The 50,386-nt window shown below is 61.9% G+C and carries 44 protein-coding genes and 1 pseudogene (1 of these 45 only partly in view); 27 read left to right on the top strand and 18 right to left on the bottom strand.

The window, feature by feature from the left end:
- Positions 1 to 101: 101 nt before the first annotated feature.
- On the bottom strand, positions 102 to 1,013 hold the full coding sequence (locus AC1Q6J_RS10225; protein WP_492279208.1) for an alpha/beta fold hydrolase: 912 nt from the start codon (positions 1,011 to 1,013) through the stop codon (positions 102 to 104).
- Between the two features lie 173 nt (positions 1,014 to 1,186).
- Here AC1Q6J_RS10225 and AC1Q6J_RS10220 point away from each other — a divergent pair, with 173 nt between their 5' ends.
- From AC1Q6J_RS10220 to AC1Q6J_RS10190, 7 genes are all read left to right on the top strand, one after another.
- Entirely contained in the window at positions 1,187 to 1,576 is a 390-nt protein-coding gene (locus AC1Q6J_RS10220; RefSeq protein WP_492279207.1) for a hypothetical protein, read from the top strand.
- Positions 1,573 to 2,667, top strand: coding sequence for a PHA/PHB synthase family protein (locus tag AC1Q6J_RS10215; protein ID WP_492279206.1), 1,095 nt, complete (start codon positions 1,573 to 1,575; stop codon positions 2,665 to 2,667). The genes AC1Q6J_RS10220 and AC1Q6J_RS10215 overlap by 4 nt, the downstream gene beginning before the upstream one ends.
- Entirely contained in the window at positions 2,664 to 3,260 is a 597-nt protein-coding gene (locus AC1Q6J_RS10210; protein ID WP_492279205.1) for a GNAT family N-acetyltransferase, read from the top strand. The genes AC1Q6J_RS10215 and AC1Q6J_RS10210 overlap by 4 nt, the downstream gene beginning before the upstream one ends.
- Positions 3,261 to 3,423: 163 nt before the next feature.
- Entirely contained in the window at positions 3,424 to 3,912 is a 489-nt protein-coding gene (locus AC1Q6J_RS10205) for a phasin family protein (protein WP_492279204.1), read from the top strand.
- 113 nt (positions 3,913 to 4,025) lie between these two features.
- Entirely contained in the window at positions 4,026 to 5,315 is a 1,290-nt protein-coding gene (locus AC1Q6J_RS10200; RefSeq protein ID WP_492279203.1) for a DUF445 domain-containing protein, read from the top strand.
- Positions 5,316 to 5,519: 204 nt separating this feature from the next.
- Positions 5,520 to 6,293 carry an esterase/lipase family protein gene (locus AC1Q6J_RS10195; protein WP_492279202.1) on the top strand — a complete coding sequence of 258 codons (774 nt, stop codon included), beginning with the start codon at positions 5,520 to 5,522 and terminating at the stop codon, positions 6,291 to 6,293.
- A gap of 74 nt (positions 6,294 to 6,367) precedes the next feature.
- Positions 6,368 to 7,030, top strand: a complete 663-nt coding sequence (locus AC1Q6J_RS10190) for a hypothetical protein (RefSeq protein WP_492279201.1) — start codon at positions 6,368 to 6,370, stop codon at positions 7,028 to 7,030.
- 62 nt (positions 7,031 to 7,092) lie between these two features.
- On the opposite strand, the gene AC1Q6J_RS10185 is transcribed toward AC1Q6J_RS10190, so the two are convergent.
- The 7 genes from AC1Q6J_RS10185 to trhO form a co-directional block, all read right to left on the bottom strand.
- Complete coding sequence (locus AC1Q6J_RS10185) at positions 7,093 to 8,145, bottom strand: branched-chain amino acid ABC transporter permease (protein ID WP_492279200.1); 1,053 nt, start codon at positions 8,143 to 8,145, stop codon at positions 7,093 to 7,095.
- Complete coding sequence (locus AC1Q6J_RS10180; RefSeq protein ID WP_492279199.1) at positions 8,142 to 9,158, bottom strand: branched-chain amino acid ABC transporter permease; 1,017 nt, start codon at positions 9,156 to 9,158, stop codon at positions 8,142 to 8,144. Before AC1Q6J_RS10180 ends, AC1Q6J_RS10185 begins: the two co-directional genes overlap by 4 nt.
- A 172-nt stretch (positions 9,159 to 9,330) precedes the next feature.
- On the bottom strand, positions 9,331 to 10,053 hold the full coding sequence (locus AC1Q6J_RS10175; RefSeq protein WP_492279198.1) for an ABC transporter ATP-binding protein: 723 nt from the start codon (positions 10,051 to 10,053) through the stop codon (positions 9,331 to 9,333).
- 181 nt (positions 10,054 to 10,234) lie between these two features.
- Positions 10,235 to 11,002 (bottom strand): ABC transporter ATP-binding protein, encoded by a 768-nt coding sequence (locus tag AC1Q6J_RS10170; protein ID WP_492279197.1) that lies wholly within the window; start codon positions 11,000 to 11,002, stop codon positions 10,235 to 10,237.
- Between the two features lie 191 nt (positions 11,003 to 11,193).
- Positions 11,194 to 12,375 (bottom strand): substrate-binding domain-containing protein, encoded by a 1,182-nt coding sequence (locus AC1Q6J_RS10165; RefSeq protein ID WP_492279196.1) that lies wholly within the window; start codon positions 12,373 to 12,375, stop codon positions 11,194 to 11,196.
- Positions 12,376 to 12,507: 132 nt separating this feature from the next.
- On the bottom strand, positions 12,508 to 12,726 hold the full coding sequence (locus AC1Q6J_RS10160; protein ID WP_492279195.1) for a SlyX family protein: 219 nt from the start codon (positions 12,724 to 12,726) through the stop codon (positions 12,508 to 12,510).
- Positions 12,719 to 13,519, bottom strand: coding sequence for an oxygen-dependent tRNA uridine(34) hydroxylase TrhO (gene trhO / locus AC1Q6J_RS10155; RefSeq protein WP_492279194.1), 801 nt, complete (start codon positions 13,517 to 13,519; stop codon positions 12,719 to 12,721). The genes AC1Q6J_RS10160 and trhO overlap by 8 nt, the downstream gene beginning before the upstream one ends.
- 267 nt (positions 13,520 to 13,786) lie before the next feature.
- Between trhO and AC1Q6J_RS10150 the strand changes: the two genes are divergently transcribed.
- Positions 13,787 to 16,141, top strand: a complete 2,355-nt coding sequence (locus AC1Q6J_RS10150; protein ID WP_492279193.1) for an efflux RND transporter permease subunit — start codon at positions 13,787 to 13,789, stop codon at positions 16,139 to 16,141.
- Between the two features lie 82 nt (positions 16,142 to 16,223).
- On the opposite strand, the gene AC1Q6J_RS10145 is transcribed toward AC1Q6J_RS10150, so the two are convergent.
- Positions 16,224 to 16,727: a hypothetical protein gene (locus AC1Q6J_RS10145; protein ID WP_492279192.1), complete on the bottom strand. Its 504-nt coding sequence runs from the start codon at positions 16,725 to 16,727 to the stop codon at positions 16,224 to 16,226.
- Positions 16,728 to 16,992: 265 nt separating this feature from the next.
- Between AC1Q6J_RS10145 and AC1Q6J_RS10140 the strand changes: the two are divergent.
- The 4 genes and pseudogenes from AC1Q6J_RS10140 to AC1Q6J_RS10125 all read left to right on the top strand — a co-directional run.
- A pseudogene (locus tag AC1Q6J_RS10140) lies at positions 16,993 to 17,274 on the top strand (ATP-binding cassette domain-containing protein); the annotation flags it as partial.
- Between the two features lie 167 nt (positions 17,275 to 17,441).
- The gene (locus tag AC1Q6J_RS10135) at positions 17,442 to 18,527 is read left to right on the top strand and encodes a malate/lactate/ureidoglycolate dehydrogenase (protein WP_492279191.1); all 1,086 of its coding nucleotides are present in this window, start codon (positions 17,442 to 17,444) and stop codon (positions 18,525 to 18,527) included.
- Positions 18,528 to 18,715: 188 nt separating this feature from the next.
- Positions 18,716 to 19,492, top strand: coding sequence for an HpcH/HpaI aldolase family protein (locus AC1Q6J_RS10130; RefSeq protein ID WP_492279190.1), 777 nt, complete (start codon positions 18,716 to 18,718; stop codon positions 19,490 to 19,492).
- A 228-nt stretch (positions 19,493 to 19,720) separates the two neighbouring features.
- Positions 19,721 to 21,424, top strand: coding sequence for an IlvD/Edd family dehydratase (locus tag AC1Q6J_RS10125; protein WP_492279189.1), 1,704 nt, complete (start codon positions 19,721 to 19,723; stop codon positions 21,422 to 21,424).
- A 289-nt stretch (positions 21,425 to 21,713) separates the two neighbouring features.
- Here the strand turns inward: AC1Q6J_RS10125 and AC1Q6J_RS10120 are convergent, their stop codons facing one another.
- From AC1Q6J_RS10120 to AC1Q6J_RS10110, 3 genes are all read right to left on the bottom strand, one after another.
- The gene (locus AC1Q6J_RS10120; protein ID WP_492279188.1) at positions 21,714 to 22,460 is read right to left on the bottom strand and encodes an SDR family NAD(P)-dependent oxidoreductase; all 747 of its coding nucleotides are present in this window, start codon (positions 22,458 to 22,460) and stop codon (positions 21,714 to 21,716) included.
- 150 nt (positions 22,461 to 22,610) lie between these two features.
- Positions 22,611 to 23,345 (bottom strand): SDR family oxidoreductase, encoded by a 735-nt coding sequence (locus tag AC1Q6J_RS10115; protein ID WP_492279187.1) that lies wholly within the window; start codon positions 23,343 to 23,345, stop codon positions 22,611 to 22,613.
- A gap of 205 nt (positions 23,346 to 23,550) precedes the next feature.
- Positions 23,551 to 25,374 carry an IlvD/Edd family dehydratase gene (locus tag AC1Q6J_RS10110; protein WP_492279186.1) on the bottom strand — a complete coding sequence of 608 codons (1,824 nt, stop codon included), beginning with the start codon at positions 25,372 to 25,374 and terminating at the stop codon, positions 23,551 to 23,553.
- A 259-nt stretch (positions 25,375 to 25,633) separates the two neighbouring features.
- Between AC1Q6J_RS10110 and AC1Q6J_RS10105 the strand changes: the two genes are divergently transcribed.
- The 7 genes from AC1Q6J_RS10105 to eda all read left to right on the top strand — a co-directional run bounded on the left by AC1Q6J_RS10105 (position 25,634) and on the right by eda (position 32,887).
- Complete coding sequence (locus AC1Q6J_RS10105; protein ID WP_492279185.1) at positions 25,634 to 26,701, top strand: ABC transporter ATP-binding protein; 1,068 nt, start codon at positions 25,634 to 25,636, stop codon at positions 26,699 to 26,701.
- 77 nt (positions 26,702 to 26,778) lie between these two features.
- A complete protein-coding gene (locus AC1Q6J_RS10100; protein WP_492279184.1) occupies positions 26,779 to 28,104 on the top strand; it encodes an ABC transporter substrate-binding protein in 1,326 nt (441 codons plus the stop codon).
- A 119-nt stretch (positions 28,105 to 28,223) separates the two neighbouring features.
- Positions 28,224 to 29,180: a carbohydrate ABC transporter permease gene (locus AC1Q6J_RS10095; protein WP_492279183.1), complete on the top strand. Its 957-nt coding sequence runs from the start codon at positions 28,224 to 28,226 to the stop codon at positions 29,178 to 29,180.
- A gap of 87 nt (positions 29,181 to 29,267) precedes the next feature.
- Complete coding sequence (locus tag AC1Q6J_RS10090; protein ID WP_492279182.1) at positions 29,268 to 30,182, top strand: carbohydrate ABC transporter permease; 915 nt, start codon at positions 29,268 to 29,270, stop codon at positions 30,180 to 30,182.
- Positions 30,183 to 30,302: 120 nt separating this feature from the next.
- Complete coding sequence (denD, locus tag AC1Q6J_RS10085; RefSeq protein WP_492279181.1) at positions 30,303 to 31,286, top strand: D-erythronate dehydrogenase; 984 nt, start codon at positions 30,303 to 30,305, stop codon at positions 31,284 to 31,286.
- An 18-nt stretch (positions 31,287 to 31,304) separates the two neighbouring features.
- Positions 31,305 to 32,231: a sugar kinase gene (locus tag AC1Q6J_RS10080; protein WP_492279180.1), complete on the top strand. Its 927-nt coding sequence runs from the start codon at positions 31,305 to 31,307 to the stop codon at positions 32,229 to 32,231.
- Complete coding sequence (gene eda / locus AC1Q6J_RS10075; RefSeq protein WP_492279179.1) at positions 32,228 to 32,887, top strand: bifunctional 4-hydroxy-2-oxoglutarate aldolase/2-dehydro-3-deoxy-phosphogluconate aldolase; 660 nt, start codon at positions 32,228 to 32,230, stop codon at positions 32,885 to 32,887. The genes AC1Q6J_RS10080 and eda overlap by 4 nt, the downstream gene beginning before the upstream one ends.
- Before the next feature lie 210 nt (positions 32,888 to 33,097).
- Here the strand turns inward: eda and AC1Q6J_RS10070 are convergent, their stop codons facing one another.
- The 3 genes from AC1Q6J_RS10070 to AC1Q6J_RS10060 all read right to left on the bottom strand — a co-directional run bounded on the left by AC1Q6J_RS10070 (position 33,098) and on the right by AC1Q6J_RS10060 (position 37,240).
- Positions 33,098 to 34,687 carry a gamma-glutamyltransferase family protein gene (locus AC1Q6J_RS10070; RefSeq protein WP_492279178.1) on the bottom strand — a complete coding sequence of 530 codons (1,590 nt, stop codon included), beginning with the start codon at positions 34,685 to 34,687 and terminating at the stop codon, positions 33,098 to 33,100.
- 140 nt (positions 34,688 to 34,827) lie between these two features.
- Entirely contained in the window at positions 34,828 to 36,114 is a 1,287-nt protein-coding gene (gene oxlT / locus AC1Q6J_RS10065) for an oxalate/formate MFS antiporter (protein ID WP_492279177.1), read from the bottom strand.
- A 127-nt stretch (positions 36,115 to 36,241) separates the two neighbouring features.
- Complete coding sequence (locus AC1Q6J_RS10060; protein ID WP_492279176.1) at positions 36,242 to 37,240, bottom strand: NADP-dependent oxidoreductase; 999 nt, start codon at positions 37,238 to 37,240, stop codon at positions 36,242 to 36,244.
- A gap of 241 nt (positions 37,241 to 37,481) precedes the next feature.
- Between AC1Q6J_RS10060 and AC1Q6J_RS10055 the strand changes: the two genes are divergently transcribed.
- The 8 genes from AC1Q6J_RS10055 (at position 37,482) to AC1Q6J_RS10020 (ending at position 47,318) form a co-directional block, all read left to right on the top strand.
- Entirely contained in the window at positions 37,482 to 39,068 is a 1,587-nt protein-coding gene (locus AC1Q6J_RS10055) for a B12-binding domain-containing radical SAM protein (RefSeq protein WP_492279175.1), read from the top strand.
- Positions 39,069 to 39,113: 45 nt separating this feature from the next.
- Positions 39,114 to 40,301 (top strand): BaiN/RdsA family NAD(P)/FAD-dependent oxidoreductase, encoded by a 1,188-nt coding sequence (locus tag AC1Q6J_RS10050; RefSeq protein WP_492279174.1) that lies wholly within the window; start codon positions 39,114 to 39,116, stop codon positions 40,299 to 40,301.
- Positions 40,302 to 40,492: 191 nt separating this feature from the next.
- Positions 40,493 to 41,644: a glycosyltransferase gene (locus tag AC1Q6J_RS10045; RefSeq protein ID WP_492279173.1), complete on the top strand. Its 1,152-nt coding sequence runs from the start codon at positions 40,493 to 40,495 to the stop codon at positions 41,642 to 41,644.
- The gene (hpnC, locus tag AC1Q6J_RS10040; RefSeq protein ID WP_492279172.1) at positions 41,644 to 42,525 is read left to right on the top strand and encodes a squalene synthase HpnC; all 882 of its coding nucleotides are present in this window, start codon (positions 41,644 to 41,646) and stop codon (positions 42,523 to 42,525) included. Before AC1Q6J_RS10045 ends, hpnC begins: the two co-directional genes overlap by 1 nt.
- Position 42,526: 1 nt before the next feature.
- On the top strand, positions 42,527 to 43,381 hold the full coding sequence (gene hpnD, locus AC1Q6J_RS10035; RefSeq protein ID WP_492279171.1) for a presqualene diphosphate synthase HpnD: 855 nt from the start codon (positions 42,527 to 42,529) through the stop codon (positions 43,379 to 43,381).
- Positions 43,381 to 44,640 carry a hydroxysqualene dehydroxylase HpnE gene (gene hpnE, locus AC1Q6J_RS10030; RefSeq protein WP_492279170.1) on the top strand — a complete coding sequence of 420 codons (1,260 nt, stop codon included), beginning with the start codon at positions 43,381 to 43,383 and terminating at the stop codon, positions 44,638 to 44,640. The genes hpnD and hpnE overlap by 1 nt, the downstream gene beginning before the upstream one ends.
- Before the next feature lie 18 nt (positions 44,641 to 44,658).
- Positions 44,659 to 46,629, top strand: a complete 1,971-nt coding sequence (shc, locus tag AC1Q6J_RS10025) for a squalene--hopene cyclase (protein ID WP_492279169.1) — start codon at positions 44,659 to 44,661, stop codon at positions 46,627 to 46,629.
- On the top strand, positions 46,626 to 47,318 hold the full coding sequence (locus AC1Q6J_RS10020) for a phosphorylase (RefSeq protein ID WP_492279168.1): 693 nt from the start codon (positions 46,626 to 46,628) through the stop codon (positions 47,316 to 47,318). The genes shc and AC1Q6J_RS10020 overlap by 4 nt, the downstream gene beginning before the upstream one ends.
- A 236-nt stretch (positions 47,319 to 47,554) precedes the next feature.
- On the opposite strand, the gene hpnH is transcribed toward AC1Q6J_RS10020, so the two are convergent.
- The 3 genes in view from hpnH to dxs are tightly spaced (at most 22 nt apart) and all read right to left on the bottom strand, a layout consistent with a single transcriptional unit that may run on beyond the window.
- On the bottom strand, positions 47,555 to 48,763 hold the full coding sequence (gene hpnH, locus AC1Q6J_RS10015) for an adenosyl-hopene transferase HpnH (protein ID WP_492279167.1): 1,209 nt from the start codon (positions 48,761 to 48,763) through the stop codon (positions 47,555 to 47,557).
- Between the two features lie 6 nt (positions 48,764 to 48,769).
- Positions 48,770 to 49,729, bottom strand: a complete 960-nt coding sequence (gene ispH / locus AC1Q6J_RS10010; RefSeq protein WP_492279166.1) for a 4-hydroxy-3-methylbut-2-enyl diphosphate reductase — start codon at positions 49,727 to 49,729, stop codon at positions 48,770 to 48,772.
- 22 nt (positions 49,730 to 49,751) lie between these two features.
- Positions 49,752 to 50,386, bottom strand: partial view of a 1-deoxy-D-xylulose-5-phosphate synthase gene (dxs, locus tag AC1Q6J_RS10005; RefSeq protein ID WP_492279165.1) — the end only. Its footprint extends 1,282 nt past the window's final position; only the last 635 of its 1,917 coding nucleotides appear in the window; its start codon lies beyond the right edge, outside the window — the gene reads right to left on this strand; it ends in the stop codon at positions 49,752 to 49,754.

Here is a 50,386-nt window from a genome sequence, read left to right as displayed (position 1 = left end):
CGCGCTTCGCGCGCCCCGGAACGACGGAGGGAGGAAATCGCGCTGCCGGTCAGGCTTCGGCGCATCCCGGAATGACGGGCAGGATTGTAGCAGCCGCGGATCTACGTCGTGGCCGCCGCTCCCTGCGCATGCTCGGCGATCGCACCGATGATGGTCGGCCACATCGGGATCGGCAGCGCGTGTCCCATGCCCTCGACCAGCAGCAGCTTCGCCCCGGGAATCGACGCCGCGGTGTCCTTGCCAGCCTCGACACGCACCAGCGGATCGATGGTGCCGTGAATCACCAGCGTTGGCGCCTTGACCGACCCCAGCCGGTCCTTGCGATTGCCTGAAGCGAGGATGGCGCGCAGTTGGCGCCCGACGCCGGCGGGATTGAGGCCGCGCGCGTAAGTCCGCTCCGCGCGCTCGGGGTCCTTTGCCTCGTCGAGCGGAAACGACCCGCCGCGCAGGACTTTCCAGGTCGTTCCGAAACGCTCGATGTATTCCGCCTTGGTCTTCGGCGGTGGCGCGAGCAGGATGGCGGATGCTTCGCGCGTTGGCTGCGGCAATCTTGGATTGCCGGTTGATGACATGATCGAGGTCAGCGACAGAACCCGGTTCGGGTGCTGCATCGCGATTTCCTGCGCGATCATCCCGCCCATCGATGCGCCGACGATATGTGCCTTGCTGACGACAAGCGCGTCGAGCAGGCCAACGACATCGCTGGCCATGTCCCAGAGTTTGTAAGGCGCTTCCGGCGCGATCTTGAAGATACGGAGTTTCAGCAGTTCAATGGGACGCAGGGGCTTGCCGCCGGACATCCTGGTCGATTGCCCGATGTCGCGGTTATCAAAGCGGATGACACGAAAGCCGCGGCCGGCCAGATCCCGGCAGAACTCGTCGTCCCAAAGGATCATCTGTGCGCCGAGGCCCATGATGAGAACCAGTGGTTCCGCGTCTGGCGCGCCGAAGATTTCGTAGCAAAGCTCGATGCCGTTGGCCTTGGCCATCTGCGGGGGCTGGTGTGCGTTCACGTGTCCATCCTCGAAATGAGTAGGGATAAACCCTATCGCACGCTTTTTGCGCCGTACAGAAGGCGGGCGCGCTTAAGCCGTGGGCCAATGTTGACCTCGGTCCCGCAACGGTATGGAATGGCTGAAAAAGCCGGGCCCAACGAGGCCTTGTTACCGCTTCGGGAGGGGCGCCAATGTCCGACAAACCGAATGACCCGGTGCAGGTATGGCATACCATGCTTGCCGAGATGGAGAAGGGTTTCAACGCCATGGCCAATCAGGTCATGGGGTCGGAACAATTCAGCCGGGTCACGCATCAGCTCACCGGCGCTTCGGTCGGTGCGCAAAAGACCGTCGGCGATCTGATGGAGCGCTATCTGGTCAGCATGAACCTGCCCAGCCGCGCGCAGATGGTCAGCATGGGCGAGCGGCTGCAATCGATCGAAAGCCAGTTGAACGAGATCAGGGCGCTGCTTAATCGCGTGCATGCCGACGCCGTATCGCAGGGCAGCAACGGGCTGGCTACGCCAAGGCCTCCGCGTACCAAACAGCCGCCGTCCGCGACCGGAGGAGGCACGCCATGAACGTGCAGACCAACGCGAGTGCGATGCCGGATGTCGCGCAGGTCGGCGAACGCATCCAGACCGAGGTCCAGCGCGCGATCCAGCGCAGCATCAAGGGTGTGGAATATTTCGCCTCATCCGGACCGGCGCTGGGGTCGACTCCGAAGGACATCATCCATTCCAAGGGCACGATGAATCTCTACCACTATCGGCCGCTCGCGGATGAGATCTATCGCATCCCGATCCTGATCGTGATGGCGACGACCAATCGCGGCTACATTCTCGACATGGTGCCCGGACAGAGCTTCATCGAATTCCTGCTCAAGAAGGGTTTCGATGTCTACATGCTCGACTGGACCGCGCCGCGGCCCGAGGAAAAATCGCTGCGGATGGAGGACTACGTTCTCGGCTTCATTCCGGATTGCATCCGGCGGGTGCAGGAAGATTCCGGTGAAACCGACGTCAATGTGATCGGCTACTGCTTCGGCGGCGTGCTGTCGCTGCTGTACGGTTCGATCTTCCACGACGGGCCGATGAAGAATCTGGTGTGTTTCACGACGCCGATCGATTTCCGGCAGATGAAGCTGTTCCAGAACTTCTCCGACCGTCGCTACTTCGACGTGGATAAGCTGGTGGACAGCGTCGGCAACGTGCCGCCCGAGATGATCCTGTCGTCATTCGAGATGCTGCGGCCAGCGTCGCGCGCGGTGGGCCAGATCCAGCTCTGGGAAAACATCTGGAACGACGAGTTCGTCAAATCCTACCGGATGTTCGATCGCTGGGCGCAGGACACGCTGCCGCTGGCCGGCGAATATTTCCGCACCACCACGAAGGACCTGATGTGGGACAACAAGCTGTTCAACGGCACGATGACTGTTGGCGGACGTCCCGCGGACATTTCCAAAATCACGGTGCCCGTGCTGCACGCGGTCGCCGAACACGATCACATCGTGCCTTACGACGCTGCGAAGCATCTGATCGCGAAGATCGGATCGGCCGACAAGACCGAGGTCATTCTCAAGGGCGGTCATGTCAGTCTCGTCGCCGGCGCGAACGCCATCAAGCGTCTCTGGCCCAAACTCGATTCCTGGTTAAGTGAGCGATCCACATGAACAGCACCGAAGTACGTTCCTATCCGCGTCGCGTCCTGACCGAAGGCGGCGAAATCGAATTTCGTCACATGACGGCGGCGGACGAGGCGGCTGTCCTCGCCTTCGCGCAGAAGCTGCCGGTCCATGACCTGCTGTTCATTCCACGCAACATCAGCGAGCCGAAGGTGCTCTCCGCCTGGATCAAGGAGCTCGAGCGCGGCGGGCTGGTCAGCCTCTTGGCGGTGAAGGGAAGCGCAGTGGTGGGCTGCGGCACCATCGTGCGGGATCTTCTGTCGTGGTCACCGCATGTCGGCGAAATCCGCATGGTGGTGTCCAAGGATGTCCGCGGTCTCGGTGTCGGCCGCGCGCTGTCGCAGGAAACCTTCGCGCTGGCGCTGGGATCCGGGCTGGAGAAGATCGTGGCCCAGATGACGGTCGATCAGACCGGAGCCATCGCCCTGTTTGAGAGCCTCGGTTTCAAGGCAGAGGCCCTGCTGCACGATCAGGTGAGGGACCTGGCCGGGAAGACCCACGATATCGTGGTCCTCGGTCACAATGTCTCTAAGGTCCGTGCCCAGCTCGAGGCTTACGGGGTTTCCGAAGCCGTCGGATAAGTCATTGAAATAGCTTTTATTTCATAATATCACGGGCTCGTGATGATGCATCGCAACATTCTTGTTGCGGTGCATCTAAGACTTTGGCATAACTCACCTTGCCCCGGGCCATACCGGACGGGGATGAGCCCATAGCTCGCAACCCTGAGGATGGAGACAGACAATGACGAATTCTTTCAACGCCGAGTCCGTGCTGAACACCGTCAAGACCGCTTTCGCGCCCGTCACCGACGCGCTCAAGAACTTCCCGAACGTGGAAGTTCCCGAAGCTGCTCGTGAGTTCGTGAAGAAGGCCGCCGGCACCGCCAAGGACCGCGCTACTGAAATCCACACCGGTTCGGAAAAGGTGACCTCGGCGATCGAAACCGCTGTTGCCGGTTCGGTCAGCGAGACCGCGAAGATCTCCCGCAACATCCAGCAGGCCGTCTACGAAGACGCGCAGGCGCTGTTCGCCGGCATCGACAAGCTGGCGTCGGCGAAGTCGCTGAACGAAGCCGTGACGATCCAGGGTGACCTGCTCCGCGCCCAGGGCGAAGTCGTGATGGCGCGCGCCAAGGCGACCACCGAATACTTCGGCAAGCTGATCGCTGACAGCGCCAAGACCGCGCAGGACAACTTCGCGAAGGTTGCGTCCTACACCAAGTCGGCCTGATCGTCCGGCCTCGACCACCTTACAATTCGACGATCAAAGGCCCGCCTCGCGCGGGCCTTCTTTTTGACGTGTGCGTGTCTGCCGGTGCATTGTCCGGACTGACGAGGTTGCAGATGGCTGACAACGGAAAGTTCGTGCTGGTCGCGGACACGGGCGACATCGCGCGCGCCGCGGAGCTGCGCCGGGTCAAGATGCTCGCGACGCTGGTCCTCGCTGGCTGCGTCGTGGTGCTTGTTGTCGCCAAGGTGATGGAGCGCGTGCATCCGGGATTCGGGTTTCTCGCGGCCTTCGCGGAAGCGGCGACCATCGGCGGGCTGGCGGACTGGTACGCGGTGGTCGCGCTGTTCCGGCGGCCGCTGGGATTGCCGATTCCGCACACCGCCATCATTCAGCAGAACCAGCACCGGATCGCCGACAAACTCGGCGAGTTCATCGAGGTGCATTTCCTCAGCCCGGCGCCGGTCGACGCGAAACTGCGCGAGGTCGATTTCGCGTCGTTCATTTCAGACTGGCTGACCGATCCGAAGAAAAGCTCCGATCTGGCGCGCTTCGTCCTGCGCCTGCTGCCGGAGGCGTTGGCCGCTGCCGAAACATCGGGGCTGAAGTCGTACTTCACGCGCCGCATCGTGACGCAATTGCAGAGCGTCGATCTCGCGCCGCTGGCCGCGGGAACGTTGCGCGGCTTCATCGCCGAGGGACGCCACAAAGGCATGCTCGACGATCTGTTGCAGGCGATCCATGAGTCCATCAACAAGCCCGAGACGCTTGAGTTGATCCGGGAGAAAATCCGCAACGAACTTCCGACGCTGCTGAAGCTCTATCGCGCCGACAAATTCCTGCTGAAGCGGGTTGCGGCATCGGCCACGTCGTTCTTCGAGGAGGTGCGTGCCGACCCGCAGCATCCGTTTCGCGGCGAGGTCGATCGCATCCTGCTGACGCTCCCCGACAAGCTGGCGAACGACAAGACTTACGCGGACCGCATCGACGGATTGAAGCGCGATCTGCTGGCGCGCCCCGAGCTTGCCGCGCTGACGCGCGACATCTGGGTCAACGTCAAGGCGTTCATCGACAGGAGCGCCAGCGGCGAGAGCAATGTGCTGCAACATCACCTGACCAACGTATTCATGGAAGCCGGCCGGCAGCTCGCCACCGACAGCGAGATGCGCGCTGAGATCAACAAGGGAATCATCGCGGTGCTGCGCAGCTTCATTGCCGATCAGAAGAGCGGGGTGTCGCGATTCATCGCCGATCAGGTCAAGTCGTGGGACATGAAGCAGCTGATCAACCTGATCGAAATCAACATCGGCAAGGACCTGCAATACATCCGGTTCAACGGTGCGCTGATCGGCGGACTTGCAGGATTGGCGCTGCACAGCGCCGAGGTGGTGATCAAAACGCTCTGATTATCCAAGCGAAAATCCGGCCTGTCGGCAATTTGCAACACCTGTTTCAAACGCGGCAAAGGCGGCTTGAAATGCCGGAATTTGACCCATAGCTTGAATCGATGTGCCATTGACTGGCGTGTTGCCCTGATTCGTTTCGCATATCGGAATTGATTTTGTCGCGCCGGCCGAAAGCCGGAAACGTACTGACAAGAAGGAAATCGGATGTCCGTTGCTGCCCAGACGCTTCGCCCGCCGTCCAGATTGCTGATGCTGCTGGAGGCGCGCGCCATTAACGAATTCGGCGCATTTCTCGGCGCGCTGCCGCTGCTCAGCCTCGCGCCCAAGGGCGACGGTCATCCGGTGCTTGTGCTGCCGGGACTGATTACCAGCGACACCGCGACGCGTCCGCTGCGCACGTTCCTCAAGAGCCGCGGCTACGCCGTGAGCGGTTGGGGCCTTGGCCGCAACTTCGGCCCGCGCGCCGGCGTGCAGGATGCGATGCTGAATCTCGTGCAGGATCTCAACGAGGGTCATGGCCGCAAGGTCAGTCTCGTGGGATGGAGCCTCGGCGGAATCTACGCGCGCCAGCTTGCGAAGATGATGCCGGACCGGGTGCGCTCGGTGATTACACTCGGCAGCCCGTTCGCGGGTCATCCGCGAGCGACCAACGCGTGGCGCACCTATGAAACCGTCAGCGGCCAGCGCGCCGACCAGCACAATCCGCAGTTCGGCGGCGAGATGGCGAAGACGCCGCCGGTGCCGACCACCGCGATCTTCAGCCGCACCGACGGCATCTGCGCGTGGCAGAGCTGCGTCGAGAAGCCCGGCACGTATGCCGAGAACATCGAAGTGCAGGGCGCCAGCCATTGCGGCATGGGCCACCATCCCGCGATCGTTTACGCCGTCGCAGATCGCCTCGCGCAGGCGGAAGGCGAATGGAAGCCGTTCGATCGCAGCGGCTGGCGGAGCATGGTTTATCCCGATCCGGCACGGTAATCGCGCATGATTCGAAGCTCCCGTTTCGGAGCTTGAACCGTGTCCATCGCGGTCATCCTTGCTAAGGTGAGAGCATGAAGCATCTGCGCCTACATTTTGCTGCTGTCCTCGCAACATACTTGATGCCAATCGGATCGGTATCAGCCGACGACAAAGCCAATTTCTCAAAAATGGTTTCAGATCCTATCCAACAACAGCAGGTTCTGAATACCGCAAAGCAATCGGGAGTGGTTGTCATCAAGCCTTGCCCCTCCGCCAATTTTTCCATCTTGAATCAGTTCGCAATATATATGCCGATGGCATTCGATAATTCTGGCCGCCCAACGCGAGGAGCATGGAAGCAATCGGTTGCCGAAAAAGGATGTGGGCAAGATCGGTTATTGAATGTCGTCTTTTGGATGGATTCCAATACCTCAGTGAGGGCGAGGCCCCTTTTTCCAGGTACGACTCGTGCCGATCCAGTGTTGCAGAGGGATGCCATGCCCCATGCTGCAATGGCAGCGCAATGGCCGGAAGCGAATTGCAAAACCGGCTATGTGGAGAATACAGAATTTTTACGGGAGACTGGGGAACCGTTGGCCGGGGCTAGAGGCAAGCCTTGGGATGAACTATGGACGCTTGCCTCTTGCACCAAGAAAGCGCAGGTCACATTACATTTCATACCAGATAAGACCGGAACAACTATTAATACGAGTTTACAGCAGACAAAATTTCTGCCGAACGAATTAGCGCGATAATTGGTCTAGCTGCGCGACATTGCCGCGCCGAAAGCATCATGGGGTATTTTCTGGTTACGGCACTACCCCTTCTTCCCGCGCAGCTTGCCGACGACACCGGTCGGGAAGAAGTACACGCTGGCGATGAACAGCAATCCGAGCCACAGCAGCCAGCGATCGGGGTGCAGCAGGTCGGGCAGCACCGGAATGCCCGCGGTGGCCTTCGAGGCCGCGCCCATCAGGGTCTGAAGGTAATTCTCGGCGAGAATGAAAATCGCCGCGCCGATGATCGCGCCGTACATGGTGCCCATGCCGCCGATCACCACCATCAGCAGAATGTCGATCATGATGGTGAAGGAGAGCGTCTCCGGTCCCGCATAGCGCAGCCACAGGGCGTTGAGGACGCCGGCGCAGGCCGCGACGAGGGCGGCGAGCACGTTCGCCCATGTCAGGTGAAACACCGTGCGATAGCCGAGCGCCTCGGCGCGGAAACGGTTTTCGCGCACGGCTTGCAGCACGCGGCCGAACGGCGAGTTCACGATGCGCAGCAGCGTGAGGATCAGCGCAGCCGCGACCACGAAGACGATGTAGTAAGTCAGTGTCCGTCCGTTGAACTCGAATCCGAACACCTCTTTCGGAATGATCACGGTGCCGGGACGCAGCAGCTCCGGCAGGCGGAAGCTGCGGCCGTCGTCGCCGCCGGTCAGCCACGACAATTGCGAGGCCAGCACCTGAAAGGCTGACGCAACCGCCAGCGTAATCATCGCAAAGAAGATCGCCTGCACCCGCAGCGAGAACAGGCCGATGCAAAGCGCGACGAATCCCGCAAGCGGAAGCCCTATCACGATGCCGGTGGCGACCGCCGACCATGTCGGCCCCATGGCGTAGAGCGCGATCGCAATACCGTAGCTGCCGATGCCATAGAACATCGTATGCGCGAACGACACGGTGCCGGTGTAGCCGAGCAGCAGATCGTAGGATGCCACCAGCAGCGCGAAGATGCAGATCTTGGTGGCGACATTCATCGCCTTGGCGCCGGGAAACAGGAACGGCGCGAGCGCCAGCAGCGTCACGATGACGATGAGCAGGAGGCTGAGAACGCGGCTGCGCGGCGGATCGCCGGAAAGGATCATCATCGATTTGTCACCGGGTAGAGGCCGCGCGGCCGCCACATCAGGATCGCGACCATCAGGAGAATGTTCGAAACCAGTGCGAGCTTCGGGATCAGGAAGCCGCCGTAGTTCGCCACCATGGCGACCAGGATCGCGCCGATAAAACAGCCGCCGATGGAGCCGAGGCCGCCGATGATGATGACGATGAAGATCAGCACCGTGAGTTCGCCGCCGATGGAGGCGTGAACCTCCTCGCGGTAGAGCGCCCACATGATGCCGCCGAGGCCCGCGAGGGCGGAGCCCGTCATGAACACGCCGAGGAACAGCCGCTTGATGCGATAGCCGAGGGCTTCGACCATCTCGCGGTTCTCGACGCCGGCGCGGATCAGCAAGCCAATTTTCGTGCGGTTCAGCACCAGCAGGATAAATCCGAATACGACGAGGCCGACGATCATCGCCAGCACGCGGTATTTGGCAATCGCTATGTCACCGAAGATGAAGGAGCCGCGCAGCGACGCCGGCAGCGGCAGTGGAATGCGCTCCGGTCCCCACAATGCGTAAAGCGCTTGTTCGGCCACGATCAGACCGCCCATGGTGATCAGGATCTGCTTGAGGTGATTGCCGTAGACCGGAAGGATCAGCACGCGCTCGAACACGAGGCCGAGCGCGCCGGACACCGCCATCGCCAGCAGCGCCGCCGGCGCCAGCGCCAGCAGGTTGAGCCACAGCGAGTCGGCCTGGACGTATCCGGCCATCGGCGCCAGCACCAGCGTCGCCACATAGGCACCGACCGCGATGAACGCGCCGTGACCGAAATTCAGGACGTCCATCAGGCCGAATACCAGCGTCAGTCCCGAGGCCATGATGAAGATCATCATGCCCATGGCGAGGCTCGCGATCGTCAGCGTCACCCAGGTGCTGCCTGAGCCGATGAAGGGGATCATGATGAGAGCCAGCACGACGGGCAGCAGCAGCGGGATGAAATCGCGGCTGGCTTGCGGCAGCGGTTCGGAGGAGGTTTGGGTGATGTCCGTCATTGCGAGGAGCCGGGTGAGGAAGAAATGATGTGTGTTCCGTCATGCCGGGGCCTGTCCCGGGCATCCACGTCTTGTTGTCTTGTTGAGAAAACAAGGCGTGGATGGCCGGAATAAATCCGGCCATGACGAACGGGAGATTGCGTTGCGTTGAGACCATGTAGTTCGGAAAACATCACTGATGCGCCTCCAGGCTGAGCCCGAGCAGCTTTTCCTGCAACGCCGTGTCCTTCGCGAGATCGGCCATCGCGCCGCGATGCACGATCTTGCCGTTGTCCATCACCAGCACGCTGTCACCGACCTCCTGCGCCACGCGGAAGTTCTGCTCCACCAGCAGGATGGTCGCGCCGCGCTTTTTCACCTCGCTGAGGCACTCGATCAGATTGACGACGATGGCGGGTGCGAGGCCCTTGGTCGGTTCGTCGATCAGCAGCAGCTTGCGCGGCTCCACGATGGCGCGGGCGATGGAGAGCATCTGCTTTTGCCCGCCTGACAGCGATCCCGCGCGCGACAGCCAGAAGCGTTTCAGCGCGGGAAAGAATCCAAAAATCCATTGCAGCCGTGCGTCGTCGAGCGGCCCTTCACGCGCGGCGAGGATCAGGTTTTCCTTTACCGTCAGATCCGAGAACACGGACATGGTTTCCGGCACGTAACCGACGCCGAGGCTTGCGATGTCGGGCGTGAGCTTCTTTTCCGTGCGCTGGCCTGCGAGCGTGATTGTGCCGGAGGAGGGCGGTGACAGCCCCATGACGGTGCGCAGTGTGGTCGTCTTGCCCGCGCCGTTGCGGCCGAGCAGCATGGTGATCTGGCCTTCGGGAACGGTGAGGTCGACGCCATGCAGGATGTGATACTGCGCGATGTGGGTATGAACGCCGGCAAGGGTCAGCATGTCGCTCATGCGGCGGTCTCTTGCGCATGAACTGCCATGGTTGCGCTTGCTGCGCCCCTCCCCCTTGCGGGGAGGGGTCGGGGGTGGGGGGCCTCACAAAGATTGAGCTTGTGGTTTACCCCCCACCCCAACCCTCCCCCGCAGGGGGGGAGGGAGCCGGGCTGTGTTTGTTGCGCGTGTATTATGAATGTCATGCGGCGGTCTTTCCGGGCGCGATGCCGAGATAGGCTTCCTGCACGATCGGCGAGGCGATCACCTCGGCAGGCTTGCCGTCAGCCACCAGCTGTCCGTTGTGCAGGACGATGATGCGGTCGGCCAGCGATCGCACCACATCCATCTTGTGCTCGACCAGCAGGATGATCTTGCTCTGGTCCTGTTTCAGGCGCGCGATCAGATCGAGCACCACCGGCACCTCGTCGACACTCATGCCCGCGGTCGGTTCATCGAACATGAAGACTTTCGGTTCCAGCGCCATCATCAAGGCGACTTCCAGTTTGCGCTGGTCGCCATGGGAGAGGGCGGCGGCGGCAACCGCGCGGCGGTTGCCGAGCGCGATGCTGTCGAGAATGGCATCGGCGCGCTCGATCAGATCACGGCGCTTCATCCATGGCCGGAGCATCTCGTAATGCACGCCGGAAGCGGCCTGCACGGCGAGGCGGACATTTTCCTCAACGCTCAGGTTCGGAAACAGATTCGTGAGCTGGAAGGCACGGCCAAGTCCCTTGCGGGTGCGCAGCGGCGCGGTCAGGCGGGTGATGTCCTCGCCCGCGAGCAGCACATCGCCGGCGGTGGGGCGGAGCTGCCCGGAGATCAGGTTGAAATAGGTGGTCTTGCCGGCGCCGTTCGGCCCGACGATGGCGGTCAGTTCGCCGGGACGAAATGTGCAACTGACCTTGTTGACGGCGACGTGGCCGCCGAAACGGATGGTCAGGTCGCGGGTCTCAAGGGTGAGGGACATGCAGCCATCATCAAGTTGTCGTCCCCGCGAAAGCGGGGACCCATACTCCCTGAGTATGGTTGTCCTACGGTGGGTTGCAACAATGCTCGGTGGTTATGCGTCCCCGCTTTCGCGGGGACGACATCGAATGCTGAATGGCGTCTGCGCCCAGTCTCCGACCTCTCCCCGCAGGCGGGGAGAGGTTCAGAACCTTACCGCTTGTTCTTGATCGGGATCGTCATGTCCCCGATCTTCAGCTCGCGCACCAGCTCGTTATCGGCCCAGGCGAGGTTCGGATCGACCTTGACCTTGAAGTGATACATGCTTTGCAGCGCCTGATGGTCTTCCTTGCGGAACACCATCTTGCCCTTCGGCGTATCGAACTCCATGCCTTCCATCGCCGCGATCAGCTTCTCGGTGTCGGTCGACTTCGCCTTCTGCACGGCGGTCACCGCCGCCATTGCCGCGGCGAAACCACCCGCTGTGAAGAAGTCCGGCGGCGCATTGAAGCGCTTCTGGTGCTCGGCGACGAGCCAGTCGTTGATCGGGTTTTTCGGAATGGCGTAATAGTAATAGGTGGCGCCTTCCATGCCGGGCAGCCGCTTGTAGGCGGCGAGCGCGGGCAGGATGTTGCCGCCGCTGGACAGCTCGATGCCGTAGCGCTTCGGATCCATGTCCTGGAGCTTGGTCAGCGGATCGCCGCCGCCTGCCCAGATCACCCAGATGATCTTCTTGCCGGGCTTGTCCTTCAGCGCGTCGAACAGGCGCTGACCCGCCGCGGTGAAGTCCGTCGTTCCCGGCGGGACGTATTCTTCCGCAGCCAGGGTCGCGCCGGTCTTTGCAAGCGCTTCCTTGAACGCCGCCACGCCGTCGCGTCCGAAAGCGAAGTCCTGGCCGAGGGTCGCGATGGTCACGCCGGGCTTGCCGATCGCCACCGCGTTCGAGATCGCGTCCTGCGACGAGTTGCGGCCGGTGCGGAAGATGTAGCGATTCCACTTCTCTCCGGTGATGGCGTCGGCGACCGCAGGCTCGACGATCAGGATCTTCTTGTTTTCTTCCGCGACCGGCAGCATCGCAAGTGCGGCGCCCGACGCGGTGGTGCCGATGGCGAGATCGACCTTGTCGTCCTGATAGGCTTCGGCCAGCGCCGCCTTTGCGAGGTCCGGCTTGCCCTGATCGTCCTTGGTGATGAGGACGATCTTGCGGCCGTCGACCATCATGGTGTTCTTGGTGGCGTATTCGAGGCCCATGCGCAGGCCGTTTTCGGTCTGCTTGGCATAGGCTTCCAGCGGCCCGGTCTTGCCGTAGATCAACGCGATCTTGAGATCGTCTGCCGATACCGGTGCTGCGGCCAGTGTGGCCGCGACGCCGGCGAGAATTGCAATTTTACGCATTATTGTCCTCCCCCAATTTTCCTCAAGCGGACCATACATATCCGCGCCGGAATTACCAATTTTTTTGCGGACATTCGCCGCTGGAATAATGAATTATGAGCAGACGTTCGTTGTCACAGTTTGTGACAATGGTCAGTAATGCGGCGGCGGCTCGTGCCCGGGGGCCATGCCCGATTTCATCTCGGCGTCTTCAAGCCGTTCGCGCAGGGTCAGCATCTCCCGGCTCAGGGCGTCGATCTGCTTCCATTGCGCGGTAATGGTTTTGTTCAGGGCCTCGATGGTTTCGTCGAGATACGCGATGCGGATTTCCAGCGCGTCGATGCGCGAGGCGGGCGAGGGGACGTCAGTCATCGGCTTGCTCGCTCATGTCGATCTCGGTGGCATCGGTGTGATCCGCGCCGCCGCCGCGCAAGGCCTGACGTTCGCTCAGCCCATGCCCCAGCGCGACGCGCTGGTCGAACACGAAACACTCGCCGCGCCACAGACTTTGCGCTTCCGGGATATCCTCGAGATATTTCAGGATGCCGCCCTTGAGGTGATAGACCTCCTCGAAACCCTGCGACAGCAGGTACGAACTGGCTTTCTCGCAGCGGATGCCGCCGGTGCAGAACATCGCTATTTTCTTGTGCCGGTTGGGGTCGAGCGTCCGGCCGGCAAAATCCGGAAACTCGCCGAAACGGGTGATCTTCGGATCGAGCGCTCCATCGAACGTACCCATCTCGACCTCGAAGCCGTTGCGGGTATCGAGCAGCAGCACGTCGTCCTGCTTGATGAGCGCGTTCCAGTCAGCGGCATCGACATAGATGCCGACCTTGGTGTTGGGATCGGTCTCCGGGTCGCCGAGCCGCACGATCTCTTTTTTCAATCGGACCTTCATCCGGTTGAACGGCATTTCGCTCGCGCCCGAGAATTTCAGTTCCAGATTGTCGAGGCGGCCATCGAAAAGCGCGCCGTTCTGCAATTGGTTCATCAGGGCATCGATGGAGACCTCGCGGCCCGCGACGGTCCCGTTGATGCCTTCGGCCGCCAGCAGGACGATGCCCTTAATATCCAGCGCTACGCACATGTTGCGCAGTGGTTCCCGAAGCGCCTCAAAATCGGGGAGCGCGATGAACTGATAGAAGGCAGCGACCTTGTATGACATGGCGGGGGTTATATCAGGACCGGGCGGGGCGCAAAAACCGCTATTCGGCCTGGCCGCCGGATTAGATATGACTGTCCTGGTTTGCCGCATTTTGGGGCAAATTTGGCCCCATGGCGGGTGTTGCGTTCCCGCCATGGCGGGCGCGTTAATCTGTGGCCAGATGTCTCCGGGTGCCGCTCCGCAGAAATAATGCGGACTTGCGAACCACCATGCCGGGGAAATCTGCTAGATAAAACGTCGGCTTACCTTCGAATCGGAACCGTCCCGTTGCATCAGATTTCAAAAGAGCCCATTCACAGCGATTCCGGAAAAAAACAATTCAGCATCGCGTTCGGTCTGGAACGGATCGGATTGATCGCGCTGCGTGCGCCGCGCACGGCGGCGGTCATCCTGCTCGCGTTGTGCGTGGTCGCGGTGTTCGGCATCCAGCGCATCAAGATCGACGACTCGCTGAGCCAGTTGTTCCGGTCCGACACGCCTGAATACAAGCAATATGAAGAGGTGACCAAGCGCTTCCCGTCCAGCGAATACGATGTGCTGGTGGTGGTCGAAGGTAAGTCGCTGCTGGAGCGCTCGTCGCTCGAAAAATTGCGCGATCTGGTCACGGACCTGCAACTCGTGGACGGCACGCGCGGCATTATCTCGCTGTTTTCCGCCCGTCAGCCGCCCGAGGGTGGACGGCTGCCCGCGGCACTGTTTCCGCAAACGCTGCCGGAAGGCGCCGCATACGATGCCTTTATCAAGCGTGTAAAGGAAAACGAGGTCATCAAGGGCAAGCTGCTGTCGGAAGATGGCACGCTGGCGCTGATCGTGCTGGCGCTGGACCCGGCGATCGTCGGTAACAAGGGCCTCAACGCCACCATCGGCGAAGTCCGCAAGATCATGAATGAGGATCTTGAGGGCACCGGCCTCAACAGCCAGTTGTCCGGCGTGCCGGTGATGCAGCTTGAAATCCGTAATGCGGTCGAGCGCGACGGCCTGACTTACAACATCGCGGGCATTCTCGCCGGCTGCATCATCGCGATCATTTTCTTCCGCCGCATCTCGTTCATGATCGTCGCGGCGTTTCCGCCGCTGCTCGCGATCCTGCTGTCGATCGGCACGCTGGGCTGGCTCGGTTTCAGCCTCAATATGTTTCTGAACGTGATGACGCCGCTCATCATGGTCATCAGCTTCGCCGACTCGATGCAGCTCACCTTCGCAGCCAGAGATCGTCTGATTGCGGGCGAGGACAAGTTCACGGCCTTCCGTAACGCCGTGCTGGTGGTCGGGCCGGCCTGTGTGCTGACTCACGGCACGGCCGCGCTGTCGTTTCTTGCCTTGCAGTTTTCCGATTCCGACCTGATCCGCACCTTCGGCGAGGCCGGATTGATGGCGACCGTCATCGCACTGCTCGCGGTGTTGTCGCTGGTGCCGGTGTTCGGCGTCCTGCTGGTTCGGAAAGAGAATTTGCTCGCGACCAAGATCAAGGGCGCGGACCGGGGCGTGGAGGCGCTGCGCGCGTTCTGCGCATTTATCGCCAAGCGGATGGTCGGCCGCCCCGGTCTTTTCAGTCTGATCGCGCTGCTCGTGGTCGTCGGTCTCGGCGTTATTTATGCGAGCCTTGAGCCGCGCTATCGCTTGGCCGACCAGGTGCCTGACAAGCAGCAGGCGGTCGAGGCCTCAAGCCGTCTCGACGCGAAGCTGACCGGCGCCAATCCGATCGATGTGCTGATCGAATTCCCGAAGGGCAAGTCGCTCTACGACAAGGAAACGCTCGATACCATCGCAGCCGTCCACTCGATCATCGAGAAGCAGGCGGGTGTCGGCAACGTCTGGTCGATCGAGACACTGCGGCGCTGGCTGGCGGAGAAGGCCGGCCGCTCTGACGTGGCGATCCTGAAAGAATACGTCGACCTGCTGCCGGCCTATCTGGTCAGGCGCTTCATTTCCGAGCAGCAGGATGCGGTCGTGGTGTCGGGGCGCGTGCCCGACCTCGACTCAAGCCAGATCCTGCCGACGGTCGAGAAGCTCGACGCCGCGATGGGAACGGTCCGCAGCGCTCATCCCGGTTACAATATCGCCGTGACCGGCCTGTCCGCCATCGCCGCGCGCAACAGCGCCAGCATGATCGGCAAGCTCAACCACGGTCTGACCATCGAGTTCATTCTGGTCGCGGCCTTTATCGGTCTGGCGTTCCGCTCGGTGGTGGTGATGTTCGCGAGCATCCTGCCCGGCATCTTCCCGGTCGTGCTGTCGGGCACTGTGTTGTGGTTCCTGGGCGAGGGGCTGCAATTCGCCAGTGTGGTCGCGCTGACGGTGTCCTTCGGACTGGGATTGAGTGCGACGATTCACTTCCTCAACCGCTTGCGGCTGGAACAAAAGCCAGGCGTCGACGAGGCGCAGGCGGTCGAGCGCGCCACGGTTCTGGTCGGCCCGGCCTTGATCCTGACCACCGTGGTGCTGGCCTGCGGTCTGGTGGTGACGGTGTTTTCCGATCTGCCGTCGCTGCGGCTGTTTGGATGGCTCAGCGCCTTCGCCATGATCGCGGCATTGATCGCCGATCTCTTCATTTTGCGGCCGACGGCAATGTGGCTCATCAGCACGTCTCACCGCATCAAGGCGGCGTGGGGCAGCAAGTAGATCCCCGGACCGATCCGGATTCCAGACAGAAAAAGCCCGCCGGTGATCGGCGGGCCGTTTCTCTATTTCGAACGCGTGGCGCTTAATTGCTCTTCGCCAGGCTGATGTTCACAGCCCGCAACTCGCCCTTCGAGCTGATGGCGACCGACTGCCGGTTGCCGCGGGTCGTGACATTGAAGGTCGCCGCATAGCCGTTGGTCTGGACCAGTGCGGTGACCTGGCCGTTCGCGATGCTGCCCTCGACAGTGCCGTTGACGCCGCGGCTGGCTTCGCTCCAGGAGCCGGTGATATTGCCGCCGCGCGCCGCGATGTCGCTGGTCAGTTCGAATTTGTAGCTGTCGCTGGCGCAGCGGAGGACCTGATGCAGGTTGTTGCCGCTGCCATCGACGGAGTAGGAGCCTCGGCAGCGGATGCGTTCCGTGCCGCCCTCGGCGATGGTGATGGTGCCGTTGCCCGACCAGTTGCCTGCATAATTGGCAAATGGCGCGGAATCGGCATGCGCAAGCGCCGGGGCCATCAGGAAGGCTGCCGCCAGGGCAGCACCGCGGCAATTGCGAAAAACAAAACGCGAAGCGGGGAAAGACATCTCTCAACACCATCGTTAGCGGGCGATAAGTATTTGTCGCTCATACCACGCTTTGGTTCACTGGAAAATGTGGCGCGATGCACCAAAACGGGAAAATCGCCGTGGTGGGCTCCGTGTAAGTCTTGTGACACTGGCTCGTTCGGCCGATTGAGGCGCTTTTCGGTCATTTCGCGCGTTGCAGCGCAATGATCGGATGTTTGACAGGATTTATCGCCGCGGCGGTAGACAATCTCGTTTTTCGGACTTCTAATCCTCTTCAAGGCCGGCGCGCGGACTGATGGCGAAGCCGCGTCTGTTGCTGCTGGATGAGCCCTCGCTCGGCCTTGCGCCGGTGATCGTGCAGGCGGTATTCCGGATCATCGCCGAAATCCGCCGCGATACGACGGTTTTACTTGTCGAGCAGAATGCGCGAATGGGATTGTCCGTTGCCGATCATGGCTACGTGCTGGAAACGGGCCGCCTCGCTCTGGGCGGCAAACCCGACGAACTGTGGAGCAACGAAGCAATCAGAGCCGCTTACCTAGGCGGCCATAGCAAGGCAGTCTAGTGATCCGGTTCTGACATTCGTAAGATATCATTCGCGGGCACCTTTACGAATGTCAGAACCAAAGGATCACTAGAATTATAAATTTGCTAGTGCCCTTTTGTATCCGACGTTTGCTCGGGGGCGCTGCGAAGTCAGGCAAACGTCGGATACAGGGCACTAGATAAATCATGGTTACAATCAACTCCCAGAAACTCATCGGCTTCGTCGCCGACATCTTTTCGCGCGCGGGCTCCTCGAAGGCCGAGGCCGAGCGCATCGCCACCTATCTCACCACGGCAAATCTCACCGGCCATGACAGCCACGGCGTCATCCGCGTGCCGCAATATGTGAAGTGGGCGAAAGAGGGCGCCATCGTCCCCGATCAGACCATCAAGCTGGTGGTCGACACGCCGTCTATCGCAGTGGTCGATGGCGGCTTCGGCTATGGACAGACAGTGACGCCGCAGGCTGTGAGAGTCGGCATCGGCAAGTGCAAGGCCGTTGGTTTAGCGGCAATGACGCTGAAGAATTCCGGTCATCTCGGCCGTGTCGGCGACTGGGCGGAAATGGCGGCGGCGGAAGGTCTGGTCTCGATCTTTTTCGTCAACGCGGCGGGCTCCGTGCTGGTGGCGCCATATGGCGGCGTCGCGCGCAAACTTTCAACCGCGCCGTATTGCGTCGGCATTCCGCGCCCCGGGCAGGGGCCGGTGGTGCTGGATTTCGCAACCTCGATTGTGGCCGAAGGCAAGGTGATGGTGGCGAGCCGGGGCGGCAAGAAATTGCCGAAGGGTGCGCTGGTCGATCAGGACGGTTCGCTTAGCGAAGATCCACATGTGCTGTATGGGCCGTATGATACCGACGGCCCGCGCATTCACGCGCAGGGCAAGGGCGCGATCCGCGCTTTCGGCGAACACAAGGGTTCGGGCCTCGCGCTGATGTGCGAACTGTTAGGGGGCGCGCTGACCGGCAACGGCGCGACCAAGACCGACCGGCGCTTTTCCAACGGGATGCTGGCAATCTTCATCGATCCGAAGGTTGTCGATCCGGCGCATTTCTTCGACGGCGAAGTCGCGCGCTATATCGCCTATTTCAAGGACAGCAAGCTGGCGCAGGGCCACGACGCGGTTCTGATTCCGGGCGAGCCGGAAGCGGCGACGCGCGCGGAGCGGACCAGAAACGGTGTGCCGCTGACGGAAGAGACCTGGAATTCCATCACGGCAACCGCGCGATCGGTCGGGATCGATGACGCGGCGGTGAAAGCGGCGGAGGGGTAGTGGTCTTGAAAACGGATACATGCTCGCTTGCTTCTTCACCTCTCCCGTGGGGAGAGGGGGCGATCTCGATTGCCTCGGCATCCCATCAGATGCTTAATGTAAACAGGTAGACCGCAAGAGGGCAGCTCATGCATGACCCGCGCCCAAACCAAGCAGCAATAATCAAAACAGAAACGGGAAACGATCGAATGGCAAACAAGGTCAAGGAAATCTGGGCTGCGGGCAAGGTGGTGGTCAACGGCTGGCTCGCCATCCCCTCGGGCTTTTCCGCCGAGGTGATGGCGCAATGCGGATTCGACAGCGTCACCGTCGATATGCAGCACGGCGTGCAGGATTATCAGTCGATGATCCAGTGCTTCCAGGCGATGCAGGCGCATCCGGTCACGCCGATGGTGCGTGTGCCGTGGAATGAGCCCGGCATCATCGGCAAGGTTCTCGATGGCGGCGCCTACGGCGTGATCTGCCCGATGATTAATACCAGGGAAGAGGCCGAACGGTTCGTCGCCGCCGCGAAATATCCGCCGCGCGGCACCCGCAGCAACGGGCCGATCCGCGCCATGATGTACGGTTCCGCCGGCACCTATCAACAGACCGCGAATGAAGAGACGCTCTGCATCCCGATGATCGAGACCAAAACCGCGGTCGAGAACCTCGACTCGATCCTCGATGTGAAAGGCATTGCCGGCGTCTATATCGGGCCGTCCGATCTCGGCTTCTCCTATGGTCTGCATCCGACTCTCGACCGCACCGAGCCGGAGATGATCGCGATCTACGAGAAGGTCGTGAAGGCCTGCGAAAAGCGCGGGATCTTCCCCGGCATCCATTGCAGCGGTCACGCCGGCGCGACGCTGGCGATCCAGCGCGGCTTCAAGCTGGTGACGATCATGAACGACAGCGGCCTGCTCGCGATGTCCGCCAAGAGCCATATCGCGGAGACGCGAAAGAACTCCGGCGGCAAGGCGTGAGGCGCCGGAGCTAGCTGCGTTTCTTCACCTCTCCCCGCATGCGGGGAGAGGTCGCGAGTGAAGCGAGCGGGTGAGGGGCCGCTCTGCACGATCAGCAATTGCTCCTCACCCGGAGACATCGCTACGCTTTGCGCCTTGGGTACTCGGCGCGACGATGTAAAGCTGACTTTGCCACGCTGTTGAAATGCTTCTAATGTACCGCCGCAAATCAATGCTGCGGGAAGCAAGATGACCAAGGGTCTCAAGAAGGGGCTGACCAGTTACGGCGATCCGGGATTTTCGCTGTTCCTGCGCAAGGCCTTCATCAAGGCGATGGGCTATTCCGACGACGCGCTGGAGCGCCCCATTGTCGGCATCACCAACACCTACAGCGATTACAATCCCTGCCACGGCAATGTCCCGCAATTGATCGAGGCGGTGAAGCGCGGAGTGATGCTGGCGGGCGCGATGCCGATGGTGTTTCCGACCATCTCGATCGCCGAGAGTTTTTCGTATCCGACCTCGATGTACCTGCGCAACCTGATGGCGATGGACACCGAGGAGATGATCCGCGCGCAGCCGATGGATGCCATCGTCGTCATTGGTGGTTGCGACAAGACGCTGCCGGCGCAGATCATGGCAGCGGTGAGCGCCGATTTGCCGACCGTCGTCATTCCGGTGGGGCCAATGGTCGTCGGTCATCACAAGGGCGAGGTGCTGGGCGCATGCACGGATTGCCGCCGGATGTGGGGAAAATTCCGCGCGGGCGAAATCGACCAGGCCGAGATCGAGGCCGTCAACGGACGCCTCGCGCCTTCTGTAGGGACGTGTATGGTGATGGGCACCGCCAGCACCATGGCGTGTATCACGGAAGCCTTAGGCCTGTCGCTGCCGATGAGCGCGACGATTCCTGCGCCGCATTCCGAGCGCATACGTTCGGCTGAACTGAGCGGCAGGCGCGCCGCTGAAATGGCAGTGACCGGAGGGCCGCGCCCGAGTGAACTGCTTACGCCGGCTGCTTTCAGAAACGCACAGGTGGTGTTGCAGGCCATTGGCGGCTCCACAAACGGTCTGATTCATCTGACAGCGATCGCCAACCGCACGCCGCATCGCATCGATCTCGCGGCGTTCGATCAGCTCGGGCGCGAGGTGCCAGTGCTGATCGATCTCAAGCCGTCCGGCGCGCATTACATGGAGCACTTTCATCATGCGGGCGGCGTGCCAAAGCTGATGAAGCAACTCGGCGACCTGATCGATCTTGATGCGAAGACCGTCGCAGGCGGTACGCTGCGCGATGTCGTTGCCAATGCGGAGGAAGTGCCGGGACAGGATGCGATCCGTCCGCGCGACAATCCGATCAACCGCGAAGGCGCGATGGCGGTGCTGCACGGCAATCTGGCGCCGCGCGGCGCGGTCATCAAGCAGTCGGCGGCGACGTCGAACCTGCTTCAGCACACCGGGCGTGCGGTGGTGTTCGAGTCGGTCGAGGACATGACGCTCCGCGTCGACGATCCGAACCTGGATGTGAAGGCCGATGACATTCTGGTGCTGCGCAATGCCGGGCCGAAGGGCGCGCCGGGTATGCCGGAGGCCGGCTATCTGCCGATCCCGCAGAAGATCCTGCGCACCGGCGTCAAGGACATGGTGCGGATTTCGGATGCCCGCATGAGCGGTACGGCCTTCGGCACCATCGTGCTGCACATCACGCCGGAGTCGGCTGTGGGCGGCCCGCTGGCGCTGGTGCAGACCGGCGACATGATCCGGCTCGATGTCGCGAAGCGGCGCATTGATCTTCTGGTTGACGAGGTGGAATTGACGCTGCGCCAGCGCGCGCTGCCGAAGCTGTCAACGCCGGACTGGGCGGCGCGCGGCTATGCCCACCTGTTTCATGAGACGATCACGCAGGCCGACGAGGGCTGCGATTTCGATTTCATGCGGCGGGACGGGAAGTAGGGGATTATCTCTCCGTGTCGTCCCGGCGAAGGCCGGGACCCATACTCCCCAGGTTGTCGATGTTGTCGCGATAGCGAGACAACGCTTTCCTTCGCAAATCACAACATCCGGCGGTTATGGGTCCCCGCCTGCGCGGGGACGACATCGCGGCTGGATCGCCCGGGATCGATGTTTCTCGTCATGGCCGGGCTTGTCCCGGCCATCCACGCCTTAAAACGCGTCAAAGAAAAGAAGACGTGGATGCCCGCGACAAGCGCGGGCATGACGTTGAGAGTTCAAGGTTGAACGCTCAATACGTCGCGCGGCCGCCGGAGATATCGAACACGGCGCCGGTGGTGTAGAGACATTCCTCGGACGCCATCCACGCCACGAGGGATGCAAGTTCTTCCACTTTCAGGAAGCGTCCGCGCGGAATCTTCGACAGCATGAAGTCGATGTGCTGCTGCGTCATCTGGTCGAAGATCGCGGTCTTGGCGGCGGCGGGGGTCACCGCGTTGACTGCGATGTCCGTGCCCGCCAGTTCCTTGCCGAGCGATTTGGTCAGCGCGATCACGCCGGCTTTTGACGCGGAATAGTGCGAGGCATTCGGATTGCCCTCCTTGCCGGCGATGGAGGCGATATTCACGATCCGCCCGTAGTTCTGCTTCATCATCACGGGAACGATAGCATGGCAGCAGATGAAGGGCCCATCGAGGTTGATCTTCATGACCTGACGCCATTCGTCGTAGGACAGGTCGGCGACGGTCTTGTTGACGCCGGCGATGCCCGCGTTGTTCACCAGAATGTCGATGCGGCCGAACGCCTTCAGCGTTGCGTCGCGCGCGGCTTCAACCGCGGCAGGATCGGTGACGTCGACCTTGAGCACGGTCACCGCGGCGCCGATCTCTTTTGCGGTCTTCTCCGCCAGCGCCTGGTCGAAGTCCCAGATCGCGACCTTGGCGCCGGAAGCGGCGAAGCGTTCGGTGATGGCGCGGCCGAAACCCTGCGCGCCGCCGGTGACGACGGCGAACCGTCCGCTCAGATCGATCTTGTTCAAGGCATTTCTCCCGATTTCTGTTTCGTCATCCTTCGAGGCTCGCGCCAGGTGCGCTCGCACCTCAGGATGACGGGTGCTGTATGTATCTCTCTTTCCGTCACCCTGAGGTGCCGACGCGAAGCGGCGGCCTCGAAGGGCGACGGCAAACCGTTAGAGCGTCCAGCCGCCGTCGATGATGTGGGCGACGCCGGTGGTGAAGGCGCTTTCGTCGCTGGCGAGATAGAGCGCGAGCGAGGCGATTTCGTCGGCGGTGCCGAGCCGTCCCATCGGCTGGCGGCTGACGAACATTTCGCGCCCGCCCGCGCCGAGCGCGGCGGCCCGGCCGAGCATCGATGGCGTCTCGATGGTGCCGGGACAAATGCTGTTGCAGCGGATGCCCCTGGTGATGAAATCGGCCGCGACGGCGCGGGTCAGCGCCGCGACGGCAGCCTTTGTGGCGCTGTAGACGTAGCGGTTGGGCGCGGCCTTGAACACGCCGGCAGCCGAGGCGATGTTGACGATCGACCCGCCGCCGCCTTCGAGCATCAGGGGCAGGAAAGCGCGGATCGTCCGGTGCATCGACTTGACGTTGAGGTCGAACGAAAAGTCCCAGTCGGCGTCGGAACAATCCAGCGCGGTGCCGTTGTGAACGAAGCCGGCGGCATTGAGCAGGATGTCGACCTTGCCGACCTTTCTGGCCATGGCTTCGACCGCCGCCGTATCGCGCACATCGAGTTTGTGCGTTTCCGCCACGCCGTCCCTGGCGAGCGCGGCCAGTCCCTTGTCGTCGATGTCGGTGGCGATCACGGTCGCGCCTTCGCGCGCGAAGGCGAGGGCGCAGGCGCGGCCGATGCCCGCCGCGCCCGCCGTCACGAACGCGCGTTTGCCCTTCAGTCGATCAGCCATGGGATGTTTCCTGTCGTCGATTGTTTTCGTTGACCCCCACCCCGGCGCTTCGCACCGACCCTCCCCGCAAGGGGGAGGGAGAAGGGAGCGTAAAGCGCGAACGGCAAGTACCAATCCCTCCCCTGAATGGGGAGGTTGGCTGGCTGCAAGCCAGCCGGGTGGGGTGATCTTCGATGCCTTTGTTCATTTCGAGCGGAGCATGGCCTCAGTGATTATCCCGCGCGACACCGAAAGTGCCGGCGATATTGCGATAGCGGGTTGCGAGTTCGAGACACGCGCCGGTGGCCTGCTGGCCGACCGTGTTGCGGTAAAGCTCCTGCCACGGCGTCTGGTTTTTCGGATAAGGGAAGCCGCCCCCGGCCATCAGGTCTGAATGGCGCTGCTTCACTTCGGCATCCGAGATCAGGATGTTCGCTTCGCCCTTGTTAAGGTCGATGCGCACGCGGTCGCCAGTCCTGAGGATCGCAAGCCCGCCGTTGGCGGCCGCTTCCGGTGAGGCATTGAGGATCGATGGCGAGCCCGAAGTGCCGGATTGCCGTCCGTCGCCGATACAGGGTAGGGACGTGATGCCCCTCTTGATGAGGGCAGCAGGCGGCTGCATGTTCACGACTTCGGCACCGCCGGGATAGCCGATTGGTCCGGTGCCGCGCACGAACAGCATGCAGTTCTCGTCGATGTTCAGGGACGCATCATCGATGCGATGGTGATAGTCCTCCGGTCCCTCGAACACGATGGCGCGGCCTTCGAAGGCTTCGGGGTCTTTCGGGTTGGACAGATAGCGGTCACGGAATTCCTTCGAGATCACGCTGGTCTTCATGATCGCCGAATCGAACAGGTTGCCGCGCAGAACGAGGAAGCCGGCGTCCTTCACCAGCGGCCTGTCGTAGGTGCGGATCACGTCGCTGTCCGGCGCGGGCGCGGCCTTGCAGTTCTCGCCCATGGTCTTGCCGTTGACGGTGAGCGCGTCCTCGTGGATGCGCTTGTGTTTCATCAGTTCGCGCACAACGGAGGGAACGCCGCCAGCGCGGTGATATTCCTCGCCGAGGTAAAAGCCCGCGGGCTGCATGTTGACGAGCAGTGGCACGTCATGACCGATCGTCTGCCAGTCCTCGATGGAGAGATCGACGCCGATGTGACGGGCCAGCGCGTTGATGTGAATCGGAGCATTGGTGGAGCCGCCGATCGCCGAGTTGACCACGATGCAGTTCTCAAACGCCTTCCGGGTCAGGAAGTCGGAGGGCTTGAGATCCTCCCACACCATTTCGACGGCGCGCTTGCCGGTCTCGTAGGCGATCTGGCCGCGCTCGCGGTAGGGCGCCGGAATCGCGGCGCAGCCGGGCAGCGAGAACCCGAGCGCCTCGGCGAGAGAATTCATGGTCGAGGCGGTGCCCATGGTGTTGCAGTGTCCGACGGACGGCGCCGAAGACGCCACGATCTCCATGAACTCGTCATAATCGATCTTGCCGGCCGCCATTTCCTCGCGCGATTTCCAGACCACGGTGCCGGAGCCGGTCCGCTCGCCATTGAACCAGCCGTTCAGCATTGGCCCGCCCGAGAGTACGATGGCGGGAATGTTGACTGTCGCCGCCGCCATCATGCAGGCGGGCGTTGTCTTGTCGCATCCGGTGGTCAGCACCACGCCGTCGAGCGGATAGCCGAACAGGACTTCGACCAGGCCGAGATAGGCAAGGTTACGGTCCAGCGCCGCGGTTGGCCGCTTGCCCGTTTCCTGAATGGGGTGGGTCGGAAATTCCATCGCGATGCCGCCGGCCTCACGGATGCCCTCGCGCACGCGCTGCGCGAGCTCGATATGATGGCGGTTGCAGGGCGACAGATCGTTGCCGGTCTGGGCGATGCCGATGATCGGCTTGCAGGATTGCAGTTCGTGCCGCGTCAGCCCGTAATTCAGATACCGCTCGAGATAGAGGGCCGTCATTCCCGGATTATCGGGATTGTCGAACCAGAGCTGGGACCGCAGTTTGCGCTTTCCGCCGTTTTTTGTTGCGGCGTTATCGTCATTTCTTTTCACAAGATTTCTCCCGCACTGCACACATCGATGTGTCGGCGCCGGTAATGTTTGCATGTCGACGCGGCATCTGCAACGCTCGCGGCTCAAACATCCGATCTTTGGGACAAAGCCGAAAATCTCTGCTAAGACCTCCGTCCAATAGCAAGAACGGGTAAACCGCAGAGAATACGTTCGGCAAACTTCCGGGCATCGAAGTTCAGAAAAACAGAGCAGCGACGGCTTCCGCCGGACGACGCCGGGACGACAGGGAGAAGAGTTTATGGCGTCTGTACATATTCACGACGTGCGAAAATCGTTTGGCGGATTTGAAGTCCTGCACGGCGTGACGGTTCCGATCGAGGATGGACAGTTTGTCGTTCTGGTCGGCCCTTCAGGCTGCGGCAAATCGACCTTGCTGCGGATGCTGGCGGGTCTGGAAAACATCACCTCGGGAACGATCTCGATCGGCGACCGCGTGGTCAATGACGTGCAACCGAAGGAACGGGACATCGCCATGGTGTTCCAGAACTACGCGCTCTATCCGCATATGACAGTCGCCAGGAACATGGGCTTCTCGCTCAAGCTGCGTGACGCTCCGCAGAATGAGATCGACAAGCTTGTGCATCGTGCCGCCGACATTCTCGCGTTGACGCCGCTGCTTGACCGCTACCCGCGTCAGTTGTCCGGAGGTCAGCGCCAGCGCGTCGCCATGGGCCGGGCCATTGTGCGCGATCCCCAGGTATTTTTGTTCGACGAGCCGCTGTCCAATCTGGACGCCAAGCTGCGCGTCGCAATGCGCACCGAGATCAAGGAACTGCATCAGCGGCTCAAGACGACCACGGTTTACGTCACCCACGACCAGATCGAGGCGATGACCATGGCCGACAAGATCGTTGTCATGCACGACGGCATCGTCGAACAGATGGGATCGCCGCTCGAACTCTACGATCATCCGGATAACAAGTTTGTCGCGGGATTCATCGGCTCGCCGGCGATGAATTTCCTCGACGGCAAGCTGGTCGGCAGCAATACCCCGCATGTCGAGACGGCGAACGGCGCGAAACTGCCGCTGGCGGCGTCGCGCACCGGCCTCGACGGCAAGCCGGTGACTTACGGCATTCGTCCCGAGCATCTCGAATTCGCCGACGATGGAATCGAAGCCGACGTCATCGTGGTCGAGCCGACGGGATCGGAAACCCAGATCGTCGCGCGCATCGGCCAGCAGGATCTGATCGCCGTTATTCGCGATCGCCGTCCGGTGAAGCCGGGTGACAAGGTCAGGCTGCGGCCGAACCCGGCCGCGGCGCATGTCTTCGACAGGGAGACCGGAAAGCGTCTTATCAACTAGCAAGCGCGTTGCATTAAAATCATAGCCAATAGCCGGCCGGGACAACCAAGAGTCGGTACAACAGGGAGAAGCTGACTATGACTACCTTCACACCAGATCGCCGTTCGCTTCTGAAAGGCGGCGCGTCCGTGCTCGCGGGCGCCGCGACCGTGTCCGCCGATCAGTTGCTTGGTTTCGCCAAGGCCTGGGCGCAGACCACCCAGTGGAAACCGGAAAAGGGCGCCAAGATCAACCTGCTGCGCTGGAAGCGGTTCGTGGAGGCCGAAGACGTCGCCTTCATGAACATCATTGCAGCCTTTACCAAGGCCACTGGTGTTGAAGTCAATGTTTCCAATGAATCCTACGACGATCTTCAGCCCAAGGCTTCGGTCGCGGCCAACACCGGGCAGGGCCTCGACATGGTGTGGGGCCTGTATTCGCTGCCGCATCTTTTGCCGACGAAGTGCGTCGACGTCACGGATGTCGCCGATTATCTCGGCAAGAAGTATGGCGGCTGGGCCGAGTCCGCGAATGCCTATGGCAAGGACAAGAACGGCAAGTGGATCGGCATCCCGGTCGCCTGCACCGGCGCGCTGATGAACTACCGCATCAGTTCGATGGAAAAAGCCGGATTCAAGGAGTTCCCGAAGGATACGGCGGGCTTCCTCGAACTGTGCAAGGCGCTGAGCAAGAACGGAACCCCGGCGGGCATGGCGCTCGGCCACGCCTCGGGCGACGGCAACACCTGGCTGCACTGGGCGCTCTGGACCCACGGCGGATATCTCGTCGACAAGAATGACAAGGTCATCATCAATTCGCCGGAAACCGCGAAAGCGCTTGAGTACGTCAAGGAGCTTTACGGGACGTTCATCCCCGGCACCGCGTCGTGGAACGACTCGTCGAACAACAAGGCATTCCTCGCCGGTCAGTTGCACGTCACCTGTAACGGAATTTCGGTCTACGTGACCGCCAAGCGCGAGAACAAGGCAATCGCCGAAGACATGAACCATGCCTATATGCCGATCGGGCCGGCCGGCAAGCCGACCGAACTGCATCTGCCTTTCACGATGCTGACCTTCAACTTCACGAAGTTCCCGCAGGCGTGCAAGGCGCTGACCGCGTTCATGATGGAGGCCGATCAGTTCAATCCATGGCTGACCTCGGCATCGGGTTATCTGTCACCGTTCCTCAACAGCTACGACAACAACCCGGTCTGGACGTCCGATCCGAAGAATACCGTGTATCGCGACGTCGCCAAGCGCACGTTGACGCCCGGCGGCCTCGGCTCGCTTGGCGAAAACGCGGCATCGGCGATCGCCGACTTTGTCGTCGTCGACATGTTCGCGAATTATTGCACCGGACGCGAGGATTTGAAGGGTTCGATCGCCTTCGCCGAACGTCAGGCCAAGCGGCTTTACCGCTGATAAATTGACATCGCCGGCGCGGAACGTTCGCGCCGGCGCTTTATCGATCAACCATCCGCGTATTCTCTCCGCAAGACTGGTTTCCACTTTTGCGGAATGCGCGACAAGGGTTCGGAACCATGACCACGATTCCAGCAGCCGTCTCCACCAAGCCGTATGTCAGTTCGCTGTCGGCCTGGCAGCGCATCGTGACGAATCGCAACTGGATCGCGCTCTGGTTCATGCTGCCCGCGGCGGGCTTCCTGATCCTGTTTCTGGCTTATCCACTCGGCCTCGGCGTGTGGATGAGTTTCACCGACGTGCGCATCGGCCGCCCGGGACAGTTCATCGGTGTCGAGAATTATCAATGGCTGTGGGAAGACGGCGTCTTCTGGCTGTCGGTGTTCAACACGCTTGTTTACACGATCGTCGCCAGCGCCATCAAATTCGCGCTCGGACTTTATCTCGCGCTGCTGCTCAACCGCAGCATGCCGTTCAAGGCGCTGATCCGCGCCGCGGTCTTGATCCCGTTCATCGTGCCGACCGTTTTGTCGGCGATTGCGTTCTGGTGGATCTACGACTCGCAATTCTCGATCATCTCGTGGTCGCTGACCAAGATGGGATTGATCCATCAGAACATCAATTTCCTGGGTGACTCCACCTGGGCGCGTGTGAGCGTCATCATCGCCAACATCTGGCGCGGCGTGCCGTTCGTCGCCATTACATTGCTCGCGGGTTTGCAGACGGTGTCGCCGTCTCTCTATGAAGCCGCGACGCTCGACGGCGCGACCAACTGGCAGCGATTCCGCTACATCACCTATCCGCTGCTGACGCCGATCATCGCGGTGGTCATGACGTTCTCGGTGCTGTTCACCTTCACCGATTTCCAGCTGATCTGGGCGCTGACGCGCGGCGGCCCGGTCAACGCCACGCATCTGATGGCGACGCTGAGCTATCAGCGCGGCATTCTGAGCGGCCGGTTGGGCGAGGGCGCGGCGATTGCAACCGCCATGATTCCGTTCCTGCTCGCGGCCATCACCATCTCGTGGTTCGGCATGCAGCGGCGTAAATGGCAGCAGGGGTCCGACAATGACTGATCTTGTCGCGCCGCTAAAGGCTTTGGTTTTGCGCGAACGGAGCACGCCTCACGCACGCATGGCGCAAATGGCAGCAAGGATCTGACAATGACCGATCACGCAGCACATCCGCCAGCCGCAGCGGCAACGCAGTCGCCGACCGACAACAGCGAGGGCATGAGCTATCTCGAGACGCTGCCCCGTAAGATCGTGACGCTCTACGTTCCGCTGTTCATCATGGTCGTCATCCTGCTGTTTCCGTTTTACTGGATGGCGCTGACATCGATCAAACCCGATGAACAGCTGATCGATATGGAGACTTTCAACCCGTTCTGGGTTGTGAAGCCGACCCTGAAGCACATCGAGAAGCTGCTGTTCGAGACACAGTATCCGCGCTGGCTGTGGAACACGATGTATGTCGCGGCCGCGGCAACATTCATCTCGATCGTCGCCAGCGTTCTGGCGGCCTACGCCATTGTTCGCCTCCGGTTCAAGGGCGCCAATGTCGTCAGCGCGTCGATCTTTCTGGCCTATCTGATCCCGCCGTCGATCCTGTTCATTCCGCTGGCCTCGGTGATCCATTCCTACGGACTGTTCGACTCGCCGCTGTCGCTGATCCTGGTCTATCCGACGCTGCTGATCCCGTTCTCGACCTGGCTGCTGATGGGATACTTCAAGACCATTCCCTATGAGCTCGAGGAATGCGCTCTGATCGATGGCGCCAGCCGTTGGCAGATTTTGACCAAGATCGTGCTGCCGCTCGCGGTGCCGGGCCTGATCTCGGCTTTCATCTTCTCGTTCACGCTGTGCTGGAACGAGTTCATCTACGCGCTGACGTTTCTGTCCTCGACGCAGAACAAGACGGTCCCCGTCGCCATCGTGAATGAGTTCGTCGACGGCGATATCTACAAATGGGGATCGCTGATGGCGGGCGCGCTTGTCGGTTCGCTGCCGCTGGTCATTCTCTACGCGTTCTTCGTGGAACACTACGTGTCCGCGATGACCGGCGCGGTCAAGGAATAGCCGCTTATCTTGAGATCGCCATGCCCGCGCTTGTCGCGGGCATCCGCGTCTTGAGAAGAGCAATGATAAGGACGTGGATGGCCGGGACGAGCCCGGCCATGACGAAAGTGGAGATGGACTTTGCATATTCTGGTTCTCGGCGCGGCCGGCATGGTCGGGCGCAAACTTGTCGATCGGCTGTTGCGCGACGGCAGGCTTGGCAAATCCGACATCACGCGCATGACCTTGCAGGATGTCGTCGCTCCGGCAAAGCCGAACACCTCCATTCCCGTCGAGACAGTGACCTGCAACATCGCGGATCAGGCCGCGGTGGCGAAACTGGTGGCGGCAAAGCCGGATGTGATCTTTCACCTTGCTGCCATCGTCTCGGGCGAGGCCGAGGCCGATTTCGACAAGGGCTATCGCATCAATCTCGACGGTACGCGCTATCTGATCGATGCTATCCGCGCCATCGGCGGCGGCTACAAGCCGCGCGTGGTGTTCACGTCGTCGATCGCGGTATTCGGCGCCCCGTTCCCGGATAAAATCGGTGACGAGTTCTTCACGACTCCGCTGACGAGCTACGGCACCCAGAAGGCGATCGGCGAGCTTCTGGTTTCCGATTACTCCCGTAAGGGCCTGCTCGACGGCGTCAGCATCCGTCTGCCGACCATTTGCGTGCGGCCCGGATTGCCGAACAAGGCGGCGTCGGGCTTCTTCTCCAACATCATCCGCGAACCGCTGGCCGGCAAGGAAGCGGTTCTTCCTGTCTCCGAAGACGTGCGCCACTGGCACGCGTCGCCACGTTCGGCGGTCGGCTTCCTGCTGCACGCGGGGACCATGGACACCGGCACCATCGGCCCGCGCCGGGCACTCAGCATGCCGGGGCTCTCGGTGACGGTTGGCGAGCAGATCGCCGCGCTGACGCGCGTGGCAGGATCAAGCGTGACCGCGCGGATCAAGCGCGAGCCCGATCCGACCATCGTCGGCATCGTGGCCGGCTGGCCGCGCGATTTCGTCACCGACCGCGCGCTCAAGCTCGGTTTCACCACGGCCGAAAAGACCTTCGATGACATCATCCGCATTCACATCGAAGACGAACTCGACGGTTCATTTGTGTCCTGACAGAACGCCGGTGCAGCGATGACGACAGTCGCCTGCATTGGCGAGTGCATGATCGAACTTTCGCAGGGCGCCGGTCATCAGCTGACGCGTGGTTACGGCGGCGATACGCTGAACACGGCGGTGTATCTGGCGCGTCTTGGTGTGAGCGTGGACTACGTGACCGCGCTCGGCACTGATCCGTTCAGCGACGAGATGGCCGAAGCCTGGAAGGGCGAGGGCGTTGGCACAGCGCATGTCGCGCGCGTGGAAGGCAAGCTGCCGGGCCTCTATGTTATCCGGACCAGCGAGACCGGGGAGCGATCGTTTTACTACTGGCGCGAGAACGCCGCGGCGCGGATGCTGCTCGATTTGCCGCAGACCGATGCAATCCTGGCGGCGCTGGCGGGCTATGAGCTGATCTATCTCTCAGGTGTCACGCTGTCGCTCTATAGCCCCGATGGCCGCCAGCGGCTGATCGATGCGCTCAGGAAAGCGCGCGGGGGCTCGGCCCGCGTCGCATTCGATACCAATTTCCGTGTGCAGGGCTGGCCGGTGCTGGATACCGCACGTCAGGTCTATCGCGACATCCTTGCTGTCGCGGATATCGTTCTGGCATCCGTCGACGATCTCACGCCGTTGTTCGGAGCGCGCATGCATGGCGAACTGATCGATCGCATGGCCGCGCGCGAGGTGGTTCTGAAACTTGCAACGCCGGGCAGTGTTGTCAGGCATGATGGCGTGGAGCGCACCGTGAAGGCGGAACCGGTCGGCAGGGTGGTGGACACCACGGCGGCGGGTGACAGTTTCGCGGCGGCCTACCTCGCGGCGCGGCTGAACGGAGCAACGCCGGTTGAGGCGGCGCGGGCCGGGCATCGTCTGGCGGGCGTGGTGATCGGCCATCGTGGCGCGATCATTCCCCGCGCCGCGATGTCATCCGGGACAGTCAACGCGGAGCGATCGTCATGACCGGCATGTCGGGCTTTGAGAGGCAGGCCGCCCTGGAGAAGATCCTGATCCCGGCGCGCATCATTCCGGTGCTGACCATTGAGCGTGTTGAGGATGGCGTGCCGCTGGCGCGCGCGCTGGTGGCGGGCGGTGTGAAGACGCTCGAAATTACATTCCGCACAGAGGCGGCGGCCGATGCCGCCAGGGCGATTATTGCCGAGGTCCCGGAGGCCGTTGTCGGGATTGGCACCGTCCTCAACGCGGACGACCTGTGCCGCGCGCAGGCCCTTGGCGCGCGGTTCGCGGTCAGTCCCGGCGCGACGCCGGAGCTGCTCGACGCCGCGGCGGCGAGCGATCTGCCGTTGCTGCCCGGCGTCGCCACGGCATCCGAGGTGATGCAGGCGCGGGCGAGGGGATTCGATCTGCTGAAATTCTTTCCCGCCGAGCAATCCGGCGGCATTCCGATGCTGCGCGCTCTGGCCGGACCGTTCCCCCATACGCGATTCTGCCCGACCGGCGGCGTCGGCGCCGCCAACGCCGCGACGTGGCTGGCCGAGCCGAATGTGATCGCAGTTGGCGGGTCGTGGCTATGCCCGGCACCCGACGTCAAGGCGGGGAACTGGGAAGTCATCACCGGCCGCTGTATCGACGCAATGAAATCGCTGCGGCGGAGGTAGTCCGTTTTCACCTCTCCCCGTTTACGGGGCTACGGCCACTCTCGATGTCGTCCCCGCGAAAGCGGGGACGACATCATATGTGTGGGGCCTTAATTCGGAAAACCTGAGTCCGGCGAACGGGTTACGATTCAGATCGTGGACCGAGGTTGAATCTCGACATCACGTTTTGCGTGAAGGCGAGAAAAGCCGCTTAAGCGACTCTTCCGACTCTCAAAATCCCATCGCCGCGCCGTCGCTGCGGGGATCGGTGGCGCCCTCGAACACTCCATCAGCGTGACGCACGACAGCGCCCGCATGGCCCATGGTCGAGGTGAAAGCCGGAAGGATCTCGATGTCATGGCCGGCGTCGCGCATCGCCTGCACCACCGCCGGTTCGAAACGGTCTTCCAGCTTCAGCGTCACCGTGGCGTCGCCCCATGTCTTGCCGAGCAGCCAGCGCGGCGCGGTGATCGCAGCCTGCAGGCCCTGACCGTACATGGCGTAGCGGCTGAACACGGCAGACTGGCTCTGCGGCTGACCTTCGCCGCCCATGTTGCCGTAGACCATGCGGCGTCCGTCGTTGAACAGCGCCATCGCCGGGTTGAGGGTGTGGAAGGGTTTGCGGCCGGGGCGCAGCGCGCGGGGGCCGTCGCCGCCAAGCAGGAAGCTCGAGCCGCGGTTCTGCCAGACGATACCGGAATTCTCCAGTACGCAGCCGGAGCCGAATTCGAAGTAGATGCTCTGGATGAAGCTGACGGCAGTGCCATTCTTGTCGATAGCGCCCAGCCAGACGGTATCGCCCGGATTGGCGGGCACCGGCCATGGCAGCGCACGCCTGGAGTTGATGTTGGCGGCCAGCCCGTCGAGGATGCTGGAGGTCAGGTGGTGTTCGGCTTGCTCCGTCATATAGGCCGGATCGCCGACGATGCGGTCACGCACCAGAAACGCCTGCTTGGTGGCTTCCACGATGCCGTGAAGATATTCGAAGGTTTCAGCTTTCTTGACGCCGAGCCGCTCGAAGATCGCGAGGATCATCAGCGAGGCAAGACCCTGCGTTGGTGGTGGGAAATTATAAAGCGTCGCATCCCTGACCGCGACCGACAGCGCCTTGCGGCGCTGTGCCTTCTGTGCCGCGAGATCGGCAAGCGTCACCGGCGAGCCGCACCGTGCTAGATCCGCGGCGATCTCCTTCGCCAGTGCGCCGGTGTAGAAATCCATCGGACCATGCTGGCCGAGCCGCTTCAGTGTCGCGCCGAGCGCGGGCAGCTTCATCAACTGGCCTTCCTTCGGCAGCTTGCCGCCGAACAGGAACGTATCGACAAAGCCCGGCGAGTCCTTCAACTCGGACAGCTTGGTCTCGGTCAGCTCCTGCTGTGTCGCGGTCACGGCAAAGCCGTTCTCGGCGGACCACACGGCGTCTTCGACAAGCCGCGACAGCGGAAGCTTTCCGCCCATCTCGTTGTTGATCGCAATCACCTCGGCCCAGCCGGATAACGTGCCCGCGACAGTATTGGCGGCGAGGGGACCACGCGAGGGAATCGCGGAGAGGCCTTTGCTCTTGTAGAAGTCCACCGTCGCGGCCTGTGCCGCCGCGCCGCAGCCATCGACCGCAATCGGCGGCTTCCCGCCTGCGGAAATCAGCCAGAAGCCATCGCCGCCGATCGAATTCATGTGCGGATAGACCACCGGCAGGCTCGCGGCCATGGCGAGCGTTGCCTCGATGGCGTTGCCGCCTTCGCGCAGCACGCGCAGTCCGGCTTCGCTGGCGAGATGATGGGGCGATGTCACCATGCCACGGAGGGAGCGGGGCGTGTTCAGCATTGATCGAATTCCGTTTGAATGCAGGAGAAGCAACAAGAAGTAGCGACGAACTTGCCCTGTCTATGCGAAAATCCGGCCGCTGACAAAACGCAAAATGCCCGGCTTTCACCGGGCATTTTGGAGTGAATGAACTGCGAATCCTATTCAGCCGGGGCAGCAAGAGCTGTGCCGGGTACTGTGTGTCCGAACCATGCCATTCGCCATGGCTTCAAAACGAACAGGGCGAGCAGGCCGGTCAGCACATCCATGACGATGATCAGGCCGAAGACCGGCATCCAGCTTCCGGTGGATTCCCGGATCATCGCCGCGACGGGACCGCCGAGCACCGAACCGATGCCTTGCGCCATGTAGAGGAAGCCGTAATTCGTGGTGGCGTTCCTGGTGCCGAAGGTATCGGTCAGGGTGGAGGGAAACAGCGAGAAGATCTCACCCCATCCGAAGAACACGACGCCCGACAGCAGCACAAACACCAGTGCGTTGTCGCGAAAGGCGACCATCAGCGCAATGGCGATGCCCTCGAAGATGAAGGCGAGGCCCATCGTATTCTCGCGCCCGATCCGGTCCGACACCCAGCCGAAGAACGGCCGGGTCAGACCGTTGGTGATGCGGTCGATGGTGAGCGCCAGCGGCAATGCCGCCAGACCCCAGACCATCACATTGGCGACGCCGAAATCCTTGGTGAAGTTCGCGAACTGCGAAATCACCATCAGCCCGCCGGTGGACATCATCGTCATCATGATGAACATCAGCCAGAAGATCGGTGTCTTCAGCATTTGCTTTGGTTCGTAATCGACCGCCGAGGTCGCGACCTTGATCGAGGTCGCCGCCGCAGCGGTCTCGCCGGCTTTGGGATTGCGCAAACCGAGCGCGGCCAAAAGGCCAACGGCGCCGAGAATGATGCCGAAGGTGATCAGCGTCGACTGATAGGTCGAACTCTTCAGCATAGCATCGATAGGGAATGTGGTGAGGATCGCGCCGAAGCCATATCCGGCAGCCACCATTCCCGTGGCGAAGCCGCGCCGATCGGGAAACCAGCGCACCATCAGCCCGACGATGCCGATATAAACGATGCCGGTGCCGATGCCGCAAAACAAGCCATAGGTTGCATAAAGCGCGGTCAGCGATGTTGCGTAGGCCGAGAGTACCCAGCCCAGTCCGCTCAGAACAGTGCCCGCGGCGATCAGGAGCTTTGGTCCGAAACGATCGATCAGCCAGCCCTGCGCCGGCGATAGCCACGTTTGCAGGACGATCAGTAGCGAGAAGGTGATCTGGATCGCGGGAAGCGTTGCGCCCGTTGTAGTCTGGAAGGATTTGACGAACAGCGTCCAGACGTATTGCGGGCTGGAGATCGCCATCATCGCGATGACGCCCAGCAGCAGTTGAATCCAGCGCGCGTTGCTTGTCTTTAAATCGGTCGTGAGGCTCATGCCTGTTTTCTCCATCTGATGGAGAAAACACAGCAATGTACGTGCCACCTACTTCATTTGCGTTATGCGTTTATGAGGTGGTGGCACATACATTTTGAACGGAATGAAACTTTAGTTGAAGTGTTCGTTACACCTTCACCATTCGCTTGCCGCGATTTTCGCCGGCGAGAAGTCCGATCAGCGCCTTCGGTGTGTTTTCCAGGCCGTTGATGATGTCTTCCTGCACTTTTATCTTGCCAGCCTTCACCCACGACTGGAGATCGGCCATCGCGGCGTCGCGCTGGTCGTTGAAGTCGGTGAAGATGAAGCCCTGCACGGTCAGGCGCTTGACGACGATCAACCCCGGCACGCCGCGTGGACCATGCGCGGGAGGTGCGCCGTCATAGGCCGAGACGGCGCCGCAGCACGAGATGCGGCCGTGCTGGTTCATCAGTGGCAGGCAGGCCTCGAAAATGTCGCCGCCGACATTGTCGAAGTAAACGTCGATGCCGTTCGGTGCAGCCGCTTTCAGCGCCTTGAACACGGGCTCGGACTTGTAATCCACCGCCGCATCGAAGCCGAGCTCCGAGACCAGCCAGTCGCACTTCTCCTTGCCGCCGGCGATGCCGACGACGCGGCAGCCCTTGATCTTGGCGATCTGGCCGACGAAGGAGCCGACCGATCCTGCGGCAGCGGACACCACGACGGTTTCGCCTGCCTTCGGCTTGCCGACGTTGAGCAGGCCGAAATAGGCCGTGAGACCCGCCACACCATACACACTCAACAGATTCGTGATCGGGTCGATGCGCGGTACTTTGACGAGATGCTTTGCGCGCACCGCGGCGTAGTCCTGCCAGCCGGTATCGCCAAACACCAGATCGCCGGGGGCGAAGCCCGGCGCGTTGGATTTCACCACTTCGGCGATCGCGCCGCCCGCCATCACGGTATTGGCCTCGACGGCTGCGCGGTAGGTCGCGCCCTGCATCCATGCGCGGTTGGCGGCATCGAGCGAGATGTAAAGCACCCGCAGCAAAACCTCGCCGTCCTTCGGCTCGGGAATGGCGGATTCCGCCATCTTGAAATTCTGCGGCAGCAGTTTGCCGGTGGGCTTTTCGACCAGCAGGATCTGGCGATTGGTTTGTGTCATGGGGCACTCCTCCGCAGGGCTTGTGTCTTTTTTGGACGGCGACGATAGCAGCCTTTGATCCAGGATTGGAACCGGACGGAACCAGACCGCCGAGACGGCGTTGTTCCGGGAATGGTCCGCAGCTTGCTTATCCGAATATGGCTGCGCTGAGCGTGGGTCTGCCTCCTCGGAAGCGCCCTAATCTCACCGAAATTATGGCCCGTTCTTAACGCAACTGCACATCTCGAGAGCAGGGGGCCTGATGAGAGACGTGGTAAGTCCTTCCATTCGCCGCATCCTTTGTGTTTTTCCCCGGTATTCCCCCTCATTTGGCACCTTCGAATACGCATATCCCCTGACCGACGGCGTTCAGGCCTTCATGCCCCCGCAGGGGCTGTTGCTGATCGCGGCCTCGCTTCCGGCGGGCTGGGAGGTCCGTTTTATCGACGAGAATATCCGGGCTGCGACCGACACGGACTTCATCTGGGCCGACGCGGTATTCGTCAGCGGCATGCATATTCAGCGGCCGCAGATCAACGATATCTGCCGTCGGGCGCATGAACACGATCTCGCGGTTGCGCTCGGGGGTCCCTCGGTCAGTGCCTGTCCGGAATATTATCCGGACTTCGACTACCTGCACGTCGGCGAACTCGGCGATGCGACCTATGAACTGTTCCGGCGTCTGGGCCGGGATTCCGCGCGGCCTGATCGTCAGATGATCCTGACGACCAAGGAACGGCGCGAGATGTCGGACTTTCCGCTTCCCGCCTATGAGTTGCTGCCGCTCAACAAATATTTCATCGGCAGTATCCAGTTCTCATCGGGCTGCCCCTATCAGTGCGAGTTCTGCGACATCCCGGCGCTGTATGGGCGCAATCCGCGCCTCAAGTCACCGGAGCAGGTGATCGCCGAACTCGACAAGATGCTGGAGTGCGGTCTCGCCGGTGCGGTCTATTTCGTCGACGACAATTTCATCGGCAACCGCAAAGCGGCGCTGGATCTGCTGCCGCATCTGGTCGAATGGCAGAAGCGCAACGGATATTCGATCCAGTTCGCCTGTGAGGCGACGCTGAATATCGCCAAGCGGCCGGAAATCCTGTCGCTGATGCGCGATGCTTACTTCACGACATTGTTCGCCGGCATCGAGACGCCGGACCCGGATGCGCTGAAAGCGATGTCGAAGCAGCACAACATGATGGTGCCGATCCTGGAGGGCGTGCAAACGCTGAACAGTTACGGGCTGGAGGTCGTGTCCGGCATCATTCTCGGTCTCGACACCGACAAGCTCGATGCGGGCGAAGGGATCCTCGAATTCATTGACCAGTCCCAGATTCCGCTGCTGACCATCAATCTGTTGCAGGCCTTGCCACGCACGCCGTTGTATGACCGGCTGAAGCGCGAGGGCCGTCTGATCGAGGACTCCGACCGCGACTCCAACGTCGATTTCTTCCTGCCTTACGATCACGTCGTCTCGACATGGCGCGAATGCATGGGCCGGGCCTACACGCCGGAAAAGCTTTTCGCGCGGTTCGAGCATCAGGTGCGCGAGACCTATCCGAACAGATTTCAGCCGCCCAACAGCAAGCAGCGGCTGTCATGGCGCAATATCAAGCGCGGCATGACGATGCTTTCGAACATCATCTGGCATGTCGGATTGAAGAGCGACTATCGCCGCGAGTTCTGGAAGTTCGCATGGCCGCGCCTCAAAACAGGCGATATCGAGCGCGTTATCAGCGTTGGTCTGGTCGCGCACCATCTGATAGTGTTCGCCCGGGACGCTTCAAGCGGGCAGCAGAATGCTTCGTATTATTCGACGAGATTGCGGGACATGCCTGTCGCCGCTGAGTGATGCGGACATGGCGGTTGCAACGCCCGCCATGTCACCAGAGCATTCATGAAACAGCCGCTGGTTTATGATGTCGTCGTCCTCGGTGGAGGCGCGGCGGGCCTGATGTGCGCGGGTACTGCCGGTGGGCGCGGCCGGCGCGTGGCCGTGATCGAACAGGCCAAGCGGCCTGCCGAGAAAATCCGTATTTCCGGCGGCGGGCGCTGCAATTTCACCAACCTGCATACGACACCTGCGAATTTCCTGTCCCGCAATCCGCACTTCTGCAAGTCGGCACTGAGCGGCTACACCCAGCACGATTTCATCGCGCTGGTCGAGAAACACCGCATCGCCTATCACGAGAAGACGCGCGGGCAACTGTTCTGCGACGACTCCTCGCAGCGGATCATCGACATGCTGCTTGATGAGTGCGGAGCCGCGGGCGTGACGCTGCATTCGGGCACGAAAATATCGTCGGTCGCGAAGGGTGAGGGTGGATTCAGCATCGCCACCGATCGTGGCGACATACGCGGACAATCGCTGGTGATCGCCACCGGCGGTCCTTCGATTCCAAAAATGGGATCGAGCGGATTCGGCTACAGAATCGCCGAGCAGTTCGGTCTCAGGATCGTCCCGCCGCGCGCAGGGCTGGTGCCGCTGACGTTCGATGAAGCCTTGCTGGCGCGGTCGAAGGATCTCGCGGGTGTCGCGGTGGATGCGGTGGTGAGTTGCGATGGAGTGCAGTTCGACGAGGCGATGCTGTTCACCCATCGCGGATTGAGCGGCCCGGCGATCCTGCAGATTTCATCCTACTGGCGCGACGGAAATGACATTCAGATCGACATGGCCCCCGGCGTCGATGTCTTCGTCGCGTTGAAGGAGATGCGCCGCGATCATCCGCGTCAGGAACCGGCGACGGCGCTTGCGCGGCTGCTGCCGTCGCGGCTTGCACAGAGGATCGCGGAGGCGGGCGGTGGAGCCACGCGGATGGCGGACATATCCGACCGTCAATTGCTGGCGGTGGCCGCGCTCGTGAACAAATGGCAGGTGACCCCGCGCGGGACTGAAGGCTACCGGACAGCGGAAGTCACATTGGGCGGGGTCGATACCGCGGAATTGTCGTCAAAGACCTTTGAATCAAGGTCGGTGCCGGGACTGTTCTTCATCGGCGAGGTGATCGACGTCACCGGCCATCTCGGCGGCTTCAATTTCCAGTGGGCCTGGTCGTCGGGGTTTGCCGCAGGCCGGAATGTCTGACGGTTCCCCGGAAGCCATCCAGACGGGTTTTGTGATCCAAACACCCCTATAAACAACTGAAATTACACGAATATTTCATCCGAATGGAGGATTGTGCTAAGGGCTGCGAACCTGCTAATCGACTGCGGCGGAGGCCTGCTGCCTCGCTGTCCGAACCTGCTCGCGAGCCTGAATTGTCCGCTGAAATACCATTGGTCACCGCTGCCATAGCCTTGGCGATCTGGGTCTATCTGCTTGTGGCCCGGGGCGACTTCTGGCGAACGCAGAAGTTCGATGACCTTGCGCCAGCGCCCGGCTTCATGACCTGGCCGGCGATCGCTGTCGTCGTGCCGGCGCGGGACGAAGCCGCGGGCGTCGGCGCCAGCGTCGCCTCGATCCTGAGCCAGCCTTATCCCGGCACGTTGTCGATGATCCTGGTCGACGATCAAAGCCAGGATGGCACCTCGCAGATCGCAAGCGATGCCGCGGCAGCGATCGGCGCATCGGATCGCCTGACGGTGTTGCAGGGCCGCCCATTGCCGTCGGGCTGGACCGGCAAGCTCTGGGCGGTCAAGCAGGGGCTCACGCTGGTCGAAAGCAGCGCGACGCAACCAGAATATGTTCTTCTGACAGATGCCGACATCGTCTACTCCGGTGATGTGCTGATGCGGCTGGTGGCTCGCGCGCAAAACGAAAAGCTCGCGATGACGTCGATCATGGCGAAACTCCGCTGCGAGAGCCTTGCTGAAAAGTATCTGATCCCGGCCTTCATCTTCTTCTTCGGGATGCTCTATCCGTTCGGCTGGGTGCGCAGCCGCACGCGCGCGACTGGCGCGGCCGCGGGCGGATGCATTCTGGCGCGATGGGACGCGCTGAAGAACGCAGGCGGTATCGACGCCATTCGCGGATCGCTGATCGATGACTGCGCACTCGGGGCGCGGCTGAAGACACAGGGGCCGGTGTGGCTCGGTTTCTCGCAGAACGTCAAAAGCGTTCGGGCATCGGATACCGTCGGTGATGTTGGACAGATGATTTCGCGCTCGGCCTATGCGCAGTTGCACTATTCGGTGGCGCTTCTGATCGGAACCATCGTCGCGATGAGCATCGTGTTTCTCGCGCCGGTCCTTATCGCGCTGTTCGGCCACGGCCTTGCGGCGGTATTTGCGGCGGCCGCGTGGCTGCTGATGGCGCTCGCGTTCCAGCCCACGCTGCGGTACTATGGGCAGTCGGCTCTTTGGGGACCGGCGCTTCCCGCAATCGCAGTCGCTTACATGGCGTTCACGGTCAACTCCGCGATCCAGCACTTTCAGGGACGTGGCGGAATGTGGAAAGGCCGCGCTCAGGCACAGGTGTCCAGCTCGTAATGACAACAGCAGGCGAATTGCGGTCCGGCAAAGGCCACAAGGACGAGAACTTCCCGGTTGCGTCGTGGATCATCCATCCGCGCCACCGGGCGCTGATCCTTGCGTTCTACAATTTCGTGCGCACCGGCGACGACATCGCCGATCATGCGGCGCTGCCCGCGCAGGAGAAGCTCGACAGGCTCGATCTTCTGGAAGCCGAACTGCTGGGAAAGGGCGACACGCAGCCGGAAGCGGTGACGTTGCGCAAGGCGTTTGCCGAGCGCGGCATGTCGCCGAAGCATGCACAGGATCTGCTGAACGCGTTTCGTCTCGACGTCACCAAGCTGCGCTACGAGAACTGGGACGAAGTGATCCATTACTGTTCACTCTCGGCGATGCCGGTGGGCCGCTTCATGCTCGACGTTCATGGTGAAGACCGCTCGACCTGGGCAGCGTCTGACGCCATCTGCGCGGCATTGCAGATCAACAACCATTTGCAGGATTGCGGCAAGGACTACCGCGATCTCAACCGCGTCTACATTCCACGCGATGCGCTGGCAGCCTCAGGCGCGACCGTCGAGATGCTCGGAGAGGCGTGCTCCACGCCGGCGCTGCTGAAATGCCTGCATGCGCTGGCGCGGCGCACCGAGACGCTTCTGCACGAAGGCCGCTCGCTTCCGGGCGAGATCAGGGACACCCGGTTCGCGCTCGAGGTTTGCGTGATCGATGCCTTCGCCGACAAGATCGTGAACCTGCTGAAAGTGCGCGATCCGCTCAGCGAGAATGTTCATCTGTCAAAGGGGCAGATGGCCGGCGTTGCGCTGTCCGCCATGGCGGGTGGTTTGTTCCGGCGTGTGACGGGGCAGATGCCGCGTCCGGCCAGCACCGGACGCGTGATTTGACATGACCGCAACAAGCAGCAGCATCACCGCCGCCGCGCCGGAAGCGAATGCGCAGGGCGTCGCCTCCGGCAGTTCGTTCTACGCCGCGATGCGTATTCTGCCGCGCGAGCAGCGCGACGCGATGTTTTATATTTACAGCTTCTGCCGTCAGGTGGACGACATCGCCGACTCCGACGGGCCGCGCCCCGAACGTCTCAAGGCGCTGGATCAGTGGCGGCGCGATATCGATGCCCTCTATGCCGGAAATCCGCCGCAGCATCTGCGCGACTACGCGCCGTCTGTGAAGCAGTTCGGCCTGCGGCGCGAGGATTTCATCGCCATCATCGACGGGATGGAGATGGATGTCCCCGCCGACATCCGCGCGCCCGATGCGCGGACGCTCGATCTTTACTGCGACCGCGTTGCGAGTGCGGTGGGACGGCTGTCGGTGCGGGTGTTCGGCCTCGGCGAGGAAGACGGCATCCTGCTGGCGCACCATCTTGGCCGCGCGCTTCAGCTCACCAATATCCTCCGCGACATCGACGAGGATGCCGGGATCGGCCGGCTTTATCTCCCGCGCGAAAGCCTCAACGCCGCCGGCATCATGTCCAACGATCCGCTGGTGGTTGCATCCGATCCGCGATTGCCGCGGGCCTGTGAAGGCATTCTGAAGCAGGCGCGAGATCATTTCGCCAAGTCGAATGACATCATGGCGCGCAATTCACGCCGCGTCGTTCGCGCGCCGAAGATCATGTCGGAATATTATCACGCAATTCTGGAAAGGCTCGTGGAGCGCGGCTTCGCGCTGCCGCGCAAGCCGGTCAAGCTCAGCAAGGCCGCCAAGATTTTCATTCTCATTCGGTACGCATTCATCTGATGGCAAAAGCACATATCATCGGCGCCGGAGTCTCCGGCCTGTCCGCGGCTGTTCGGCTCGCGAATGAAGGATTTGAAGTCCACGTCCACGAGGCGACACAGCAGGCTGGTGGCCGCTGCCGCTCTTACTATGATGGTGCGACGGACATGGTCATCGACAACGGCAACCATCTGCTGCTGTCGGGCAATCTTCACGCGCGCTCCTATGCGCTGTCGATCGGGAGCGAACACGGGCTGGTGGGACCGGAGCGCGCGCAGTTCGATTTCGTCGATCTGAAAGCCGGCAAGCGCTGGATGCTCGATCTCGGCAACGGACGCATTCCGACATGGCTGTTCGACAAGACGCGCCGTGTGCCTGATACGAGTGTTGGTGACTACGTTGCGCTTGCGCCGTTAAGTTGGGCAGGCACCGACGCGCTGGTCGGCAAGACCATCAAGTGCGAAGGCACGTTGTATGAGCGCCTTGTACAGCCGCTGCTGCTCGCAGCGCTGAACGTCGATCCCCCAGACGGCTCCGCGGGTCTTGCGGGGGCTATCGTGCGCGAGACGCTGCTGGCTGGCGGTAAATCATGCCGTCCGCTGATCGCGCGTGAGGGCCTCAGTGCCGTGTTGGTCGATCCAGCGCTGAAACTGCTGCGTGAAAAAGGCGCATCGATCAACTTTGGCCATGAACTGCGTCAGGTGCTGATGGCCGGCGAGTCCATTTCGATGCTGGAATTCGGTGACGACACGATTGCTGTTGCGCCAGGCGATGTTGTCGTGCTGGCGGTTCCGCCGCGCTCCGCGTCGTCGATCCTGCCGGGCCTCAAGACGCCCACCAGGTTCCGCGCCATCGTCAACGCACATTTCCGCTACGATCCGCCGGACAACATGCCGCCGATGATGGGTGTGATCGGCGGACTGATTGAGTGGCTGTTCGCATTTCCGCAGCGGCTGTCCATCACCATCAGCGATGCCGACCGGCTGGTGAATGTGCCCCGCGAGCAGCTTGCGCGCGACATCTGGCGCGACATCTGCAAGGCCGCCGGCATGAGCGATGAGGTCGCGGAAGGTCCGTTGCCGCCGTGGCAGATTGTGCGCGAGCGCCGCGCCACATTTGAGGCAACCCCGGAACAAAATGCCATGCGTCCGGGGACGGTCACCGAGTGGAAAAACCTGTTCCTCGCGGGTGACTGGACTGATACGGGACTGCCAGCGACCATCGAAGGTTCGATCCGCTCCGGCGATCGCGCCGCCGATCTGGCGCTGCAAATGCGATAGCGGACAGACATGCAGGGCATGACTCTCGAGGATCACAAGGCCGGGGCCGCACCGTCAGCGGAGGCTGTCGATGCCAGCATCGCGGCCGCGAGCCGCGCCGTGCTGGACTATCGCAAGCCAGACGGCCACTGGGTGTTCGAGCTTGAAGCCGACGCGACGATTCCGGCCGAGTATGTCTTGCTGCGGCACTATCTGGCCGAGCCGGTCGATACCGCGCTTGAAGCCAGGATCGCGAACTATCTGCGCCGTATCCAGAACGCGAATGGCGGCTGGTCACTGTTCTACGGCCACGAGTTCGATATGAGCGCCAGCGTGAAGGCCTACTTCGCGCTCAAGATGATCGGTGACTCGCCCGACGCGCCGCATATGAAGAAAGCGCGCGAGGAGATGCTTCGCCGCGGCGGCGCGATCAAGAGCAACGTGTTCACCCGCATCATGCTGGCGCTGTTCGGTGTCGTGACATGGCGCGCCGCGCCGATGATGCCCGTGGAGATCATGCTGCTGCCGCGCTGGTTTCCGATTCACCTGACCAAGATTTCGTACTGGGCGCGTACCGTCATCGTGCCGCTCCTGGTGCTGATGAACAAGAAGCCGCGCGCGCGCAATCCGCTTGGCGTCGGCATCGATGAACTGTTTCTGGAAGATCCGAAGTCCATCGGCATGACGGCGAAGGCTCCGCATCAGAGCCAGCTCTGGTTCACCGGATTCAACCTTCTCGACAAGGTCTTGCGCGTCGTCGATCCGCTGTTTCCGAAAGCTCCGCGTCAGCGCGCCATCGACAAGGCCGTGGCGTTTGTCACAGAGCGGCTGAACGGCGTTGACGGTCTCGGCGCGATCTTCCCGGCGATGGCCAACACCGTGATGATGTATGACCTGCTCGGTTATCCGAAGGATCATCCGCACTATGTGCTGGCGCGGCAGTCGATTGAAAACCTGCTTGTCGTCAAGGACGACGAGGCTTACTGCCAGCCGTGTGTCTCGCCGATCTGGGATACCGCGCTGACCGCGCACGCCATGATCGAGGTCGGCGGCGAGAAAGAAGTTGCCTCCGCCAAGGCCGCGCTTGACTGGCTCAAGCCCAAGCAGGTTCTCGATGTCGAGGGCGACTGGATCGAGAAGCGTCCGGGCGTGCGTCCGGGCGGCTGGGCGTTCCAGTACAACAACGCACATTATCCAGATCTCGACGACACGGCTGTTGTGGTCATGGCGATGGATCGTGCGCGCGGAACGCTCAATGCCGGCACCAGGTACGACGAGCCGATCGCGCGCGGCCGCGAGTGGATCGACGGCCTGCAAAGCAAGGACGGCGGCTGGGCGGCGTTCGATGCCGACAATCTCGAATACTATCTCAACAACATTCCGTTCTCGGACCACGGTGCGTTGCTCGATCCGCCGACCGAAGACGTCACCGCGCGCTGCGTCTCGATGCTGGCGCAGCTCGGCGAGACCGTGAAGACCAGCGAGGCTCTGGCCCGAGGCGTGGAGTATCTGCGCCGGACCCAACTACCTGACGGGTCATGGTTCGGGCGCTGGGGCGTGAACTACATCTATGGCACGTGGTCGGTGCTCTGCGCGCTGAATGCGGCGGGGGTCGATCATGCGGAGCCTGTGATGGCGAAGGCCGCCGACTGGCTGATCTCGATCCAGAACAGCGATGGCGGCTGGGGCGAGGACGGCAACAGCTACCGGCTCGATTACAGGGGCTATGAGAAGGCCGATTCGACCGCCTCGCAGACGGCCTGGGCGACGCTGGCCCTGATGGCGGCCGGGAAGGTCGACCATCCGGCGACCCAGCGCGGCATCGCCTATTTGATTCAGTTCCAAGGCAAAGACGGGCTCTGGACCGAGCCGCAGTACACCGGGGGCGGGTTCCCACGTGTGTTCTATTTGCGATACCACGGGTATTCCAAGTTCTTCCCCCTGTGGGCGCTGGCGCGATACCGGAATCTGCGTAATACTAACAGCCGCTTCGTGGGGATCGGAATGTGATTATAGGCGCGGGCGGGGACGCCGCACACGACGGGCTGCCAGTCCTGATTGTTACTGGCTTGAAACAGGAGGCCCGCATCGCTGCCGGGCCCGGTCTCACCGTCATCTGCAGTTCCAGCAATCCAGTACAGCTACGCGAAATGATGACGTCGTTCGACCCGGCGAGCATTCGCGGCATCGTGAGCTTCGGCGTCGCCGGCGGTCTCAATCCGTCGCTCAAGTCAGGTGACGTTGTCGTTGCATCACAGATCGTGACCGCAAAACGCCGCTGGTCGACCGAGGCGTCGCTGACGGAAAATCTCGTGGCGCTGCCGGTGAAGCGCCGCCGCTCGATCGTTTCAGGCGTCCTCGCCGGTGTCGAAGAGGTCGTGACCGGCCAGGTAGCCAAGGCTGCGCTGCGCGCCACCACCGGCGCCGATGCGGTCGACATGGAGAGCCATATCGCGGCGCGATACGCGGAATACAACGGTTTGCCGTTCGCCGCGGTGCGCGTGATCAGCGATCCGTCGCACCGCGCGCTGCCGGAGCTGACGATGAGTGCCATCAAGCCGAACGGCAATGTCGATATGTGGAAGGTGATGCGCGGGATCGCGCGTAACCCGAAGACGATCCCGCATCTGATTTCGACGGGACGCGACTTCAGCCGCGCGCTACGGTCGCTGAAGGGCTGCCGGGAAGCCTTGGGCTGAAGGCTCACTTCTGCGTCATTGCGAGCGAAGCGAAGCAATCCGGACGAGACATAGGTTTAGCCAGCGCAGCCCGGATGAAGCGTAGCGCAATCCGGGATCTGCGCGCAGTGGATTCAAAGTCCCGGATTACGCAAATGCTCCATCCGGGCTACGCTGGCTCGCAATGACGTGCAGTTGATCGAAACAAAAAAGGCGCGAGCATTGCTCGCGCCTTTCGATATTTACGCGGTCTGATATCAGGCCGCAGTCGATGCGCTGGTTGATGCAGGCGCTGTCGTGGCTGCGGCGAGCTTCGCTGCCTCGAGTTTAGCAGTTTTGGCTTCCGCCGCCTTCGCTTCGTCGGCGCGGATTTCCGACAGACGCTTCTGCACTTCCGACGAGAACACGTACTGCGCCGGACGCTGCTTCGACATGTCGATTTCAGGCGCCATCGGGCCCTCGGTCTTGATGCCGAACAGCGAGACCTTCAGCGCCTTGAGCGGATTGCTGACAGCAGCGTTGGCAGCAGTCGGCTCATAGCCGCAATGCGCCATGCAGTCCGCGCACTTCTCGTACTTGCCGGTGCCGTAGGTGTCCCAGTCGGTGGTTTCCATCAGCTCCTTGAAGGTCTTGGTGTAGCCTTCACCGAGCAGGTAGCAAGGCTTCTGCCAGCCGAAGATATTGCGGGCAGGCATGCCCCACGGCTCGCACTCGAAATTCTGGTTGCCGGCGAGGAAGTCGAGGAACAGGCCGGAGTGCATGAAATTCCACTTCTTGCCCTTGCCGAGCGCGAACACGTCGCGGAACAGCTTCTTGGTCTTGGTGCGGTTCAGGAAGTGCTCCTGATCCGGCGCGCGCTCATAGGCGTAGCCGGGGGACATCGAGACGCCGACCCCAAGCTCAGTGGTGAAGTCGAGGAATTTCGCGATGTCTTCAGCGGCGTGGCCGTCGAAGATGGTCGCATTCACGTTCACGGTGAAGCCGCGAGCCTTGGCAGCCTTGATCGCGGACACGGCGCGGTCGAATACGCCCTTCTGCGACACGGCCTTGTCGTGATGATCCTTCAGGCCGTCGAGATGCACCGAGAAGAACAGGTAAGGCGAGGGCTCGAACAGATCGAGCTTCTTCTCGAGCAGCAGCGCGTTGGTGCAGAGCGAGACGAATTTCTTGCGCTCGACCAGGCCGCGCACGATCTCGCCGATCTCCTTGTGGATCAGCGGTTCGCCGCCCGGGATCGCAACCATCGGTGCGCCGCATTCGTCGGCGGCGTCCCAGCACTCCTGCGCCGACATGCGGCGATTCAGGATCGCATCGGGGTAATCGATCTTGCCGCAACCGACGCAGGCGAGGTTGCAGCGGAAGAGCGGCTCCAGCATCAGCACCAGAGGATAACGCTTACGGCCAAGCAGCTTCTGCTTAACGAGGTACGAGCCGATCTTGATCTCTTTGAAAAACGGTATCGCCATGAATGTTTATCTTTCTTGCATCACGGGAGAGAGGCGCGGCTGGCGTTGGGTCAGCTCGGCCGGCAGTCTGAATTCGATATTTTCCTCCCGGCCCGGCAGCACGGACACTGTCACCGGTCCGATTCTCCGCAGGGCGTCAATTACATCGTCCACCAGCACCTCCGGCGCCGAGGCGCCTGCGGTGATGCCGACGGTCTTTGCGTCTTTCAACCATTCCGGATTGAGCTGGCTGCCGTCGGCGATGAGGTAGCTCGGGACGCCGACTTCGGTCCCGATTTCGCGGAGGCGGTTGGAGTTGGAACTGTTCGTCGCGCCGACAACCAGAATGACATCGACGAGCTTGCTGAGGTCTCGCACCGAAGACTGGCGGTTTTGTGTCGCGTAGCAGATGTCGCGGGTATCGGGACCTTCGAGGTCGCTGAAACGATCTTCAAGAGCCGCGATGATGTCGCGGGTGTCGTCGACGCTCAGCGTGGTCTGGGTGATGTAAGCCATCGGCTCGTCGCTCGGCAGGCCGAGCGCCGCGACGTCCTCGACGCTCTGCACAAGGATCACGGGGCCTGGCACCTGACCCATGGTGCCGACGACTTCCGGGTGGCCTTCATGGCCGATCAGAACGAGCTTGCGTCCCTTGGAGACGTAGCGCTTGCCCTGATTGTGGACCTTGGTCACGAGCGGGCAGGTGGCGTTGAGAACGGGGAGGTCGCGTGACGCAGCCTCTTCCTCGACACTCTTGGCGACACCGTGAGCGCTGAACACCGTGATCGCGTTCGCCGGCACTTCGTGCAGATCCTCGACGAACACCGCGCCTTTGGCTTTCAGGCTTTCGACAACGTACTTGTTATGCACGATTTCGTGGCGAACATAGACCGGCGGGCCATACTTCTCGAGCGCGCGTTCGACGATCTCGATCGCACGCACCACGCCAGCGCAAAACCCGCGGGGCTGAGCCAGCAGGATCTTCATGGGAGGCTTGCTGGGCACTGGATTAAGCAAGCTGCACCGCGCTGATCTCGCCTTCGCGGCCCAGTGCCTCGAAGACACGCGTCACGATGCCCTTGGCGTCGAGACCGGCCTTTGCGTACATCGCAGCCGGGCTGTCCTGATCGATAAACGTATCGGGAAGAACCATGGAGCGAACCTTCAGTCCCTTATCCAGCGCGCCGTTCTCCGCAAGGGTATGCAAGACCTGCGCCCCGAAGCCGCCGATCGAGCCTTCCTCGACGGTGACGAGTACGTCGTGATCGCGCGCCAGACGCAGGATCAGATCCGTGTCGATCGGCTTGGCAAATCTGGCATCGGCGACGGTCGCCGTTAAGCCATGGTTTTTTAGAATGTCTGCAGCTTTCAGACATTCCTGAAGCCGGGTGCCGAGCGATACCAGCGCCACGGAGGTGCCTTCGCGGACGATGCGGCCCTTGCCGATCTCCAGCGGGACGCCGACCGGCGGCAGGTCGACGCCGACACCGTCGCCGCGCGGGAAGCGGATGGCGGACGGACGATCGTCGATCGCGGCAGCAGTCGCGACCATATGAACCAGTTCGGCCTCATCGGCGGCGGCCATCAAGACCATCCCCGGCAAACAGCCGAGATAGGCGAGGTCGAACGAACCCGCGTGGGTCG

It is taken from the genome of Afipia sp. MLSD5-FHT05B12 (assembly GCF_058793355.1).
The sequence above is the reverse complement of the archived record's forward strand: the minus strand, read 5'-3'. Positions and strand labels throughout refer to the sequence as shown.

What these genes read in the sequence shown, in the direction of transcription:
- AC1Q6J_RS10145 (WP_492279192.1), bottom strand. Translation starts at nt 16,727, where the DNA reads ATGTCTTTCCCCGCTTCGCGTTTTGTTTTTCGCAATTGCCGCGGTGCT.
- AC1Q6J_RS10090 (WP_492279182.1), top strand. Translation starts at nt 29,268, where the DNA reads ATGACCGATCACGCAGCACATCCGCCAGCCGCAGCGGCAACGCAGTCG.
- AC1Q6J_RS10170 (WP_492279197.1), bottom strand. Translation starts at nt 11,002, where the DNA reads ATGTCCCTCACCCTTGAGACCCGCGACCTGACCATCCGTTTCGGCGGC.
- AC1Q6J_RS10190 (WP_492279201.1), top strand. Translation starts at nt 6,368, where the DNA reads ATGAAGCATCTGCGCCTACATTTTGCTGCTGTCCTCGCAACATACTTG.
- hpnH (WP_492279167.1), bottom strand. Translation starts at nt 48,763, where the DNA reads ATGGCGATACCGTTTTTCAAAGAGATCAAGATCGGCTCGTACCTCGTT.
- AC1Q6J_RS10080 (WP_492279180.1), top strand. Translation starts at nt 31,305, where the DNA reads ATGACGACAGTCGCCTGCATTGGCGAGTGCATGATCGAACTTTCGCAG.
- AC1Q6J_RS10050 (WP_492279174.1), top strand. Translation starts at nt 39,114, where the DNA reads ATGAAACAGCCGCTGGTTTATGATGTCGTCGTCCTCGGTGGAGGCGCG.
- AC1Q6J_RS10185 (WP_492279200.1), bottom strand. Translation starts at nt 8,145, where the DNA reads ATGATGATCCTTTCCGGCGATCCGCCGCGCAGCCGCGTTCTCAGCCTC.
- AC1Q6J_RS10130 (WP_492279190.1), top strand. Translation starts at nt 18,716, where the DNA reads ATGGCAAACAAGGTCAAGGAAATCTGGGCTGCGGGCAAGGTGGTGGTC.
- AC1Q6J_RS10095 (WP_492279183.1), top strand. Translation starts at nt 28,224, where the DNA reads ATGACCACGATTCCAGCAGCCGTCTCCACCAAGCCGTATGTCAGTTCG.
- AC1Q6J_RS10115 (WP_492279187.1), bottom strand. Translation starts at nt 23,345, where the DNA reads ATGGCTGATCGACTGAAGGGCAAACGCGCGTTCGTGACGGCGGGCGCG.
- shc (WP_492279169.1), top strand. Translation starts at nt 44,659, where the DNA reads ATGACTCTCGAGGATCACAAGGCCGGGGCCGCACCGTCAGCGGAGGCT.
- hpnC (WP_492279172.1), top strand. Translation starts at nt 41,644, where the DNA reads ATGACAACAGCAGGCGAATTGCGGTCCGGCAAAGGCCACAAGGACGAG.
- AC1Q6J_RS10175 (WP_492279198.1), bottom strand. Translation starts at nt 10,053, where the DNA reads ATGAGCGACATGCTGACCCTTGCCGGCGTTCATACCCACATCGCGCAG.
- AC1Q6J_RS10195 (WP_492279202.1), top strand. Translation starts at nt 5,520, where the DNA reads ATGTCCGTTGCTGCCCAGACGCTTCGCCCGCCGTCCAGATTGCTGATG.
- oxlT (WP_492279177.1), bottom strand. Translation starts at nt 36,114, where the DNA reads ATGAGCCTCACGACCGATTTAAAGACAAGCAACGCGCGCTGGATTCAA.
- AC1Q6J_RS10200 (WP_492279203.1), top strand. Translation starts at nt 4,026, where the DNA reads ATGGCTGACAACGGAAAGTTCGTGCTGGTCGCGGACACGGGCGACATC.
- ispH (WP_492279166.1), bottom strand. Translation starts at nt 49,729, where the DNA reads ATGAAGATCCTGCTGGCTCAGCCCCGCGGGTTTTGCGCTGGCGTGGTG.
- AC1Q6J_RS10070 (WP_492279178.1), bottom strand. Translation starts at nt 34,687, where the DNA reads ATGCTGAACACGCCCCGCTCCCTCCGTGGCATGGTGACATCGCCCCAT.
- AC1Q6J_RS10135 (WP_492279191.1), top strand. Translation starts at nt 17,442, where the DNA reads ATGGTTACAATCAACTCCCAGAAACTCATCGGCTTCGTCGCCGACATC.
- AC1Q6J_RS10055 (WP_492279175.1), top strand. Translation starts at nt 37,482, where the DNA reads ATGAGAGACGTGGTAAGTCCTTCCATTCGCCGCATCCTTTGTGTTTTT.
- AC1Q6J_RS10125 (WP_492279189.1), top strand. Translation starts at nt 19,721, where the DNA reads ATGACCAAGGGTCTCAAGAAGGGGCTGACCAGTTACGGCGATCCGGGA.
- hpnE (WP_492279170.1), top strand. Translation starts at nt 43,381, where the DNA reads ATGGCAAAAGCACATATCATCGGCGCCGGAGTCTCCGGCCTGTCCGCG.
- hpnD (WP_492279171.1), top strand. Translation starts at nt 42,527, where the DNA reads ATGACCGCAACAAGCAGCAGCATCACCGCCGCCGCGCCGGAAGCGAAT.
- AC1Q6J_RS10220 (WP_492279207.1), top strand. Translation starts at nt 1,187, where the DNA reads ATGTCCGACAAACCGAATGACCCGGTGCAGGTATGGCATACCATGCTT.
- AC1Q6J_RS10100 (WP_492279184.1), top strand. Translation starts at nt 26,779, where the DNA reads ATGACTACCTTCACACCAGATCGCCGTTCGCTTCTGAAAGGCGGCGCG.
- AC1Q6J_RS10205 (WP_492279204.1), top strand. Translation starts at nt 3,424, where the DNA reads ATGACGAATTCTTTCAACGCCGAGTCCGTGCTGAACACCGTCAAGACC.
- trhO (WP_492279194.1), bottom strand. Translation starts at nt 13,519, where the DNA reads ATGTCATACAAGGTCGCTGCCTTCTATCAGTTCATCGCGCTCCCCGAT.
- AC1Q6J_RS10160 (WP_492279195.1), bottom strand. Translation starts at nt 12,726, where the DNA reads ATGACTGACGTCCCCTCGCCCGCCTCGCGCATCGACGCGCTGGAAATC.
- AC1Q6J_RS10060 (WP_492279176.1), bottom strand. Translation starts at nt 37,240, where the DNA reads ATGACACAAACCAATCGCCAGATCCTGCTGGTCGAAAAGCCCACCGGC.
- AC1Q6J_RS10215 (WP_492279206.1), top strand. Translation starts at nt 1,573, where the DNA reads ATGAACGTGCAGACCAACGCGAGTGCGATGCCGGATGTCGCGCAGGTC.
- AC1Q6J_RS10180 (WP_492279199.1), bottom strand. Translation starts at nt 9,158, where the DNA reads ATGACGGACATCACCCAAACCTCCTCCGAACCGCTGCCGCAAGCCAGC.
- AC1Q6J_RS10210 (WP_492279205.1), top strand. Translation starts at nt 2,664, where the DNA reads ATGAACAGCACCGAAGTACGTTCCTATCCGCGTCGCGTCCTGACCGAA.
- AC1Q6J_RS10105 (WP_492279185.1), top strand. Translation starts at nt 25,634, where the DNA reads ATGGCGTCTGTACATATTCACGACGTGCGAAAATCGTTTGGCGGATTT.
- AC1Q6J_RS10165 (WP_492279196.1), bottom strand. Translation starts at nt 12,375, where the DNA reads ATGCGTAAAATTGCAATTCTCGCCGGCGTCGCGGCCACACTGGCCGCA.
- eda (WP_492279179.1), top strand. Translation starts at nt 32,228, where the DNA reads ATGACCGGCATGTCGGGCTTTGAGAGGCAGGCCGCCCTGGAGAAGATC.